At 65.7% G+C, this 57671-nt stretch carries 43 protein-coding genes, 1 tRNA gene, 1 other RNA gene and 1 pseudogene (1 of these 46 only partly in view); 20 read left to right on the top strand and 26 right to left on the bottom strand.

Annotated features, from left to right (window positions below):
- Positions 1 to 342 precede the first annotated feature (342 nt).
- The gene (locus BJD12_RS14805) at positions 343 to 774 is read right to left on the bottom strand and encodes a VirK family protein (RefSeq protein ID WP_039424224.1); all 432 of its coding nucleotides are present in this window, start codon (positions 772 to 774) and stop codon (positions 343 to 345) included.
- 553 nt (positions 775 to 1327) lie between these two features.
- Positions 1328 to 2737: an FAD/NAD(P)-binding protein gene (locus tag BJD12_RS14800; protein WP_042828080.1), complete on the bottom strand. Its 1410-nt coding sequence runs from the start codon at positions 2735 to 2737 to the stop codon at positions 1328 to 1330.
- 392 nt (positions 2738 to 3129) lie between these two features.
- On the opposite strand from BJD12_RS14800, the gene BJD12_RS14795 reads away from it, so the two are divergent.
- Positions 3130 to 3202: non-coding RNA, sX9 sRNA (locus BJD12_RS14795), on the top strand.
- 283 nt (positions 3203 to 3485) lie between these two features.
- A complete protein-coding gene (locus BJD12_RS14790) occupies positions 3486 to 4244 on the top strand; it encodes an SDR family NAD(P)-dependent oxidoreductase (protein WP_042828081.1) in 759 nt (252 codons plus the stop codon).
- Between the two features lie 71 nt (positions 4245 to 4315).
- Here BJD12_RS14790 and BJD12_RS24635 read toward each other — a convergent pair whose 3' ends face one another.
- The 9 genes from BJD12_RS24635 to glgA all read right to left on the bottom strand — a co-directional run bounded on the left by BJD12_RS24635 (position 4316) and on the right by glgA (position 17997).
- Positions 4316 to 4519 (bottom strand): hypothetical protein, encoded by a 204-nt coding sequence (locus BJD12_RS24635; protein WP_005993042.1) that lies wholly within the window; start codon positions 4517 to 4519, stop codon positions 4316 to 4318.
- 252 nt (positions 4520 to 4771) lie between these two features.
- Positions 4772 to 5404 carry an NAD-dependent epimerase/dehydratase family protein gene (locus tag BJD12_RS14785; RefSeq protein ID WP_005993044.1) on the bottom strand — a complete coding sequence of 211 codons (633 nt, stop codon included), beginning with the start codon at positions 5402 to 5404 and terminating at the stop codon, positions 4772 to 4774.
- A gap of 16 nt (positions 5405 to 5420) precedes the next feature.
- Positions 5421 to 7583, bottom strand: coding sequence for a glycogen debranching protein GlgX (gene glgX / locus BJD12_RS14780; RefSeq protein WP_005993046.1), 2163 nt, complete (start codon positions 7581 to 7583; stop codon positions 5421 to 5423).
- 124 nt (positions 7584 to 7707) lie between these two features.
- Positions 7708 to 7881: a DUF2934 domain-containing protein gene (locus tag BJD12_RS14775; protein WP_005993048.1), complete on the bottom strand. Its 174-nt coding sequence runs from the start codon at positions 7879 to 7881 to the stop codon at positions 7708 to 7710.
- Positions 7882 to 7894: 13 nt separating this feature from the next.
- Positions 7895 to 10498 carry a malto-oligosyltrehalose synthase gene (gene treY / locus BJD12_RS14770; RefSeq protein ID WP_039424238.1) on the bottom strand — a complete coding sequence of 868 codons (2604 nt, stop codon included), beginning with the start codon at positions 10496 to 10498 and terminating at the stop codon, positions 7895 to 7897.
- Positions 10495 to 12426: a 4-alpha-glucanotransferase gene (locus BJD12_RS14765; protein WP_005997588.1), complete on the bottom strand. Its 1932-nt coding sequence runs from the start codon at positions 12424 to 12426 to the stop codon at positions 10495 to 10497. Before BJD12_RS14765 ends, treY begins: the two co-directional genes overlap by 4 nt.
- Positions 12423 to 14180, bottom strand: a complete 1758-nt coding sequence (gene treZ, locus BJD12_RS14760) for a malto-oligosyltrehalose trehalohydrolase (RefSeq protein ID WP_039428825.1) — start codon at positions 14178 to 14180, stop codon at positions 12423 to 12425. Before treZ ends, BJD12_RS14765 begins: the two co-directional genes overlap by 4 nt.
- 2 nt (positions 14181 to 14182) lie before the next feature.
- Positions 14183 to 16417, bottom strand: coding sequence for a 1,4-alpha-glucan branching enzyme (locus BJD12_RS14755; RefSeq protein ID WP_005992900.1), 2235 nt, complete (start codon positions 16415 to 16417; stop codon positions 14183 to 14185).
- Positions 16414 to 17997 carry a glycogen synthase GlgA gene (glgA, locus tag BJD12_RS14750; RefSeq protein ID WP_005992902.1) on the bottom strand — a complete coding sequence of 528 codons (1584 nt, stop codon included), beginning with the start codon at positions 17995 to 17997 and terminating at the stop codon, positions 16414 to 16416. The genes BJD12_RS14755 and glgA overlap by 4 nt, the downstream gene beginning before the upstream one ends.
- A 483-nt stretch (positions 17998 to 18480) precedes the next feature.
- Here glgA and BJD12_RS14745 point away from each other — a divergent pair, with 483 nt between their 5' ends.
- Entirely contained in the window at positions 18481 to 20109 is a 1629-nt protein-coding gene (locus BJD12_RS14745) for a GGDEF domain-containing protein (protein WP_005992904.1), read from the top strand.
- Positions 20110 to 20596: 487 nt separating this feature from the next.
- On the opposite strand, the gene BJD12_RS14740 is transcribed toward BJD12_RS14745, so the two are convergent.
- Entirely contained in the window at positions 20597 to 21538 is a 942-nt protein-coding gene (locus BJD12_RS14740) for a DUF808 domain-containing protein (protein WP_005992905.1), read from the bottom strand.
- A gap of 332 nt (positions 21539 to 21870) precedes the next feature.
- Here BJD12_RS14740 and BJD12_RS14735 point away from each other — a divergent pair, with 332 nt between their 5' ends.
- Complete coding sequence (locus BJD12_RS14735; RefSeq protein ID WP_228860970.1) at positions 21871 to 23517, top strand: ABC1 kinase family protein; 1647 nt, start codon at positions 21871 to 21873, stop codon at positions 23515 to 23517.
- A 744-nt stretch (positions 23518 to 24261) separates the two neighbouring features.
- Positions 24262 to 26370: a phosphoglycerol transferase I gene (locus BJD12_RS14725; protein WP_005994869.1), complete on the top strand. Its 2109-nt coding sequence runs from the start codon at positions 24262 to 24264 to the stop codon at positions 26368 to 26370.
- 102 nt (positions 26371 to 26472) lie between these two features.
- Here BJD12_RS14725 and BJD12_RS14720 read toward each other — a convergent pair whose 3' ends face one another.
- On the bottom strand, positions 26473 to 28896 hold the full coding sequence (locus BJD12_RS14720) for a DUF3772 domain-containing protein (RefSeq protein WP_005994870.1): 2424 nt from the start codon (positions 28894 to 28896) through the stop codon (positions 26473 to 26475).
- Between the two features lie 647 nt (positions 28897 to 29543).
- On the opposite strand from BJD12_RS14720, the gene BJD12_RS14715 reads away from it, so the two are divergent.
- Both BJD12_RS14715 and BJD12_RS24630 read left to right on the top strand, forming a co-directional pair.
- Positions 29544 to 29885 (top strand): HPF/RaiA family ribosome-associated protein, encoded by a 342-nt coding sequence (locus BJD12_RS14715; protein ID WP_039426475.1) that lies wholly within the window; start codon positions 29544 to 29546, stop codon positions 29883 to 29885.
- A 482-nt stretch (positions 29886 to 30367) separates the two neighbouring features.
- Complete coding sequence (locus BJD12_RS24630) at positions 30368 to 30793, top strand: hypothetical protein (RefSeq protein ID WP_074052619.1); 426 nt, start codon at positions 30368 to 30370, stop codon at positions 30791 to 30793.
- Positions 30794 to 30920: 127 nt separating this feature from the next.
- On the opposite strand, the gene BJD12_RS14705 is transcribed toward BJD12_RS24630, so the two are convergent.
- Positions 30921 to 32624: a methyl-accepting chemotaxis protein gene (locus tag BJD12_RS14705; RefSeq protein ID WP_164736027.1), complete on the bottom strand. Its 1704-nt coding sequence runs from the start codon at positions 32622 to 32624 to the stop codon at positions 30921 to 30923.
- Between the two features lie 341 nt (positions 32625 to 32965).
- Positions 32966 to 33589: a LysE/ArgO family amino acid transporter gene (locus BJD12_RS14700; protein ID WP_039426664.1), complete on the bottom strand. Its 624-nt coding sequence runs from the start codon at positions 33587 to 33589 to the stop codon at positions 32966 to 32968.
- A 99-nt stretch (positions 33590 to 33688) separates the two neighbouring features.
- Here BJD12_RS14700 and BJD12_RS14695 point away from each other — a divergent pair, with 99 nt between their 5' ends.
- Positions 33689 to 34582, top strand: coding sequence for a LysR family transcriptional regulator ArgP (locus tag BJD12_RS14695; protein ID WP_039426659.1), 894 nt, complete (start codon positions 33689 to 33691; stop codon positions 34580 to 34582).
- A 375-nt stretch (positions 34583 to 34957) separates the two neighbouring features.
- Here BJD12_RS14695 and BJD12_RS14690 read toward each other — a convergent pair.
- Positions 34958 to 35034 (bottom strand) — tRNA-Arg (locus tag BJD12_RS14690).
- 262 nt (positions 35035 to 35296) lie between these two features.
- Here BJD12_RS14690 and ubiA point away from each other — a divergent pair.
- Entirely contained in the window at positions 35297 to 36202 is a 906-nt protein-coding gene (gene ubiA / locus BJD12_RS14685; protein WP_074059404.1) for a 4-hydroxybenzoate octaprenyltransferase, read from the top strand.
- A gap of 151 nt (positions 36203 to 36353) precedes the next feature.
- Here ubiA and BJD12_RS14680 read toward each other — a convergent pair whose 3' ends face one another.
- On the bottom strand, positions 36354 to 37079 hold the full coding sequence (locus BJD12_RS14680) for a ComF family protein (protein ID WP_005994876.1): 726 nt from the start codon (positions 37077 to 37079) through the stop codon (positions 36354 to 36356).
- Positions 37080 to 37128: 49 nt separating this feature from the next.
- Here BJD12_RS14680 and bioB point away from each other — a divergent pair, with 49 nt between their 5' ends.
- The 7 genes from bioB (at position 37129) to lpxO (ending at position 43931) form a co-directional block, all read left to right on the top strand.
- Positions 37129 to 38163, top strand: coding sequence for a biotin synthase BioB (bioB, locus tag BJD12_RS14675; protein ID WP_039426978.1), 1035 nt, complete (start codon positions 37129 to 37131; stop codon positions 38161 to 38163).
- A gap of 205 nt (positions 38164 to 38368) precedes the next feature.
- Positions 38369 to 39574: an 8-amino-7-oxononanoate synthase gene (bioF, locus tag BJD12_RS14670; RefSeq protein ID WP_005994878.1), complete on the top strand. Its 1206-nt coding sequence runs from the start codon at positions 38369 to 38371 to the stop codon at positions 39572 to 39574.
- 308 nt (positions 39575 to 39882) lie between these two features.
- A complete protein-coding gene (locus tag BJD12_RS14665; protein ID WP_005994879.1) occupies positions 39883 to 40266 on the top strand; it encodes a DUF7079 family protein in 384 nt (127 codons plus the stop codon).
- A 28-nt stretch (positions 40267 to 40294) separates the two neighbouring features.
- Positions 40295 to 41056: a pimeloyl-ACP methyl ester esterase BioH gene (bioH, locus tag BJD12_RS14660; RefSeq protein ID WP_039426987.1), complete on the top strand. Its 762-nt coding sequence runs from the start codon at positions 40295 to 40297 to the stop codon at positions 41054 to 41056.
- A gap of 44 nt (positions 41057 to 41100) precedes the next feature.
- Positions 41101 to 41883, top strand: coding sequence for an SDR family oxidoreductase (locus tag BJD12_RS14655; protein WP_005994881.1), 783 nt, complete (start codon positions 41101 to 41103; stop codon positions 41881 to 41883).
- Between the two features lie 63 nt (positions 41884 to 41946).
- Positions 41947 to 42831 (top strand): malonyl-ACP O-methyltransferase BioC, encoded by an 885-nt coding sequence (gene bioC / locus BJD12_RS14650; RefSeq protein WP_005994882.1) that lies wholly within the window; start codon positions 41947 to 41949, stop codon positions 42829 to 42831.
- A gap of 194 nt (positions 42832 to 43025) precedes the next feature.
- A complete protein-coding gene (gene lpxO, locus BJD12_RS14645) occupies positions 43026 to 43931 on the top strand; it encodes a lipid A hydroxylase LpxO (RefSeq protein WP_005994883.1) in 906 nt (301 codons plus the stop codon).
- A 267-nt stretch (positions 43932 to 44198) separates the two neighbouring features.
- Here the strand turns inward: lpxO and BJD12_RS14640 are convergent, their stop codons facing one another.
- The 3 genes from BJD12_RS14640 to BJD12_RS14630 form a co-directional block, all read right to left on the bottom strand.
- Positions 44199 to 44618 carry a nuclear transport factor 2 family protein gene (locus BJD12_RS14640; protein ID WP_005994884.1) on the bottom strand — a complete coding sequence of 140 codons (420 nt, stop codon included), beginning with the start codon at positions 44616 to 44618 and terminating at the stop codon, positions 44199 to 44201.
- A 241-nt stretch (positions 44619 to 44859) separates the two neighbouring features.
- Positions 44860 to 45477 carry a YdcF family protein gene (locus tag BJD12_RS14635; RefSeq protein WP_039425184.1) on the bottom strand — a complete coding sequence of 206 codons (618 nt, stop codon included), beginning with the start codon at positions 45475 to 45477 and terminating at the stop codon, positions 44860 to 44862.
- Positions 45462 to 46421, bottom strand: coding sequence for a pyridoxal-phosphate dependent enzyme (locus BJD12_RS14630; RefSeq protein ID WP_005994887.1), 960 nt, complete (start codon positions 46419 to 46421; stop codon positions 45462 to 45464). Before BJD12_RS14630 ends, BJD12_RS14635 begins: the two co-directional genes overlap by 16 nt.
- Before the next feature lie 158 nt (positions 46422 to 46579).
- On the opposite strand from BJD12_RS14630, the gene BJD12_RS14625 reads away from it, so the two are divergent.
- The 3 genes from BJD12_RS14625 (at position 46580) to BJD12_RS14615 (ending at position 50875) form a co-directional block, all read left to right on the top strand.
- On the top strand, positions 46580 to 47044 hold the full coding sequence (locus tag BJD12_RS14625) for a hypothetical protein (RefSeq protein WP_074052618.1): 465 nt from the start codon (positions 46580 to 46582) through the stop codon (positions 47042 to 47044).
- A 578-nt stretch (positions 47045 to 47622) separates the two neighbouring features.
- Positions 47623 to 49527 (top strand): tRNA uridine-5-carboxymethylaminomethyl(34) synthesis enzyme MnmG, encoded by a 1905-nt coding sequence (gene mnmG, locus BJD12_RS14620; RefSeq protein ID WP_039425178.1) that lies wholly within the window; start codon positions 47623 to 47625, stop codon positions 49525 to 49527.
- A gap of 637 nt (positions 49528 to 50164) precedes the next feature.
- Positions 50165 to 50875, top strand: coding sequence for a DUF2490 domain-containing protein (locus BJD12_RS14615; RefSeq protein WP_042828188.1), 711 nt, complete (start codon positions 50165 to 50167; stop codon positions 50873 to 50875).
- A gap of 153 nt (positions 50876 to 51028) precedes the next feature.
- Here BJD12_RS14615 and BJD12_RS14610 read toward each other — a convergent pair whose 3' ends face one another.
- Complete coding sequence (locus tag BJD12_RS14610; protein ID WP_005994088.1) at positions 51029 to 51976, bottom strand: alpha/beta hydrolase; 948 nt, start codon at positions 51974 to 51976, stop codon at positions 51029 to 51031.
- A gap of 429 nt (positions 51977 to 52405) precedes the next feature.
- Entirely contained in the window at positions 52406 to 53266 is an 861-nt protein-coding gene (locus BJD12_RS14605; RefSeq protein WP_005994086.1) for a PA4780 family RIO1-like protein kinase, read from the bottom strand.
- A gap of 146 nt (positions 53267 to 53412) precedes the next feature.
- On the opposite strand from BJD12_RS14605, the gene BJD12_RS14600 reads away from it, so the two are divergent.
- Positions 53413 to 54273, top strand: a complete 861-nt coding sequence (locus BJD12_RS14600) for an IclR family transcriptional regulator domain-containing protein (protein WP_005994084.1) — start codon at positions 53413 to 53415, stop codon at positions 54271 to 54273.
- Positions 54274 to 54483: 210 nt separating this feature from the next.
- Here BJD12_RS14600 and BJD12_RS14595 read toward each other — a convergent pair.
- From BJD12_RS14595 to BJD12_RS14580, 4 genes and pseudogenes are all read right to left on the bottom strand, one after another.
- Positions 54484 to 55414 (bottom strand): annotated as a pseudogene (locus BJD12_RS14595) (alpha/beta hydrolase).
- 82 nt (positions 55415 to 55496) lie between these two features.
- Positions 55497 to 55883 carry a 4-carboxymuconolactone decarboxylase gene (pcaC, locus tag BJD12_RS14590; RefSeq protein ID WP_005994079.1) on the bottom strand — a complete coding sequence of 129 codons (387 nt, stop codon included), beginning with the start codon at positions 55881 to 55883 and terminating at the stop codon, positions 55497 to 55499.
- 26 nt (positions 55884 to 55909) lie between these two features.
- The gene (gene pcaD / locus BJD12_RS14585; protein ID WP_005994077.1) at positions 55910 to 56692 is read right to left on the bottom strand and encodes a 3-oxoadipate enol-lactonase; all 783 of its coding nucleotides are present in this window, start codon (positions 56690 to 56692) and stop codon (positions 55910 to 55912) included.
- A gap of 10 nt (positions 56693 to 56702) precedes the next feature.
- A protein-coding gene (locus BJD12_RS14580) for a 3-carboxy-cis,cis-muconate cycloisomerase (protein ID WP_042828193.1) crosses the window boundary here: on the bottom strand, positions 56703 to 57671 show its 3' portion. 384 nt of this gene lie beyond the right edge of the window; 969 of the gene's 1353 nt are visible here — the last part of the coding sequence; its start codon lies beyond the right edge, outside the window; its stop codon occupies positions 56703 to 56705.

Genomic DNA, 57671 nt, shown 5'->3' with positions numbered 1-57671 from the left:
CGTGCAGGTGATGCTTGCATGCTTCTGTGCTGCTCACGAGACGCCACGCTTGGCTGCGCCCCGTACCCTCACCCCAACCCCTCTCCCGCAGGAGAGGGGCTACGGCTGCGCGCACTACTCCCGCACAGTGAAGAAACATCCCTTCTCCCGCTGGGAGAAGGTGCCCCGCAGTTGCGGATGAGGGTACGAGCGCAGCCTCGATTGCTTGCGCACCTTATTACCTCACGAGCGTTGCGATGCCACGTCTCGCTACAACATCGCAAGTCCGAACGTACAACGTCGACGCGTGCAAATTCGACGCGCAACTACGAGCTTTCAACGCGCGTAGAGCGTTGACCGCAATCAATCAGCGTGGAAACGGATGCCCTGATTGATCGTGCACTGATATGCCAGTACGGGCCCGCGCTGCTGCAGCGCCGGCAGGTCGTACATGTAGGTGGTGAACCGCACGCTGCCATCCGGGCGCAGCTGATAGCGCATGAACTGCTGGATCGGCTTGCCGTCGTTGGCGACGGTGAAATGCGACCCCGAAAACGCGACCGTGCCGTCTTCGGTGATGCGGTAGGCATCGATATGGCGGCCGCCACGGGTGCGACTGACCGGTGTGCCTTCTTCGGGTGGACAACGACTGAGATCGGTGGACAGGCTGACGTCGTAACCGGCATCCAGCGCGGCAATGACATCGGCACGCGTATTGAGTGATTCGCTGGCGATGGCAGGTAGCGCGGACGCGCACAGCGCCGCGGCGATAACAGTGGGAGCAAGACGAGGCATGGCGAACTCCAGGCAGGCAAGGGAATGTGGCGACCTGGACTGTAGAGAGCCCAGGGCGCACAACATGACCCATTCCTGTCCGCATGCGCGCACTGCGCTACGCATCACGCTGCATGTTTGCGCTGTATGGCGCACCGGCGCGCGTGCGCACCGTTTTGGGCTATGCCTGTGCGCGCAGAGACCGGTAAAAACGCGATAGAACGATCGTGATGTCACGATCGAAGAAGCGCAGCATCGCCCGCACGAAACAACAACCAACCATGCGCCACTAGCATGGTCGCGCAAGGGCAACGCAGCCCACATGACAGCAACGAGTAGAGCCCCTCTCGTCGGGGCGCCAAGGCACCGCTGGCGCGCCATTAGAGCGCGCGCATTGATGCGCCCGCGCCGCAAGCGCGGGCCAAGGCGCGAAGTAGGGGTTGGGGTAAGGGCAAGAAGCAAAGCGACCCATCGCGTTCAACCCGAACGTCGCACGCACATTGCTTCGCATCAACTCGATCACGAGCAAAACAGATCAAACGCCTCATGCACTGAGCGCATCACATAGCTACATCTACGAACGCGCACTGACCTCGCGCGACACCGCCTCACGCTCCGGCTGTAACGCCGGCGTCGCACCCAGCAGCAAGCGCTCGGCCAACGCACGGGTCGCCACGCGCAATTCGGGCACGGCGGTGATTTCCCAGTAGCGCCCGCGTAGCAGCGGCCCCACGCAATACAGCCCCTGCACGATCTGCCCGGCGCCATCGCGTACGCGCAGTTGCGCATCGGTGTCCACACCCAGGCCGAGCGGATCGGCGCGCAACAGACCGGCCTCGCGCATACCGGCAATCAGCGGGTCGCTGGTGCGGTCGATATCGGTATCCAGGCCGGTGGCGCGGATCACTGCATCGAAGTGCTGCGTCTGCGCATCGGCAGCCGCACGCGGGCGGATCACTGCTTCCACACCATCGGGCACCCAACGCGCACGCAGCAGCCGCGCCGCGACGATCTGCAACTGGCCCGACGCCTGCAACTGCTGCAAGTGCTCTGCGGCGCCCGGCGCAACCCGATGCCGCGCTACTTCCCAATACGGGCGCAGATGGCGCAGGAACCGCGCACGCTGCGGCAACGCCAGCCGCTGCCACAGCGGTTGCAGATGCGGGCGCAATGCGTCCACTACACGGCGCCAATCATCCACTACCGCGCTGAGCTGACGCACACCGCGCAGTAGTCCGCGCAGATCCGCATCCTTGAGCGCACGTTGCAGATGCGGCGGCAGCTCCAATGGTGCGCCGGGCTGACGCAGATGCGCCTGCGGGGCCAATCCGCGGCGCGAGATCGCCAGCATGCGGCCCCGGTGCCCACGTGCGTGCAGGGTCAACGCCACATCCACCATGGTCAGCCCGGTGCCCACGATCAGCACGTCATCGTCCGGCCCCAGCCGCGACAATGCATCGCCCTGCCATGGCCAGCCGATGTAGCGCGCATGCACACTCAACCGCGGGCCGATGCCGGCCAGTGCCTGCGGCTGCAGCGCACCGACCGCCAGCACCACGCGGTCACTGTGGAAGGCATCGCCATTGGCAAGAAACACCCGAAAACCGCTACGGGCGCGCTCCACCGCCACCGCTTCCTGCGACAAGCGCATCACCGAGGCCTGCGCGCCGGTCACGGCCGTATCCAGCTCGCTGCGCAGATAATCGCCGTAGGCCAGGCGCGGCAGGAATTCCAGTCGCCCGCTCTCGCCCAGATGCAAGGTATCGGCAAAGGCGCCAGGCGCCTGTGCATCGATGCCCAGATCCTTGGCACGTACGTTGAGCAGATGCTCCGGCCGCGCAGCGCCATAGGCGATGCCGCTGCCGAATGTGTCGGCAACACCGACCAATGTGATACGCACCTGCGCGTCTGCCGCCTGCGCCAGCGCACGAACCAGCGAGGTGCCGCAAAAGCCGGCACCGATGACGGTGATATGGGTTTCCATGTGCAACTCCCACTGAATGACCCGCACGTTGTGCCCGCAGTGCGGCGCGGTTGTGTAAACAAATGGTTAGCGACGGGCGACCGGAAAAGCATGAGCTGATCGCCAGCGGTGATGAGGCTTGTGGCGCAGGCCGCGCGTGTTGCAGATGGCAGTGGGATGACAGCGGCCGCCACTACAATCGACGCTGCCGATGCGAGGTGCAGGCGATGGATTTAGCCGGTGCTGCGCAGTGCGCATTGGGTCGTCAGCGCGATTGGCGATGCCTCTTGAGGTGCAGCTGCCCGAGATGGATGTCGTGGGCCGGGCGTGTTCGGATGGAGAGCAGCTAACAAAACGACTGTGCTCACCGCCAGGCGCGCGGTCGGTGCTCGGTGCTCGGTGCTCGGTGCTCGGTGTACCACTCCACTGCGATTCCTGTGTGCCGTCCACAGCCACCTGACGATCGCTCTCTACGTTTTCTTAGTCGCTGTAAGAACTGGCGTTGGGCTTTTACCGGGATGATTTGAGAAGGTGACGATTCGTGCCGATGCTGATATCGCGCAGGCGCCCGTTGTTGTTGGGTGTGGGGTCAGCAAGACCAGTAGCGCCTTGTGGTGCCTGCTGCGGGACTGTCTAAATCCCCGCGTAGCGCCTCGCAGCACGCTGCGGTGCTGATCCGATGGCACCTATGCACACGGATCTCCCGATGCGAACGACCATGTCGGCGCCAAGCTGTTCGATAATCGGGGTTTCCGAAATGAGTTCCGCCATGTCTCTTTCCGCACACCGTGAGCAACGCGTGCTGATTGCCGGTGGTAGCCGTGGCATCGGCCTGGCGATCGCCGAAGCGTTCGTGCGCAGCGGCGCGCAGGTGTCGATCTGCGCGCGCAACGCAGATGGACTGGCGCAGGCCGCGCAGACCTTGGCAGCCCACGGCGCACCGGTACACACCCTGCCCTGCGACCTCGCCGACGCGACACAGATCGAAACTTATGTGCAGGCCGCAGCGCAGGCGCTGGGCGGCCTGGACGTGGTCATCAATAATGCATCCGGCTACGGCCATGGCAACGACGATGCCAGTTGGCAGGCGGGGCTGGATGTCGACCTGATGGCGGCAGTGCGTTGCAATCGCGCCGCCCTGCCGCATCTGCGCACCAGCGAAGCAGCGGTGATCCTCAACATCAGTTCGATCAACGCGCAGCGCCCCACACCGCGCGCGATCGCCTATTCCACCGCAAAGGCCGCGCTGAATTACTACACGACCACCCTGGCCGCCGAGCTGGCGCGCGAACGCATCCGCGTCAACGCGATCGCACCGGGCTCCATCGAGTTCCCGGATGGACTCTGGGACAGGCGCCGTAGCAACGCGCCTGAGCTATACGCACGCATTCGCGACAGCATCCCATTCGGCGGCTTCGGGCAGGTGCAAGACATCGCCGATGCGGCGCTGTTCCTGGCATCGCCACAGGCGCGGTGGATCACCGGGCAGGTGCTGGCCGTGGATGGTGGGCAGTCGTTGGGCGTGTGAGATGCGGACTCACTCACTGGGAATGCAAGAGCTAACGGCCATCACGACGTACTCAGCAACATTCCGATGTCCTAAGGCGCCTTTGATTCACGCATGAATTTGCTGCAAATCAGCAGGGCAACCAACCAAGCAAGTATTGGATACATTCCGCTCCAAACTTTATCCGCATGATCGAGGCCAAATGCGACGAGAACGACAAGGAAGCACACGATAAGACAGGCGAATGCCATGGCACTTGCCGCAAACAAGATCCTGGCAATCACTTTAATCGTCATTACTTTTCGCCACCGTTGGCAGTGGCGCGCTACAGCTAAGCAATTTGCCCGCCAGCAAAGCCGGCGTTCGTCTGACCAGATCTTGCATCGCCATTCCTTCTGGCAAACCTGCGCCGGGTAATAATGGCTTTCAAGAACCGGACCTCTCCTGCATCTCGGCAAAAAGATCCAAGTTGGGCGCCACATTGAGGCCCTGTCGCATCACTCATCTAGCACGCCAATCTTCGTACCAGCGCTCCCTTGGCTTAGGGGCTACCCAACCAACTCCGCCGCCTCAACACGGTGCTCGCCACGCGCCGGTGCTAACGCAGCGCCCACCATCGCCGCGGCAATCCGCTCTGCCGGGTTGATACGAAAGCGCCGTGGCAGGACGGGGCCGAGTGCACCCAGCACTAGGCGGCCGAGGTGTTCACCGGTGCGGCGTTCTTCGCGCTCGCCGCCGATCAGCCCCGGTCGCACCAAGGTCAGCGACGGAAAGCCGATCGTGCGCAGGTCGCGCTCCAGTTCGCCCTTGACGCAACTGTAGAAGATGCGCGCCTGCGCATCTGCGCCAGCTGCCGAGTTCAACACGAACACCGAAGTGCCCTGCGCGCAGACAGCGCGTGCCAAGGCCAGCGGGTAATCGTGGTCGATGCGGTAGAACGCCTCGCGCGAGCCGGCCTGTTTCATCGTGCTGCCCAGGGCGCAGATGGCCGCTTCCATGCGCGGCGCGGTCCAGTGGTCCAGGCGCTCGAAATCGATCACCTGGTTGCGCAGCTTGGGATGGATCTGCGACAGCGGCCGGCGCGTGATCGCCACCACGCCGGTACAGCGCGCGTCGGCCAGCAGCTGTTGCAAAACATGTCCGCCGACCAGACCGGTGGCCCCTGCCAGCAGCACGTCCATCAGACCGCCCCTGCCATCAGCGTGCGCCCTCGGAGACGATGCGTGCGCTGCTGGCGATGCGATCGCGCTCCACCGCCAGCAAGGTCAGCGAGTGCGCCGGCGCCTTCCATTCGCTGCCGCCGGCCACCACGCGGCCGCCATGGCGTGCGGTGTCGACCAGCACGCGCCAATGTTCGTCGTGCATCGCCGGCAGCGTGAACGACACGCTGGTGGAGGCCGCATTGATCAGCATCAGCAAGGTCACGTTGGCAGCGATCTCGCGCAAGCCGGTGGTCGGCGAGCGGCCATCCAGGCGCAGCATCAGCGCGCGCGCTTCCGGATCGTGCCAGCCGGCTTCGTCCATCTCGTGGCCGTCCGGTGCCAGCCAGGTGAGATCCTTCAAACCCAGCGCTTCGTCGAACTTGCCATCGAAGAAGCGGGCGCGATGCAGCAGCGGGTAACGTTGGCGGATGCGGATCAACCGCCGCACGAACGCAGCCTGATCGGCGGCGGCTGCCTTGGTGGCGGCAGTCCAGTCGATCCAGGTCAGTTCGTTGTCCTGGCAATACGCGTTGTTGTTGCCGTTCTGGCTGTGGCCGAACTCGTCACCGGCCAGCAGCATCGGCGTGCCCTGCGACAGCAACAACGTGGCCAGCAGGTTGCGCATCTGTTGGCGGCGCAGCTGCTTGATGGCCGGGTCGTTGGTGTCGCCTTCGACGCCGTAATTGGCCGAGATATTGTGGTCGCTGCCGTCCCTGCCCTCTTCGCCGTTGGCGAAGTTGTGCTTGCCTTCGTAGCTGACCAGATCACGCAGGGTGAAGCCGTCATGCGCGGTGACGAAGTTGACCGACGCAGTGGGGCGGCGGCCGCTATGGTTGAACAGGTCGGCCGAGCCGGTCAGGCGCGTGGCCAGTTCGGCCAGCTGACCACCGTCGCCACGCCAGAACGCGCGCACGTTGTCGCGGAACTTGTCGTTCCATTCCACCCAGCCCGGCGGAAAGTTGCCGACCTGGTAACCGCCTGGGCCGATATCCCACGGCTCGGCGATCAGCTTGGTCTGGCTCAGTACCGGGTCCTGGCGCACCGCATCGAGAAAGCTGCCCGACGGATCGAAGCCATAGCGCTCGCGGCCGAGGATGCTGGCCAGGTCGAAGCGGAAGCCGTCGACATGCATTTCCTGCACCCAGTAGCGCAGCGAGTCCATCACCATGCGCAACGCGCCGACGTTGGTCAGGTCGAAGGTGTTGCCGGTGCCGGTGTCGTTGATGTAGAAGCGGCGATCGTCGGCCAGGCGGTAATAGCTGGCATTGTCGATGCCCTTGAACGACAACGTCGGCCCCAGCTCGTTGCCTTCGGCGGTGTGGTTGTAGACCACGTCCAGCAGCACTTCCAGCCCCGCATGATGCAGGCGCGCCACCATCTGCTTGAACTCGGCCACGGTGCGCGTGGACATGTAGCGCGCCTGCGGCGCAAAGAAGCCCAGCGTGTTGTAGCCCCAGCAATTGCGCAGACCTTTTTCCAGCAGGTACTGGTCGTCGACGAAGGCGTGAACCGGGAGCAGCTCCACCGCGGTGACGCCGAGCGAGCTGATGTGGTCGATCAGCTCATCGGTCTTCAAGGCCGAGAAGGTGCCGCGATTATCCGGCGGCACTGCCGGATGCAGCATGCTCAGCCCGCGCACGTGCGCTTCGTAGATCACCGTACGGTTCCACGGCGTCTGCGGCGGGCGGTCCTGGCCCCAGGTGAAGGCCGGGTCGATCACCGCGGATTTGGGCATGAACGCGGCACTGTCGCGACGGTCGAAGCTCAGATCCTTGTCGCGGTGGCCGATGGTGTAGCCGAACAGATGCGGCGCCCATTTGAGCTCGCCGACGATCTGCTTGGCATACGGGTCCAGCAGCAGCTTGTTGTGGTTGAAGCGGTGCCCGGCCTCGGGCGCATAAGGTCCATGCACGCGGTAGCCGTACAGCTGGCCGGGGCGTGCGTCGGGCAGATAGCCGTGCCAGACCTCGTCGGTGTATTCGGGCAGCGCCAGGCGCTCCTGCTCGCGGCCACGCTCGTCGAACAGGCACAGTTCCACCCGGGTGGCGTTGCGCGAGTACAGCGCGAAGTTGACCCCCAGGCCATCCCAGGTGGCGCCGAGCGGATTGGGACGGCCTTCGCGAATGCGCGAGCGCTGAGTGAACTTGCGGGTGGCCATCGGTAACTCCTGAGAACGGTGAACTCAAAACGCTGAGCGAATGCGGGTGCCTGTGTGCCTGGGCACGCTCACCCTGGCACGGCACAGCCTGCAGGGTGAACCATGCAAGGTGACAGAGGCACCGTTACTGGCGTGCAGTCACCGGCGGGCCAGCCTGTTCGGCGGCGCGCTCTTCGGCGTCCACCAGCCGCTCGGCCATGGCCCAATGCCGATCTGCGTGGCCGTCCGGGCGGCCTTCGGCCTCCCAAATTTCCTGTGCCAACTGGCGAAGCCGCGCTTGCCGTTCCGTGTCGTTCATTGCTTACGTTCTCTTAGGGGGTCAACAACACTGCCACTGGCGCACGTGCAAACAGCGTGGATATCGCCACGCGGCCGCCTTGCGGCTGCAGCGTGCTGCCATCGAGCACATTACGATACGTGGCAGGCGGCAATGCCAACGACGCCTGACCCCAGTTGGCCGGCGGCACCAGCAGCGGCAGATCGCCATCGCCCTGGTTGCCGGCCCCCAGCCGCGTCACCGCCACCACCAGCGACTGGCCGCGGTACTGGCGGCGGAACGCCAGCACCTGCGCATCGCCGCTGACCGCCACGGTCAAGGGCTGATAGTCGCCCTTCGCAAACAGCGACGGATGGTCGGCACGCAGCTGCAACAGCAATGCGGTGAGACGTGCCTTGACCGCGCCATCGCGCCAGCTGCGCAGCAGCGTGTTCCAGTCGCGCGCCTGCGCCAGCCATTGCTGGCGCTGCGCGTAGTCGACCGGGCGGCGGTTGTCCGGGTCCACCAGCGACAGATCCCAGCCTTCGGTGCCCTGATACAGGTCGGGCACGCCCGGCACGGTCAGGCGCAACGTGGTCTGCACCAGCGCGTTGCGCGCACCGGCGGCGGCGATGTGGTTGCTGGCGCGCAGCAGCGCCCGCCGCAGCGGCAACCCGGCGCGGCTGCACAGCACCTGTTCCACGGTGGCCTGCACGGCCTGTTCGTAGGCCGGCGAGCCATCGGTCCAGCTGGTGTGCAGCTTGGCTTCGCGCACCGCCTTGAGCAGCCACTGCGCAATGCGCTCGGCGTACTCGGCCAGCGGCTCGGTCTGGTCGGCGCCCAGTCCGATCGGCCAGGCGGCCACCAGGGTCTGCCAGAGCATCTGCTGGTCGCCACCGGCCAAGGCCGGCGAGTCCAGCGTCTCGGTCAAGGCATCGAACTGGCTGCTCTGCTCGATCCACCAGCGCGGTTGCTCGGACAACACCGCCAGCCGCATGCGCAGGTCTTCGCCGCGCTTGTGGTCGTGCGTGGCGGTGGCCAGCAACGCGCGCGGGGAGTGCTTGGCGCGTTCGAGATTCTGCGCGTGGAACTCGGCCGCGTCGTTGGCGAAGTGGGTCGGATGGCTGCCGACCTCGTTGCGCGACAGCAGCACGCCATGCCGGTAGAACGCGGTGTCTTCCACCGACTTGGCATTGAGCGGTGCGGACAGCTGCTCCACGCGACGACGCAGGATGCGCCGCAAGGCGACCTGCGCGCGGTCGGCGCCGGCATCGTCGAGCAGCCAGCGCTCGATCGCGTCGACCGCCGCAACGATCGACTCCGGCATGCCCTCGCGCGCGCACGCGGCAGTGGCGCGCAGGCGCTCGGCTTCGCTGCCGGTCACGCCCTTGGCACCGGCGTAGGTGCGGTATACGGGAAACCAGCGCAGCAATACGCACAGGCCGCGCGCCAGCATCTGCGGGCTGAACTCGCGCGTGGGCGGGTCCAGTCGCGCCAGTGCCGACAACGCACCCACGGCGCGATTGAATTCGGTCTGCAGCGGGCCGCGCAGGATCTCGTCGCGTGCGCTGCGCTCTTCCTGTGCGAAATCGCCACTGCGCCCGCTCACCTTTTGCCAGGCACGCGCCAATGGCTTGAAGCCGGCCGGGTCATGCAGCACGCCGCCGACCTGGTCCATGAAGTCGTAGCCGGTGGTGCCATCGCAGGGCCAGTCGGCGGGCAAGGCTTCGCCGGGCGCCAGGATCTTTTCCAGATACAACCCCAACGCGCCGGGCTTGAGCCCGCGCGTGCGCCCGGCTGCATCCAGCCGGCTGCGCAGCTTGCGCACATAGCCGGTGGGGTCGGTGAGCCCGTCCACATGGTCGATGCGCAGGCCATCCAGATGGCCCTCGGCGACCAATCGCAGCGGCAGCGCATGCACCGCGTCGAACACCGCCGGCAGTTCCACCCGCAACGCCACCAGCGAGGTGATGTCGAAGAAGCGGCGGTAATTGAGCATGTCGTTGCCCACGCGCCACCAGTTCAACCGATACGGTTGGCGTTCGATCAACTTGTGCAGGCGGCCATCGCCACGCTTGGCGCCGTCGTTATAGTCGCGTAACCACTGCGCCTGCGCGGATTTTTCTGGGATGTCCAGCGTCTGCGGACGGATCGGATAGCGCTGGTCGTAATGCGCCAGTGCGGCACTGCCGTCGTCTTCGATCACCAGGGTGATCAGGCCTTCGGCCAGTGCGGTGGCATAGGGGCGGTCCAGCACCGCCAGCCACAACTTGCCGTCGCGGCCCGGCGCGCGCCAATCGATGTCGAACCAGTCGGCATGCTTGGCGCTTCGGCCGTTGCGCAACACATCCCACCACCAGGCGTTTTGCGCGTGGGTGGCCATGTGGTTGGGCACGATGTCGGCGATCAACCCCATGCCGTGTTCGCGCGCAGCCTGCGACAACGCGATCAACGCCGCTTCGCCACCCAGTTCGGGGTTGACCACGGTCGGGTCGATATTGTCGTAGCCATGCGTGGAGCCTGGCACCGCAGTGCCGATCGGCGACAGATACAGATGGCTGATGCCAAGGCCGGCGTAGTACGGCACCTGCGCGAGCGCATCGTGCAGGGTGAAGTCCGCATGCAGCTGCAGGCGGGCGGTGGCGCGAAGATCGATCATGGCTGTGGTTCCGAGACGGCCGCGACGCGACGCGCCTCGGCAAAGCCCTGCAGCGCCGTGGTCAGGCGCGCATGCGGCAAGGGATCGGGCAGGCGTCGACGCCAGTTGGGATGGACTTCGACGGTGCCCGGCAGATTGGGTTGTTCGTCCAGCGCCAGTGCGTCTTCCACCGGCAACAGGGCCAGCGGCGACACGCTGGTGGCAGTGAAACGCAGCGCGCCTAATAGCGCGTCGTCGCCGGACAGGCCAGCCTGCTCGACCGCCGCATCCAGCCGCGCGACATCCTTGGTGCGGTCTTTGGCGTCGCCGTCTGCCTGGGCAGGCTCGATCAACGCAAGCTTGCGCCGCCAGGCGATGTCGCGGCCTGCGCGCCAGCCGGTGAGGGTAGGTAGATCGTGCGTGGTGGTGGTGGCGATCGCATCCGGACGCCACAACGTCGGGGCGACAAATGCGCCGGCTTCGTCGCGGGTGAACATCAGCACATCGATGCCCATCACGCCACGACGCGAGAGTTCTTCGCGGATGCCCGGCGGCACCACGCCCAGGTCCTCGCCGATCACGATGGCGCGATGGCGCCAGGATTCCAGCGCCAGCAGATTGAGCAGATCGTGCAACGGGTACGCCAGATACGCGCCTTCGTTGGAGCCGGCGCCCTCGGGCACCACCCACAGCCGCATCAGGCCAAGAATATGATCGATGCGAATCCCGCCGCGATCGCGCAGCACCGCGCGCAGCAGCGCGATGTACGGCGCAAAGCCGCTGCGCCGCAGTGCGGTGGGCGAATACGCACCGATGCCCCAATGCTGACCATCGGCATTGAAGGCATCCGGCGGCGCGCCCAGCACCAGCCCACGCAAGACGGTATCGGCAGCGGCAGCGGCTTCGGCGCCATTGGGGTCGAAGCCCACCGCCAGATCGGCGATCAGCCCGATCTTCATGCCGCGCTCGTGCGCTTCGCGCTGCGCGTCGGACCAGCTGCGCGCCGCCAGCCACTGGGTGAACACATGCAGCTGCGGATCGTGATCGCCAAAATCCTGCGCGGCGAAGCGTGCGAACCCGTCCAGCGCCGCGCCACCTGCATTACGGAAGGCGAGCAGATCGGCATGGTCCGGCGCCACGCGTGTGTGCAATTGGCGCAAGAGCTCCCACTTGGCCTGCGCAGAGGCCGGCCAATCGATCAATGCATTGGTGTGCAGCGTATCGAAGCGATGGCGCAGGCCTGCGACCTCGTCGATCGCCTCCAGCGCCAGTTCACCAAGTACGCGCACCGGTGCGGCATGCAGCGGATCGAAGAATCGTCGGTCGCTGGGCGAATACGGGCTGTAACCACCGGTGACCGGGCGCGAGGCGTGCACCGGGCTCAATGCCAGCGCATCGGCCCCGGCCAGCGCCGCGTGCCGCAGCCATTCGACAGTGCCGGCAGCATCGCCGATACCGCCATCGTCGAGGCTGCAGGCCGAATACACCTGCAGCGCCATGCCCCATGCACGCGGCGCTGGCTGGCCGCAAGCATCGGCCACGCTAAAGCAGCGTTGCGGGGCGACCGCTACCTGCTGGGTCAGCGTACCGATCTCCAGCGTCCAGTAGCCGTAACGCAACGGTGCAAGTATTTGCCCCTGCGCATCCGCGCGTGCTTCTTCGCCGTTGCCGCTGTCATCGGTCCAGCGGCCGCTTGCATTGGCGGCAACCCGCAACGGCAATGCCGCGCCTACCTGCACGGTGAGCAGCGCTGCCGGTTCGTCTGCCTGCGCCTTGCAGCGCCGCAGGCTGTCTTCGCGCTGTGCAGCCGTGGCCGATGGCAGTTCGAGCGCGGTCAGTACCGCCTGCACCGACTGCTCGAACACCTGCCGCGGTTGGTCGCTGGCATCCACCCACTCCACCATCACCCCGGCCGCGGCGGCCAAGGTGTGCAAGGTGTTCGTCCTCATGTGCGGTCCTCGTGCCAGGCGATGAAACCGTCGACCGGCAACTGCTGCGCAGCTGCATCGACGTTTTCGGCAAACGCCACGCGCCCGCGCAGTGGCGGCAACGGCACCGCCGCGCTGCCGACGTTGAACGCGATATGCCACAGGCCGTCCGGCAGCTCCCAGGTGGCGGTGAGCGCGCCATCGGCCAGCACGCTGGCTCGCACAGCCCGCGCCTCGGCAAGGCCGGGCACCAGCCACTGCCGACGCACGCCCAGCAATGCGGTAAACCACGCTGCCCACTGCGCGCCGTCGCCGTGCGCCGCATCGTCGATCGGCGCCCGCGAGGCGGCGAAGGTGGCATGGCTGTTGGGGTCGGGAATGGTGGCGCGCTGTGCCTCGTCGGCAAATGCGGCGAAGTGCGCGAACTCCTTGCGGCGGCCTTCGCGCACCGCCTCATCCAGCGGCGGGCCGAAGTCGGTGAAGAACAGGAACGGCTGCGTCGCGCCCCATGGCTCGCCCATGAAAAACAGCGGAATCATCGGCGTCAATGCGGTCAACGCCAGCGCTGCGCGCAAGCGCGGTTGCGAGACCAGCACGGTCAACCGCTCGCCACGCGCACGGTTGCCGATCTGGTCGTGGTTCTGTGCGAACACCACAAACTTGTGCGGCGGCAGCCCGCCACTGGGCTCGCCACGCACATGGCCACGCGGGTCCGGCTCGCCCTGGTAGGCGAAGCCTTCGCCAAGGACGCGCGCCAGGTGGTCGGTGGGCTTGTCCGCGAAGGCGGCGTAATAGCCCTCTTCTTCGCCGGTCAGCAACACATGCAAGGCGTTGTGGAAATCGTCGTCCCACTGCGCGGTGTAGCCACGTTGCAGTTGCGAGGCCTGATTGGCCTCGTTTTCCAGTACCAGATGCACGTGGCGTCCGGCCGGCAGGCTGGTTTCCACAGTTTCGCGCAGGGTGTCCAGAAAGGCATTGGGCGTGATGGCGTGCACCGCATCCAGGCGCAGCCCGTCGAAGCGGTATTCATGCAGCCACATCAGTGCGTTGTCGAGAAAATAGCGCTGTACCGGCGGCTTGCGGAAGTCGATCGCCGCACCCCACGGGGTGGGCTTGTCTTCGTTGAAGAACGGGCCGGCGTAGCTGTGCAGGTAATTGCCGTCCGGGCCGAAGTGGTTGTAGACCACGTCCAGCAACACCATCAGGCCGTGGCCGTGTGCGGCGTCGATCAACGCCTTCAGTTCGTCCGGCGTGCCGTAGGCTTCCGCCGGTGCATACGGCAGTACGCCGTCGTAGCCCCAGTTATGCGTGCCTGGAAACGCGCTCAACGGCATCAGTTCGATGGCGGTGATCCCCATCGCGGCCAGCTGCGGCAACTGCGCCTGCACGCCGGCGTAGCCGCCGCAGGTGCCAACATGCAACTCATAGATCACCGCCTCGCCCCACGGCCGACCCTGCCATTGGGTGTTGCTCCAGCGGTAGCCGTCGGTGGGCTGCACCGCGCTGGGGCCGTGCACACCATCGGGCTGCCAGCGTGAGGCCGGGTCCGGTACCGGCTCGCCACCATCGACGCTATAGCGATAACGCGCAGTCCTTGCGCAGCTCAGGGCGGCGGTGAAGAACCCGTCCTGCCCAGCCTGCAGCGCGCTGCGCGTGCCGTCATCGAAGACGACCTCCACGCTGGTGGCATTCGGGGCCCAGAGCGCGAAGCGCACCTGTCCCTCACCCGCTGGCCATGCGCCCCAGGCCGGGATGATGTCGTTGCGCTGGTTCATTGTTATTTCTCCGCTTGCAGGTAGATCGTGGCCAGCGGCGGCAGGGTCAGGCGCAAACGTTGCGTATGCCCGTGCATGCCCATCGGCTCGGTCGCAAGAGGACCGCTGTTGCCGAGGTTGCTGCCGCCGTAGTGGGCACTGTCGGTGTTGAGGATTTCGCGCCAGATGCCGGCACGCGGCACCCCCACGCGGTAGTCGTGAAGCGGTTGCGGGGTGAGGTTGCTCACTGCCAGCAAGGGCGGCGCACCGCCTTCGGGATCGTGACGGATAAAGGCCAGCACGCTGTTGCGTGCGTCGTCGGCCACGCTCCAGTCGAAGCCTTCGGCACGATGCGCACCGCGATACAGTGCCGGCACGCGGCGCAAGGTGGCGTTGAGATCGCCCACCAATTGCTGCACGCCGCGATGCGGCGGCCCGTCGAGCAGATGCCAGTCCAGCGACTGATCGTGATTCCAGTCGCGCCATTGGCCGAATTCGGCGCCCATGAACACCAGTTTGTCGCCCGGATGCGCCCACATCAGCGCCAGGTAGGCGCGCAGGTTGGCGAAGCGACGCCAGTCGTCGCCCGGCATCTGGCCCAACAGGCCGCCGGTACCGTGCACCACTTCATCGTGCGAGAGCGGCAGCACGAAGCGCTCGGAGAACGCGTACACCAGGCCGAAGGTGAGCTGGCTGTGGTGCTGCGCACGTTCGGCAGGATCGCGCTGCGTGTAGCTCAGCGTGTCGTGCATCCAGCCCATGTTCCATTTGTGCGTGAAGCCCAGCCCGCCATCGCTGATCGGTGCGGTCACGCCAGGCCAGGCGGTGGACTCTTCGGCGATGGTCAGCACGCCCGGATGGCGCGTGGCGATCTCGCGATTGAGCTGACGCAAGAACGCCACTGCCTCCAGATTCTCGCGGCCGCCATGCGCGTTGGGCACCCACTCGCCCTCGGCACGGCCGTAGTCGCGGTACAGCATCGAGGCCACCGCATCCACGCGCAGGCCGTCGAGGTGGTAATGGTCGATCCACTCCAGTGCGCTGCCCAACAGGTAGGCGGTCACTTCCGGGCGGCCGTAGTTGTAGATCAGCGTATTCCAGTCGCGATGCATGCCTTCGCGCGGGTCGGCATGCTCGTACAGTGCGGCGCCATCGAACTGCGCCAGGCCGTGCGCATCATCGGGGAAGTGCGCGCTGACCCAATCCAGGATCACGCCGATGCCGGCGCGATGGCAGGCATCGACGAACTGCGCAAAACCGTCCGGGCTGCCGTGCCGCGCGGTGGGGGCATACAGGCCTAGCGGCTGGTAACCCCACGAGCCGCCAAACGGATGCTCGGTGATCGGCAGTAGCTCGATATGGGTGAAGCCCAGCTCCTGCACGTAGGGGATCAGCTGCTCTGCCAGACTGATCCAGTCCAGCGGCTGGTTGTGGTCATCGCGGCGCCACGAGGCGGCGTGCACCTCGTAGATGGACATCGGCGCCGGCAGCGTTTGCACCGCACGCCTGGCCATCCACTGCGCATCGGCCCATGCAAACGCGGCGCCGCCGGGCACCACCGAGGCAGTGGCCGGCGGCAGCTCGCTCTGGCGCGCGACCGGGTCGGCCTTGAGCAGCACGCGGCCATCGGCAGCGGTAACGGCATATTTGTAGCGGGCGCCGGCTTCCACGCGCGGCAGGAACAGCTCCCAGAAGCCGCCGTTACGCCGGCGCATCGGATGCCGCCGTGCCTCCCAGCCATTGAAGTCGCCCACCACCGCCACGCGCTGGGCATGCGGCGCCCAGACCGCAAAGCGCACGCCGGGCACATCACCGCAGCGCAGGTGCTGTGGGCCCAACGCACTGCGCAATGCCTGCCCGTCGCCGGCGGCGATCTGCAGCAGCAACGATTCGTCCAGCGTCGGAGCAAACGCGTAGGGGTCTTCGATTTCCTGTACCACGTCCGGCCACACAATGCGCAGCCGATAGGGGCCATTGACCGCCAGCTCGCCTTCGAACACGCCATCGACCGCGCCGGCCTGCATGCGCGCCAGCAATTTGCCGCGGGCATCGATCAGACCCATCGCCTCGGCGCCGGGTGCCAGCACCCGAACGCGGCAACGGCCATCAGCCTGCAGGTGCGGGCCCAGCACCGCGAACGCGTCGGTGGGCGCCCCGTCGGCCAGCGCCTGCAAGGCAAGCGCGATGTCAGAGGTTCCTTCCGTGGTCACACCCTCGCCTTCCGTTTCCTGCCCTGGCACGCCCAACCGTTCGCTCATGACACCGTCGCAAGCGCAGGTGCGGTTGCGGCGGTGCGTTCGTAGAGGGAGAGATACTTCTTGCCGGCTACATCCCAACCGCTGGGCCGCAGCATGGCCGCACGGCGCATCGCCGACAGCAAGCTGGGCAGACGGAAGGTGCGGAAGGCGCGTTCAAGGCAGCGGCGCAAGGCTTCAACGCTGGCCTGCTGGAACAGGAAGCCGGTGACGCCATCGTCCACGGTGTCGATCAGCCCGCCGGTGGCATGCGCGATCGGCAGGCAGCCAAAACGCTGCGCGTACATCTGGCTCAGGCCGCACGGCTCAAAGCGCGACGGCATCAGCAGGAAGTCCGCACCGGCGAACATGCGCCGCGCCAGGCCTTCTTCAAACCCGATGAAGGCTCCGACCTGGCCGGGATACCGGCGGGTCAGCTCGGCCACCTGTTGTTCGATCTCCGGCTCGCCTCCGCCGATCACCGCGATCTGCCCACCGGCCGCCACGATCTGCGGGGCAACCTCGCAGATCAGGTCCAGGCCCTTTTGATGCACCAGCCGCGACACCACCGCAAACAGCGGCCCGGTGCTGTCGCGCAACCCGAAGGCCTTGCGCACCTGGGCAGCATTGGCCTGCCGGCCCTGCCACTGGTTCACGCTGAAGTGCGAATCCAGGTAAGCATCGGTGCGCGGGTCCCAACTGGCGTCGATGCCGTTGACGATGCCGGTCAGCGCGCCCTTGGCGGCGCGGCCGGCCAGCAGCCGGTCCAGCCCGCAGCCCTGCGCCGGGCCAGTGATCTGCTTGGCATAGCTGACGCTGACGGTGTTGACGTGGTCGGCATTGACGATGCCGCCGCGCAGGAACGACATCTGCCCGTAGAACTCCAGTTCGGCCACACGCTCGGCCGGGATGCCCAGTGCGGACGCCATCGAATACGGCACCAGGCCCTGGTAGGCCAGGTTATGGATAGTGAGCAGGCACGGGGTGGTGCCGCCGGACCACCGCACATAAGCGGCAGCCAGCGCACACGGCCAGTCATTGAGGTGCAGCAGGCGCGGCTTCCAGCCCAGTCCGGCATGGCCGGCGGCAATCTGCGCGGCGGCATGCGACAAGGTGGCGAAGCGGATCGCGTTGTCCTCGAACTCCGAGCCGCTGGTGCTCACATACGGCGAGCCATCGCGTTCGAACAGTTCCTTGGACAGCAGGATGTAGATCGGCAGGCCATCGGACTGCACGATACGGCCGATGTCGCAGGCCGGCATCGCGGCATGCGCCAGCACGCGACCGACGATCTCCACTTTGCCGGCGCGCTCGAGGACGGCGCGATAGCCCGGGATCAACACACGCACGTCGTAGCGATGGCGCAGCGCGCGCGGCAGTGCCGCTGCCACATCGCCCAGACCACCGGCCTTGATGAAGTCCGCCATCTCCGACACCACGAACAACGCACCGCGCGTATCTGCCAGCGATACCGGCAGCCGCTCGTGGTGGCGAATGAACCGCCCTCGCGCATCACGCGGCCTCCCACTCTTCTTCAGCGTGGGGAGCATCGTGCTGCGCTCTAGGCGCGCAGTGGTGGCATGAAACGGCATCGTGGCAACCATCTAAACGTCCGTCGTAAAGTGGGTGGAGACGGAAAACGGCGAAGCGAAAACCATCGTCTGCCGATATAGCCAGACGACATGCTACGAATGAGGAGCGGGGCCAACGCGCGTACTCCACGTCGTCCTTGGTGATGAATCTACACCCCGTACAAATAAAATATGCGTGAACATGTGCTGACTTTTCTGCGACAGCCCACATTCCTTTACACATGGTTGCGCATGTCCGCAGGCATAAGCGAGGCGTTGCAGTGCGATGACATCCCCGCGTCGGTGCGTGGGCATTGAGATGCACCGAATGTGGGAGAGTGCAGCTGCGTTCGTCGTCATCCGCCTAACGCGTTCATGCATGCGCGCGTGTCCTCTGCCGTCACGTGGCTGGGGATTGGATGCGTGCCTTGGAACGGTAGCCTACGGTCCGGCCTGCTCAAGCCACTTGTGGGCGCGCCGATAACCAGCAAGCACGTAGACCTTTCGAGACCTGGCATGGCCGACCAGCCTGAACTTCCAAGCCGCCCGCGTGGCGGGCTGCGCCGTCTGCTGCCCTGGGGCGGCACGGACACCGCACGCCCCGCCGCCGCGCTGCCAAGCGTGCGCGACAGCGCGCATGCCGTGCAGGGCCTGGCGGCCCATCAGCTGGTTCCCGCCAAGGCCAAGTCCGGCGCGCACGACCCGGCGGCAGCCACGGCGCTGCTGATGCGCCTGTTCTCGCACGCTGCGCATCCCGAAGCGCTGTTGCTGGCGTTCGCCGAAGGCATCGCCAGCCTGCATGGCGAGCTCGGCGACATGGGCGTGCGCCTGAGCGCGGCCTATGCCGCCGGCGACTGGCCAGGCTACGGCCGCACGCTGCGCCAGCTGATCGACAAATACATCCGCACCATCGATATCGGCGACTCGATCGCCGAAGGCCGCACCGAAGCCGAACAGCTGCGCGACCTGTTGCGGCATGCGCTGGGCAATGCCCTGGCCACCCTGCTGCAACGCAGCCCCGAGCTGGCCGAAGAAGCCCAGACCCTGGCATCGGCACTGCGCCATTGGCGGCCGGGGCATGAGCTGATCACGCTGGAGCAGCGGCTGCGCGAGCTGAGCCACCAGATCGGTCTGCGTGCCGAGGATGCCAGCGAACAGCAAAATCTGCTGCTCGGCTTGTTCGACCTATTATTGGAGAACGTCGGCGAACTCCTCGACGATCGCAGCTGGTTGCAGGGCCAGATCTCGGTCGTGCGGCAGCTGTTGGCCGGGCCGTTGGACGTGGAATCGATCGAGCAGGCACGCGGCACCCTACGCGAGGTGATCTACAAGCAGGGCCTGCTCAAGCAGGGCATCGCCGATTCCAAGACCGCCATGCGCGAGATGATGGTGTCCTTCGTCGACCGGCTCGACGGCATGGCCACCAGTACCGGCGAGTACCACGACCGCGTTGCCGGCTATTCGCAGGCGATCGGCGACGCTCGCAGCATTCCCGATCTCAATCGCCTGCTGCAGGAGGTGCTGCAGGACACCGCTGGGGTCCAGGCGCAGGCGCTGGCAGCACGCGACGAGCTGCTGTCGGCACGCCGCCAGGTCGAAGACGCCGAACAACGCATCGCCTCGCTCGAACAGGAGCTCAACGCGGTGGCCGGGCTGGTCCGCGAAGACCAGCTTACTGGCGCGCTCAACCGGCGCGGCTTCGAAGAACTGTTCCAGCGCGAAGCGGTACGCACCCAGCGCGGCGGCCAGCCGCTGTGCGTGGCGATGCTGGACCTGGACGACTTCCGCCGCCTTAACGAGGCCCACGGCCACGCCGGTGGCGACGCCGCGCTGCGCCATACCGTCGAGGTCGCCAAGGCGGTCCTGCGCACGACCGACGCCATTGCCCGCTTCGGCGGCGAAGAATTCGTATTGCTGCTGCCAGACTCGACCATCTTCGAAGCCAGCGCGGCGGTCATCCGCCTGCAGCGCGCCCTGGCGCAGCGCTCCTTGCTGCACGAGGACGTGCGGATCTTCATCAGCTTCAGCGCCGGCGTGGCGCTACGCCACACCGACGAGACCCAGGACGAGCTGGTCCGCCGCGCCGACCGCGCCATGTACGACGCCAAGGCCGCGGGCAAGAATCGGGTGATCAGCGCCGATTAGTCACAAGCGCTGGCGATCCCTCGACAGCGCGGGCAGTTGGGAGGACGCGCAGGTTGCAGGCCCGGTCGAGCCATCGCTCACGGGATCGGGCCAAGCCCTGAGTGACGTGAGCGACAGCCGGTGACCTGTGTGCGCTGGACGTATCAGCTGGGCCAGACCACACAGCGCTACCGCCGCCAAGGGTCAGCCTTGATCGAATGCGACAGACCACCGCAACCAGGTTGGTTGATCCCGGCTGCATGTCGCTACCGCCTGCAGATGCCAGCCCGCAGCACGTCTTGCCCCAGGGAGGAATGCATAGCGCACTGCTTACGCGCCTACGCACCACGGACGAAGCCAAACTGTCACCGTCGGGAATGAAACGTGGCGATCAGGATCACCACCGCGCCGCGAACTGAGCCAACTCACCTCTTCGGCCCCATCGTCACCGCAGGGTCGGACACCAGCATCGCAGGTGCCACCGCCTTATCGGCAATGCAGCCAGCCCTCAGTGCGCGGCCTTGTTGCCGCGCAGCTTCTGAAACCCGGTGACCACTGCCAGCACCACCGCGCCGGCGACCACCCCGACCAGCATGTTGCCCAGGGCTTCGACCAGCCAGCCCATGCCGGCAGCCGACTTGGCCAGATCCATGACAAGGTGATGCAGCACAGGAATGTTGTGGACCAGGATGCCGCCGCCGACCAGGAACATCGCCAGCGTGCCGGCCACCGACAGAAACTTCATTAGCCACGGCGCAGCGACCAGAATGCCGCGGCCGAGCGCTGCCAGCGAGGCGCCCTTGCGGGTCAGGTACAGGCCCAGATCGTCGAGTTTCACAATCGCTGCAACCACGCCGTAGACCCCCACGGTCATCGCCAGGGCGATTGCCACCAGCACTGCCACCTGCTGCCCGAACGATGCGCCCGCCACCACGCCCAGCGACAGCACGATGATCTCCGCGGACAGGATGAAGTCGGTGCGGATCGCGCCCTTGACCTTGTCTTTCTCCAGCGCCACCACATCGACCTGTTCGTCAGCCAGCGCACGGGTGCGCTCGGCATGCCGCTGTGCGTCTTCCTCTTCGTCGTGCAGGAACTTGTGCGCCAGCTTCTCCACGCCTTCGAAGCACAGGTAGGCGCCGCCGATCATCATCAGCGGCATCACCAAAGGCACGTTGTAGCCGCGTCCGCGCAACCAGGCTTCCAGCGCGCTGATCGCCAACGCCGCCGGCACCAGGATCACCTTGTTGACCAACGACCCCTTCGCCACCGCCCACACCACCGGCAATTCGCGGTCGGCACTGACGCCGGTCACCTGCTGTGCGTTGAGCGCCAGATCGTCGCCCAGCACGCCAGCGGTCTTCTTGGCCGCAACCTTGGTCAGGATGGAAACGTCGTCCAGCAGGGTGGCGATGTCGTCGAGCAGGGTGAACAGGCTGGCACCGGCCATGCGGAGGTCCTTCGTGGTGGTCGTGCGGGGGTGAATGTGAATTCTCGCCGATCCCGCGCCCGGATGGGGTGATGGCCCCGCCAATGCGCGGTCGTTGGGCGCTGTTGCCGGGCGATTGCCGCCATTGCCGCCCCTGGCCGGACATGCGCCAGCATTGGCACCGGCAGCGCTCGCAACACTGGAACCGCGCGCCCGGGTTCACCGGCTGACGACCCGGCGCTGGCCACACTCATCGCTCGCATGACGCCCCGGAGAAGGCCTTGAGTCCGAATGACCCGCACCGCACCCCGGCCACTGCCGCGCACGCGGCCGACCACGCCGTGGTGGGTGGCATGAGCCGGCGCACGCAGATCCTGCGCCTGCTGCTGCGGTATCGCGGGTCGGGTGTATTTGCCGGCATGAATCTGGATCCGGCCGCCATCAACGAGTACGAGGTACCTGCCGAAGGCACACCGGACCAGTTTGTCTCCGACCTGGAATCGCTTGGCCCCACCTTCGTCAAATTGGGTCAGATGTTGTCCACGCGCCCGGACATCGTGCCGCCGGAGTTCGCCACCGCGCTGGAGCGCATGCAGGAGAACACCAGCTCGGTGCCGGTGGAGCGCATCCGCCAGATCATCGAGGAAGAACTCGGCGTATCGGTCAACAAGGCCTTCTCGTTCTTCGACCCGGTGCCGCTGGGGTGCGCCTCGCTGGCGCAGGTGCACCGCGCCGCATTGCGCGACGGCACGCCGGTAGCGATCAAGGTGCAAAAGCCCGAAGTCGCCGCGCAGGTACGGTCGGATCTGGACGTGCTCAGGAGCTTTGCCACCGCCGCCGACCGGCTCACCGGCATCGGTCGTCGCGTGCGTTTTGCGGACTGGTTGGGCGAGTTCGGCAAGACCCTGCGCGCCGAACTCAATTACGAAGACGAAGCCGAAACGCTGGTGCGCTTTGGCAAGCACCTCAAGCCGTTTCCGTTGCTGTGGGTGCCGCAACCGATCTGGGATCTGAGCAGCCGCAAGGTGCTAACCATGCAGCTGGCCGAAGGCGTGCGCGTGGATAAGATCTCCGGCCTGCGTCGCACCGAGCAGCCGATGGATAACCTGGCTGCGGAGCTGGTCAAGGGCTATCTGGATCAAATGTTCGTGCATGGCGAAATCCATGCCGACCCGCATCCGGGCAACTTGCGTGTGCTGCAGGACGGGCGGCTGGCGATCTTCGACCTGGGCATGGTGGCGCATGTGCCACCGCGGCTGCGCGAGCGGTTGCTGAAGTTATTGTTTGCCGCCGTCGACGGGCGTGGCGAAGAAGTGGCCGAAGAGACCATCGCGCTCAGTACGCGGCTGGAGGATTACGACGAAGACCGATACCAGCGCGAAACCGGGCAGATGATCGCGCGCTACGCGGCGCACGACACCACCTCTGAAGGCCGCGTGGTGCTGGATCTGGTGCGCATCGCCACCGCCAATGGGTTGCGCACGCCGCCGGAACTGAGCCTGCTCGGCAAGACCCTGCTGAATCTGGAAGGCGTCTCCCGCGCGTTGTCGCCCAGCCTGGATACGCGGCGCATCGTTGAACGTCACCTGCAGCATGTCATGCGCGCGCGACTGAAAAAGTCGCTGTCTGCTGCCAATCTGGCCAGCGAAGCGATGGAACTGCAGCATCTAGTGCGCGAAGGCCCGCGCCGCATGTCCGAGATCCTGTCGTTGGCCGCAGAGAACCGCCTGCAGATGCGCGTCACCGGGCTGGAAGAATCGCATCTGATGGAAAGCCTGCAGAAGATCGCCAACCGGGTTGCGGCCGGTATCGTCACCGCTGCGCTGATCATGGCCTCGGCACAGATGATGCGCATCGAAACCGGCCTGAAACTGTGGGGCTACCCGGCAATCGCGATGGTGTTGTTCCTGCTCGGCGTCTTTTTGGGTCTGGGCATCGTGCTTAGTGCGCTGCTGTTCGACCGCCGCGTGCGTGCACGCGAAGAGCGCGGGCACCGCTAGCTTGCGGCGGCGATGCTAGCTACTGGCAGACGTTAGCCGCACTGATTGAGTGCAGACGAGCCAGGACGGACGCACATGGACGAACGCTGCTAGGCGATCTCGGTGGCTGGAGATGGATGTTGGTGACTGAATGTTGGCGATTACGTCGGCTGAGTAGGTCCAGTCCGCATGATCGACACCAACGGACGCATGCCCTCATGGGTGTCGTGAACGCAGCAACGAAGACCTCGAACACGGAAGCCCCTCTCCCCACGGGAGAGGGGTTGGGGTGAGGGTACGGGGCGAAGCCGCTCAGCAATGCATCGACCGCATGACACAACTGCCACACACCCTCAGAGGCGCGTACAGCCGCACGCACTTCGCTAGCGATGCAACCCATCGCGCCGACTGGTAAAAACCGAACCCGACACAGCACGCGATCTCGATCATCGGCCGCCGGCCATGCCCACGCACGGCAGAAATATTATGCACAGCGCATTGCACCTCGCCCTGCCAGCGCTCACTGCCAATGGCCTGGATCACCACGCACGCCCCCCCCCCGCAGCGATCCCAAGCAACACCGCATGCGCGCGGACACACCCGCATCGAACACGCATCAAGCCCATACCCCAACGCAACAAACATTTCAGTCAGCTTCAGCGCGGCATAGTTCGTCATCCGGGTGTCACATTGCAGGTGACGCACAGGACATGGCGAGCAAGGCGTCCGGTACGCGCTCGCACCATTCCCCCACGGACGCTGCGCATGCATTGGATGTTGTTGGTTTCGTTGTTGCTGTTGCTGTGGCTGTTGGTCGCTTCGCCCCGTCTGGCGTGGCTCAAGGCCGGCCTGCTCTGTCTGTTTTTGCTGCTGCTCAGCGCCTGGGGCTTGATCGACCGGCTCAGCGGCGACGGCATCAATGCGGCCACGCTCTACCACTTGCGTGCAGACATGGATGGTGCCGGCGTTAGCGATTTCTCAGGCTATATCGCTGTGTTCATCGGCATGCTGTTGCTGTCCTTGAGCCCGCTCATCCTGGTCCGAGTGCGGCGTTTCCGGCGCCTGCGCGGCGGCGGTGTGGTGTTCGCCTCGTTCCTGACGATGCTATTGATCAGCATTGTGGTGAGCCCGCTGTATCGCGATGGCAAACGGCTGTACTACCAGTTGCGCCCGGTCGATTACGCCACCGTGGTGCCGGAATACCTAGTGCCGCAGCAACCGCTGCAGAAACGCAAGAACATCGTCTGGATCTACGGCGAAAGCCTGGAGCGCACCTACTTCGACGAATCGGTCTTCCCCGGCCTGACCCCCAACCTGCGCGCGCTGGCCACCGAAGCGGTGGACGTACGCAACCTCACCTCCACCGAAGGCAGCGGCTGGACCATCGCCGGCATGGTGGCCTCGATGTGCGGCGTACCGCTGACCACCGCGCCGGGAGATGAAAACAGCATGGATCGCATGGGCATGTTCCTGCCCGAAGCGCGCTGTCTGGGCGATTATCTCAAGGATCAGGGCTACCGCAATCATTACGTGGGCGGTGCCGACGCCAGCTTTGCCGGAAAGGGCCGCTTCCTGTCCAGCCATGGCTTCGATGTGGTCCACGACGTACAGCACTTCCGCGACAAAGGCGTAGCGCCCAAGCACTTTTCCGCCTGGGGCGTGCACGACGACGTGTTGCTGGACGATGCCTGGGACAGCTTCCAGACGCTGTCGCGCGCCGGCCAGCCCTTCATGCTGACCACGCTGACCATGGACACCCATCACCCGGCTGGCCACCTGCCGCTGGCGTGCAAGGGACAGCACTACGACAGCGCGCTGGGCGATATCGGTCTGCTGCACGCAATCAAATGCAGCGACCGCCTGATCGGCGAGCTGGTCGCGCGTATCCGCAACAGCCGTTACGGCAACAACACCATCATCGTGATCGCCTCCGATCATCTGGCGATGCCCAATGATCTCAGCGATGTACTCGCCAAGCAGAAGCGTGAAAACCTGCTGTTGTTCCTCGGCAGGGGCATTGCACCGCAACAGGTGGTCACGCGCGCGGGCAGCACGCTCGATTCCGGTGCTACGTTGCTGCAATTGCTCGAGCCGGGCATGCGCACGTTGGGCTTCGGTCGCTCGCTGCTTGCCGGCGATGCACCGCCCAGCGCCAGCGTCGCCGCCAGCCGCGACAGCGGCAAGGATTACCCGCGTTACCTCGCCTTCGCACGCACGCTGTGGACCGGGCAGAGCACACGCATGCTACGCGTCAACGGCAATGGCGATGTGGTGGTGGGCGTGCAACAGGTGCGCCCGCCGGTGCTGCTCGAATACGACGAAGACACTAATCTGAAAACGGTGTATCTGGAGAACACCTCGCGTCAGTTCGACCGTACCCACAGCAACGGCACGCTGGCCTATGTGGACCGCTGCACCGCGTTCGAGGATGGCTCGGCCGATGGCGACTGGTGCGCGCTGGTCGTCGATCGCCGGCAAAGCATGAAGCTCTACCGCGACCCGGACCTGACCCGCGGCATTGCCGTCGATGCGCCGCTGGAGGCCACACCGCAAGGCCCGCGCCCACGCGTGCGCCAGCCGATCATGCTCACCCAGTCCGCGCGCAAGACCGCTGCCGGCCGCTACATGCTCGAGCTCTACGCCAAACGTCGCCCCACCCGCGCGTTCTGGGTGGAAGCGGTGTCGTCCGAACGCAAAGTGGTGCTGGCCCAGCAGTGGGTGGTGCCCGATGCCGCAGGACGCATCCGCATGCCGGTGGGGCTGGAGCATGCGGTGGAAGATCTGGAAATCCGCGCCTGGCTCGACTACACCGAAGATGTCAGCGTCGACGATCTGGCACTGGTCAAGGACACACCGGTGGCCGACCGCTCGTAACGCATTTGCCTGACAGGAGCGCGCCGACGCGCGATGCAGCCTTGCCGGCGATGTCCAGTGCGCGCCGGCGCATCCTACGTAACGCAGGATGCACACGCCGCATCACTGCTGCTCTGACGGCGCATCCTCGCCACTATCGCGCGCCACCGCCACCCCGGCGCGACTGAAACGGATTTCCTGCGGCGACTGCAGCGCGACGCCTGCGCGCTCCATGCGCTGCAGCAACGCAAAGAACAACTCGCTGCGCACGCCATACGAGTCGCGTGGACTGCTGACATAGGCGAACGAATTGAAGTTGACGTGCCCACCGGCCAGCGAGTCGATGAACACCGAGGGCGCCGGCTCGGCCAGCACCTTGGCATGTTCGGCAAACAAGCCCAGCAACATGTCGCGCACCTTCGCCACATCGGTTTCCAACGGCACCGAGAACTGCAGCTGCACCCGCCCCATCGGATTGGACAGCGTCATGTTGCGCACGCTCTTGGTGATCAACTCCGAGTTGGGCACGATCAGGGTGGAACGATCGCCCACCTGAATTTCGGTCGCGCGTACGCTGATCTTGCGCACGTCACCCTCCTGGTCGCCAATCCGCACCCAATCGCCGATCTTGACCGGCCGCTCGGCCAGCAAGATCAGCCCGGACACGAAGTTCTGCGTGATTGCCTGCAGACCGAAGCCGATACCCACCGACAACGCGCTCAACACCAATGCCAAGCGCTTCAGGTCCAGCCCCAGCGCGGTCAGCCCCCATACCGCCACCACCAACCAGCCCAGATAGCGCGCCACCGTGCTGATCGAATTGCGCGCGCCGGCATCGAGCTCGGTCTTGGGCAGATAGGTATTGAGCAGCCACTGCTGCACCATGTGCACCACACCCAGGCCCAGCACGAACACCAGCAGCGCGCGCACGACCGCGGCGGGTGTGATGGTGAGCTCCTTGCCGATTTCGATGCCGTGGGAGACGTTCTCGGCCCAGCCGGTGACCGCAGAAAGATTGGCGCCATAAGGAGTGATCAGCGCGGCGATGCCCAGCAGGATCAACACGACACGTACGACGGCAGACAGCAGCAGCCCCAGCTGCAGCAGTCGTGCGCTGCCCATGCCCGAGGCGTGCGAAAGCGCGCGACTGAAGCGTCCGTCCGGACTGAAGACCCAGGTCAGCAGGTCGTCGGCAAACACCACCAGCAAACCGAGCACGCTGCAGATCAGCGTGATCCAAATGATCTGGCGCGCAATGAACAGCGACAGATTGAGATAGCCGAACAACGCTGCCAGCAGCGACACGATCACTGCGACATGTCCGAGCAAGCGGATCAGCACGATGACCCCGCCGCCGCGCGAGACCACCGGTGGCGGCTCGCTGCTATCGGCGATGGCGGCTCCGGCGCTGGCGGCGCGCGCGCGCAACGACAGGCTCAGGCCGGCAAGTGCCGAGAGGATCAAGCCGGCGTACAACAATGCCGCCACCGCGTCGGTTGCGGTGGTGGCGGCGCTACTGGTGCGCGCCACCTCGTTGAGCTTCATCGCCATGCCACTGAACCAGCTCACCGCAGCGGTGGCCAGGCAGTGCACGCGCAGGCGATCAACGGTGGCATCATCCAGCGGGAACAGTCGCCAGGTGGGTTGGTGCTTCATCAGCAGGCTGGCACTGAGCGAGCCGACAAACGCCGCAAGGAAACTGATGAAGACGAACGCACCCAGCAACTCGTCCAGATCGGCCGACACCTGGGCATTCGTACGAACGCCTTCGGACAGCGCCCATGCCGCCATGCCCAGGCTGAGCGTGCCGACCAGCAGGAACCACAGCGCCAGGCCGGACCGTCGCAACCGCCCGCCCGGCGCACGCGACGCTGCATAGCGCCGCCCCAGATGCCGCAGAAAAATGCGTAGCGGGAAGGCCAGCAGCAGCGCGATTGCCAGGCCAGTCACCAGGCTGCCAACACCGTTGGCAGCCGTAGCGGTGCGCACCGCCTGGACTGCATCGTCGTACACGCCGCGCAGACGGGTGCGGTCATCCGGCCATTGCTGCACGATCTGCGCCCACAGTACCGGCGACAGTGGTGAGGCCACGCGTGTGGACAGCTGCACACTGAACAGTTGCGCGCGTTTTTGTTCCAGGCGATCGGCAAGCTCGCGGGCTTGGGAATCCAGGAGATTGGCGCGCTTGAATTCTGCATCCAACGCGTTTTTTTCTTTCTTTAACGCTTCGCGCTGCTTCTTAAGATCGGCCGCTTCGCCTGGCTGCATTTCGCCCAAGCCTGCCAGCTGCGAACTGATTTGCTTGAGCGGTGGATCCAGCTGACGTGCAATCTCCTGCGCCTGCCGTTGTACCCCGGCCACTGAGTCGGTCAGCTTGCGTAGGCTGTCGGTATCGACTTTCTTCAACCCGGCCTCGCCCTGATCGAGCACCTTCTGCGCGTTGTCCAGTTGCGTCTGGGCGCTCTTCAGCAGTGAGTCCTGGTCCTGAGCGAGCACGCCGCCGGCCAAGGCCAGCCACAGGCCCCAGCACAGCAGCACATGCAACAACGCACTCGAACGGACATATGACACAGAACGAAATCGGGACACAGGACTGGCATCGGACAAGCGCAGGGCCGCGCGGTGGCGGCATCTTAAGCCAACGCCTCCAGCAATCCGATTGCCGACGTGGCCGCGATTCATGCAAACGCGAGCGCAGCAGCGCGCGACAGCAGCTCGCGCCAGCACACATGTACGTCCGGGAGGCCTGCCCCGACGCAAACCGGGGCGTCAGCAACGCAGCAGCATCGCCCGTCCCGGACCGCCTGCCGCTTGCCGATTACTCGCTGCCACCTGTCGCCAGCGCTGGCGTTGACGCATCACCTGACCGACGACCATTGCCGCCTGCTCCCTGCCTGCGGCAGGGCGTCGACAGCGGGCCAGCACTCCACGTCCGCAATGAAATGAATTGCTGCCACGCACCACGCCGTTCCGCCTTGCTCCACCACATTGCATCCCGCAAGACGCAATCCCACTGCCGCTGACATGTGGCGTGCGAGCCATCCAACGCTCCGCCCTGCGCACCGGCATTGCCTCCATCCAGCCAACCAGCGCATGAACATGCGGCGGTTTGTCACCTTGCGGCAACACCGGACTGACGCAGAATCGGATCACCGCTGCGGCAGACGCAGCGGATGACCGCGAAGGAGAACTCCATGCAGATTCAGATCCAGACCGACAAGCACGTGCCGCATGACCCATCCGTCGTGCAGCATGTCGAGAAGACCTGCACCGCCCAGCTGGCGCATTTTGCCAACGACATCACCCGCGTCGACGTGCATTTGCGCGACGAGAATGGCCAGCGCGGCGGCGCAGCGGATCGAACCTGCAGTATCGAAGCACATGTCGCGGGCCTTCCGCCGATCGCCGCTACCAACAGCGCCGAAACAACCGCCTCCGCCGTCACCGGCGCGGCCCGCAAGCTGCGGACCGCCATCGAACACGCGCGCGGCAAGCAGCATGCCAGAGCCACTGCACCGGTTCCCGATAGCCTCTGATGCGCTTCGCAGGCGGGGCGTGCGCGCCCTGCCTCAAGCGAGCTCCAGCGTGATGTAGTGACGGCGGCAATGTGGCCTCAGCTGGCGGCCAGCCATTGCAATTGCCAGCAATCAAACCGCTTAGGTACACATAGACCGCATGGCATTGCTGCATGGCTTCAACGTGTCGCCAATGACGCATTCAAAGCGATGCGGCAGAAGGCAGCAAGCAAGAATCGTAACGGCGCGACATCAAGGTCGAATTGCCTGACCCGCGATTCGAGAGCGGGCCAATGTTGTGCTGCCACACAAACGTAGTAACAAGACTCATCAGAGCACGATGGCGCTATCGATTGCGCCGCCTCATCAAACGGGGATGGGCGACAGTCCTGCATCCGAGTGCTTGTGCGCACTGCGCTTCATACACTGTTGCCCGATCGTTAGTTTGAGCGCCTCAGCCAACCTGTGGGACACTCGGCGCGTCTCCGGCGTTGCCTCTGAGCATGGAAACCGATCGATCAACAACTGGCCTGGCGCATCGACTGCCCGCCCAGATAGGTGCAGCGCTGTTGGTAGCCTCACTTGCTGGATGCATGGGTTCCAGGCCTAGCATTAGCCAGCCTGTCGAAGGGCCTGTCCGGCTGGGAGAGGTAGCAGCGGTCGACGGGCCCAAGGTGCGCCCTGATCGCGTCATTGAAGACAGCCGATGCCCGGCTAACGTTCAATGCATCCATGCCGGTCGGCTGATCGTCAGGACAACCGTAAGCGGTGGCGCCTGGTCCAAGCAGGTCGATCTCACCTTAGGTGTTCCGGTCCCGGTCGCCGATGGCCTGTTGACGTTAGTGGAAGCCACGCCCGTGCCCGTCACCGAGCAGGCGGCCCCATCGTCCGCTGCTCGTTTCACTTTCACTTTTCAAGGCGGCCGCTAGCGCAGCGTTTGTGTGCATGCCAAACACTGCCCCGCGACCGGCTGATGGAGAGAGGCGCCGGCCCTCCACCAAGGTGCCCCGCTGACAAAGACAGACGGAACACATGGCGGCGAGGCCGGTATCTGAGCTAGCTCGCGAGCGCCAGCGCAGGCGTCGCTTCCGCACCGCGCCCGCGTTCGGCCACGCTTCGCACCAGCAATGTGGCCTGATTTTCCAACGAGCGAGCCGATGCGGCCATGGTGTCTACCAGCGAGGCATTCTGCTGCGTCGCGCTGTCCATCTGGATGATGCTTTGGTTGATCTGCTCGATGCCCGCACTCTGTTCGCTGCTGGCTGCGGCGATATTGCCCATGATCTGGTTGACCTCCTTCACCGAAACCAGCAGCTCCTGCATGGTCTGGCCGGCTACCTCCACCTGCTCCGCACCCTGGCCCACCTTTGCGACCGACTCGGCAATCAGGTCGCGGATCTCTTTCGCCGCAGTGGTGCAACGCTGCGCCAGGCTACGCACCTCCGATGCCACAACTGCAAAGCCACGTCCCTGTTCACCGGCGCGCGCCGCTTCGACAGCCGCATTCAAGGCGAGGATGTTGGTCTGAAACGCGATGCCATCGATGACCGTGATGATCTCGCCGATCTTGCGGGAGGAGGTCTGGATCTGCGTCATCGTATTGACTACACCATCGACCAGCTCACCACCACGCCGGGCGGTGTCGGCGGCACCACTGGCCAAGGTATTGGCCTGTCGTGCCCCTTCGGCGTTCTGACGCACGATGCTGGTCATCTCCTCCATCGAGCTGGCTGTTTCTTCCAGCGCCGCGGCCTGCTGTTCGGTACGGCGTGACAGATCGTCGTTACTGCGCACAATCTCGCCGGCCGCTGTGCTCAAGGTCTGGGCCACATCGCCCAGTTGCCGCCCGGCCTGGATGTCCATCAATGCACCGACCGCGCGCAACGGCGTGCCATCGGCAGCACGCTTGGTCAGGCCGCGCGCCCGGAACCAGCGGTATTGGCCGTTCTTCAACTGCAGCCGGTATTCGATGTCGAACTTGGTGCGGCCGCTACGATCGTTCAGATGCGCTGCAAATGCGTTGAGCGAGCGAGCCTTGTCCTCCGGATGCAGGCGAGACGCCCAGCTGTCGAGCACATTCGGAAACTCCTGTTCGTTCTCGAACCCGAGCAGATGGCGAAACTGCTGCGACCACCAGAACTCGTTGCTGGGATTGATCGGGTCGCCCGCAATCACGCTCATGTCCCACAGGCCATCGTTGAGCATCTGCGAACCGAGCTCGAACCGGGTCAGGGTGATATCCAGGAAGTGCTCACGCTCGCGTCGCTCAGCGATGTCGGTCAGCGATCCGGCAACCCGCAAAGGTGTCCCATTGACATCGCGGGTGGTGGTGCCGAATGCGCGGAACCACCGATACTCGCCCGACGTCACGCGCAATCTGTTTTCGACATCGTAAGGCGTGCCGCCGCTGCGGTCGGTCAGATGCGCAGCGAAGGCGTCGAACGTGCGCTGCCGATCCTCGGGGTGCAGTCGCTCTACCCAGCTATCCAGCACGTTGGGGAAATCGTGCTCAGAGGCGAAACCTAGCAGCCGCCGCATCTGTGGGGACCACCAGACCGGGTTATCGGGATGGGCAGGATCGCCCGCCACAATCCCGATGTCCCACAGGCCATCGGTGGTGCTGTCGGCGACCAGTTCGAAGCGTCCCTCCAGATGCCGCAATGCACGCGCCACCTGCTCTGCCTGAGCCTTCGCGGCATCGCGCTCCCGCCTCAGCACCTCCATTTCGTCTCCAAGACGCTTGGCAACGGTCCCCGGCATGGTGGCCGGCCAGCGTGGCTCACCGGAGTGAAGCAGCGCGTCCAGCGCGCGGTTCCACTGTTCGGCGTGACGCGTCTTGGCAAAAAACATGGTTGTCCCTTCTTCTGAACTGAGACAACCGCTAGCGGCCATGCATGCAAATTTCTGAAAGGCGCACTGCGCATGACTTGCTCTACAGTCAGCCGCCGTTTGCCAACCGACGTACAGCGGGATATCGGTGCTCAAACTGGCAACCGGTCTGTCCGCCCGCACAGCATGAGATCGCCAGGTCTACGGCTTCCATGGCCAGCATCGATGAGAGCTCTGGATCCGGTGCAGATAGATGTTCTTCCCACGCAACATCAAGCGAGTGTCAAGGGCTTCAACAGCAGCAACAGAGTCAGAGCAAACATGAAAAGCGCCATGAGCGTGTCAAGGACGCGCCATGCACCGGGGTTTCGAAATACAGGAAGCAGTAATCGGGCACCAAACCCGAGAGCGCTGAACCACATCACGCTGGCGCAACACGCACCCAGAGCAAATGCCCAACGTGTTTCAGCGGGATAACGAGTGGAAAGGCTTCCGAGCAGCACCATGGTGTCCAGGTATACGTGCGGGTTGAGGAAAGTAAAGGCCGCTGCAGTGAGTAACACAGGGCGCCAGTGCTGCTTGGGGGCATTGGCTGGCGCCAGTTCACTGCCTCCTGTCACTGCCCGTCGAACGGCCATGAATCCGTACACGGCAAGGAAGGCTGCGCCTCCAAACCGCAAAAGCTGCAGCAGCCAGGGCCACTGGTGGACCAACGCACCGATCCCGGCCACGCCAGCAATGATCAGAACGATATCTCCCAGCATGCAAACCAGGACCACCAGACCCACATGGCTGCGTTGCAACCCTTGACGCAGGACAAAAGCGTTTTGGGCTCCAATCGCCACAATGAGGCCCGCAGCAGCGATAAAACCGGAGACGAGGGCGGACAGAAGCATGGCGGTCTCCACAAAGGGGAAGCGCATCGTGCACCGCACACCGAAATCAGAAAAGCTAATATTTCAGCGCCCACAGCAGAATTTCTAATGGAGCGAGCGATGGATCTGATCCACCCACAGCTGGCCGCGTTTTCTGCGGCGCTGGATGAAGGCAGCTTCGATGCAGCTGCCAAGAAGCTTTCGGTCACGCCGTCAGCTGTATCGCAGCGCGTCAAAGCTCTGGAAGATCGACTGGGTCAAGTACTCTTGGTGCGACAAGCCCCCTGCCAGCCGACGCCAGCCGGCAAGCGGCTACTGGAACGTCTCCAACCGATGAAGATCTTGGAGGCAGAGGCGCTGGCTGACCTGCACCCGGAGAAGAGCGGCCCCTTCTTCAGCATTGCCGTGGCCCTGGCGGTCAACGACGACTCGCTGCAAACGTGGGTCCTAGACGCCCTGTCGCTTCTTCATCGGACACACGGCTACCTGTTTGATGTCCGGGTCGACGATCAAGATCACACGCTGGCAATGCTGCGCGACGGCGCCGTGCTTGGTGCGGTCACCTCTCAGGCAAATCCTTTGAAGGGGTGCAATGTCGTCGCGCTGGGAGCAATGCGCTACCGCGCGATTGCTTCGCCGCAGTTTGTAAAGACGCATTTTCCTCAAGGCATGAACGCTGCAGGCCTGGGCAAGGCCCCCATGCTGATCTTCAATCGAAAGGACGCACTGCAATGGCGCTTTGTCAGGCGCGTGACAAAAGCCAAGATCAGCCCCCCGGTGCACTATCTCCCCTCCTCCACCGGGTTCGTCGACGCAGCCCGATTGGGGCTTGGCTGGTGCTTGGCGCCGGAAGCGCTTATCAAAAAGGCCGTCGCTGCAAAGCAGGTGGTGATCTTGGATCAAGATCGACCGATCGATGTGCCGCTTTACTGGCAACACTCCGCGGTGCGCTCGTCAACGCTTCAGGCCATCAGCGGTGCGTTCGTTGAAGCGGCGAAGGCGCACATGAACTAGGTTCCAGATATCGCGCCTTGCACCGAAGCCTGCAGGGTGGATTCCTGGCGCCCAGCCCGCCTTGGGTTAATCGCGCTCTAGCGCTACTGGCATCTGCTGCCGAACCGATCCTTCAGGGCGGGAGTCTTCCGCGTCCGGCAAGATCTCGACTCATGGCCCTTCATGCAAGGCCTCACCGGAGTGGTGCGTGGTTTCGCACTGCGGACGGCGTCACCCCGGGGACATCAAGCATCCGGGCTGCCGCAAGTGCCTCATGCCCCCCGAATAGCCGAAATCTCAGCGAATCGAGATGGGCCCGGAGGCGACGCAGGCAACGAAAAACCCCCGATTTCTCGGGGGTTTTGGACTTGCTTGGACGTCCCCGGAGGGGTCATCTGGTGCGCCCGGAGGGATTCGAACCCCCGACCAATGGCTTCGGAAGCCACTACTCTATCCGGCTGAGCTACGAGCGCCTGGCCGCGCATTATGCCAGAACCTGCGTCACCCGCGTGATGCTTGCGTCCCCCGGCGGCGGCCGCCCGGGGCATGAGTACCAACGTGCTCCGCACCGCAACCGGGAGGGTGCGCCTGCCCGGGCAGGCGGACCAAGCCGGCGTCAGGGGCGACCTTGCAGCCGTACAAGACCTGCGCGCGAACGCACGCTCACCTGTCTTGAGGGGCCTGCTGCCAGCATCTGCATGGCCGCATCCAGGGCGCGCTGCTACCCTTTGCAGCATGAGCGAGCATGGTTTGGAACAGGCACCCGCAGCGCCGGCGCTGACGTGGTCCGAGCGGCTGGGGCAGTATTGGAAGCTGGTGCGTGGCGATCGCCCGATCGGCAGCCTGTTGCTGCTCTGGCCCACCTGGTGGGCGCTGTGGCTGGCCGCGGACGGCATGCCCCCGCTATGGACGTTGTTCGTGTTCACCGCCGGCGTCTGGTTGACGCGCTCGGCCGGCTGCGTGATCAACGACTACGCCGACCGCTGGCTGGACCCCCATGTAGAACGCACCAAGTCGCGCCCGCTGGCCACCGGCGCGGTGTCCGGACGCGAAGCGCTGTGGGTGTTCGTGGTGCTGATGCTGGTGGCGTTCGGGCTGGTACTCAGCCTCAACTGGCTGACCGTGGCGCTGAGTGTGCCCGGCGTCTTCCTGGCCGCGAGCTACCCTTATTTGAAACGTCACACCCACCTGCCGCAGGTCTACCTGGGCATGGCCTTCGGCTGGGGCATCCCGATGGGCTTTGCTGCGGTACAAGGCAGCGTGCCGTTGCTGGGCTGGCTGTTGTACGCGGCCAATATCCTGTGGGCAACCGCCTACGACACCTGGTACGCCATGGTCGACCGCGACGACGACATCCGCATGGGAAGCAAATCCACCGCCATCCTGTTCGGCAAGTTTGATCTGGTCGCACAAGGCGTGCTGTATGCCGTGATGTTCGCGGCCCTGGTGCTGGTGGGCTTGCGCGCCGGTCTCAGCATCGCCTACTGGACTGGGCTGGGCATCGCAGCGCTGCTGGTGGCCTACGAATTCCGCATCGCCCGCCACCGCGAACGCGGCCCCTGCTTTCGGGCCTTCCTGCATAACAACTGGGTAGGCCTGGCGATCTTCGTCGGCATCGCCGCGGCGTTGGCGCTGCGCTAACGGGCAGATGGGGCAATCGTGTCGCGGGTTGAGCCCGGGTTTCAATAGCATCGCAACGTGATGACCGGCCGCGCTCAAACGTCCACCCAGACGGGAATGGGGGCGGGCGGAGCCTGACGGTGCAAAGCTACAACGCGCAAGCGACCAACCCTCACGGCACCCGCGCGCACACCCACGCATCGACCCGCTGCACGCCCGCGCGTCGCAAGGCCTGCGCTGCCGCGTGCAGCGTGGCACCGGTAGTCATCACGTCATCCACCAGCGCCACATGTGCGGGCAGGGCGCCGCGTGCGATGAAGGCGTCGCGCAGATTGCGTTGGCGCTCCACGGCATCCAGCTCCGATTGCGGCGCCGTCGCACGCGTGCGACGCAACAATGGCAGGCACGGCAACCGCAGCGCGCGGCCCAGCGGCTTGGCTAGCTCAAGCGCCTGGTCGTAACCGCGCTGGCGCAGGCGCTGCCGATGCAGGCTCACCGGCACCAACGCCTGCGGCCGCGGCAACCGAGCGCAGCGCCTGGCCATCAACTCGCTGAGCAGGCGCCCTGCTGCCAGGTCCTGATGGAACTTGAAGCGCCGCAGCAACCCGTCCACCGGCCAGCGATAGGTAAAGCACGCATGCACGCGCTGCAGTGGCGGGGTCTGCTGCAGGCATTGCCCGCATAGCGCCACCCCATCGGAGGCGAACAGCTGGGTGGCGCAGCACAGGCAGGCGTGGCCGTGCTCGGGCAATGCGGCACGGCACGAGGGGCATAGATCGCAATCGGACATGCCCGCTTCCGCGCAGACCAGGCACAGACTCGGCAACAGCAGCCGCAACACCCGTTGCGGCCACCTGTAAACCGAACCCACTTCTTCAAAGTTGACAGCCTCTTCCATGCTCACCAGACTGCCTGCCTTCCAAGCCGCTGACTGTCAGGAAACTCCGATGTCTGTTGTCGTACGCCATGACTGGGATCGCAAAGAGCTACAGGCATTGTTCGATCTGCCGTTCCCCGAGTTGCTGCATCACGCAGCCAGCGTGCACCGCGCACATTTCGATCCGGCCGAGGTGCAGGTGTCGACGCTGTTGTCGGTCAAGACCGGCGGCTGTCCGGAGGATTGTGCGTACTGCCCGCAGGCGCAGCGCTACGACACCGGCGTGACCGCGCAAAAGCTGATGGAAACCGAAGAAGTCGTCGCCAAGGCACGCCAAGCCAAGGCCGCCGGCGCCTCGCGCTTCTGCATGGGCGCGGCGTGGCGCTCGCCGAAGGAGCGCGACATTCCCAAGGTCGCGGCGATGATCCGCGAGGTCAAGGCGATGGGTCTTGAGACCTGCGCCACGCTGGGCATGCTCGACGCGGGCCAGGCGCGCGCGCTCAAGGACGCCGGGCTGGACTACTACAACCACAATCTGGACACCGCGCCGGACTACTACGATTCCATCATCCACACCCGCCAGTACCAGGACCGCCTGAATACCCTGGAGCACGTGCGCGATGTGGGCCTGAAGACCTGCTGCGGCGGCATCGTCGGCATGGGCGAAACCCGCGAGCACCGCATCGGCCTGCTGTTGGCGCTGGCCACCCTGCCTGCGCACCCGGACTCGGTGCCGATCAACCAGCTGGTGCAGGTCGCCGGTACGCCGCTGCACGGTACCCAGCAGTTGGACCCGTTCGAGTTCGTGCGCATGATCGCGGTGGCCCGCATCACCATGCCCAAGTCGATGGTGCGCCTGTCCGCGGGGCGCGAAACGATGAGCGACGAGCTGCAGGCGCTGTGTTTCCTGGCCGGCGCCAACTCCATTTTCTACGGCGAGAAACTGCTCACCACCGGCAACCCGGACACCGAGCGCGACCAGGCCTTGTTCCAGCGACTGGGCCTGCGCCCAATGCAGATCACCGTCGACGCCGCCGACCACGACCACCCTGGTACGGTGCATGCGGACATCACCTGCGGCGCGGCGTGCGAACACGCAGCATGATGACGGCGGACGTCGTTCCGGGATGAGCCGCACTGCGGTCCAACCCTTCTACGTCGAGAAGGGCGCGCTGCAGCGGTAAACCGGCCTCGCCAGCAGTCCGAGCGCACCGCAAAGCCACCTCGCTCCCACCGGCCGTCGGTGCCGGCTGGGCGAGGTGACCGCGGCAGGCTACGCTAGCGACCCTCTTCCGTTGTCGAACTCCCTCATGGCTCGCCCCGATCTGCACGAACGGATTTCGTCGCTGCGCAAGTTGCGCGTCGCCCAGGAACGGGTCCGGGTGCGGCGCCAAGTCGGCCGCCGTGATGGCGTACGGCTGGAGATCGATGGCCGCTGGCTGACCGGCTTCTGTTCCAACGACTACCTGGGCCTGTCGCAACAGTTCGAAGTGGTCGCTGCATTGCAGGATGCCGCCGCGCGCGATGGCGCCGGCGCAACTGCCTCGCATCTGATCTGCGGCCACCACACCGCCCACGAAACGCTCGAGCGCGACATCGCCGAGTGGCTGGGCTACCCGTCGGCGCTGCTGTTCAGTAGCGGCTTCATCGCCAACCTGGCCGTGCAGCAGGCCTTGCTCAGCGAAGAAGACGATGTGTGCGTGCAGGACCGGCTCAACCACGCCAGCCTGCTCGACGCCACGCGACTGGCCGGCTGCCGGCTGCGACGCTATCCGCATCTGGATGTGGAAGGCGCGATGCGCCAGCTCAAGGGCGCCCCCGAGGGCGCGGCGATGCTGGCCAGCGACGGCGTTTTCAGCATGGATGGCGATGTGGCGCCGTTGCGCGCCTTGAGCCTGGTGGCGCGCATGCAGGACGCGTTGTTCTATGTCGACGATGCGCACGGCGTGGGCGTGCTGGGCCCGCAAGGGCGCGGCTGCGTGGCCGACGCCGGCCTGGGCGTTGCCGAAGTGCCGCTGCAGTTGGTGACCCTGGGCAAGGCGCTCGGCGGCTACGGCGCGGTCGTGGTCGGCGACGAAGCGCTGATCCGCCATCTGGCCGAAACCGCGCGCCCGTACATCTACACCACCGCCCTGCCGCCGGCGCAGGTGGCCGCCACCCTGGCCGCGGTGCGGTTGGCGCGGCGCGACGATTGGCGACGTGCGCGCCTGGTCGAATTGATCGGCAACTTTCGCGATGGCGCGCGCCGGCATGGGTTCGAACTGATGGCCTCCGACACGCCGATCCAGCCGCTGCTGTGCGGCGAGGAAGCCACGGTGATGGCGATGTCGGCCGCACTCGAACAGGCCGGTTTCATGGTCGGCGCGATCCGCCCGCCCACCGTGCCCGAAGGCAAGGCGCGCCTGCGGGTGACCTTGTCGGCGCTGCATACGCCGCAGCAGGTACAGGCATTGATCGAGGCGATCGTGCAGGCGCGCGATGTGGTCAGCCGGCAACCGCTGCGCGCCTCCGCTTAAAGCGCTTCTGGCAGCAAGATCGTGCGCAACGCTGGGCAGGGCGACAGGCACCCGGAGGGAGGATGTCTCACGCGAATGCTCGATGGGCGCGCCCTGTCGGCGCGCACGTTTCGACTGCATCCAAAGCGTGCATTGGACGCACTGCACATCACCGTACCACCCGTCATTTGCATGACAACTAAAGCCTGCACTCCTGATCAACCCGCTGTGGCGTCGCTTCAACCCGAACGCCGCTACCCGGGTAGCGGCAGCTCCGCGCCGATATCGCAGCATCCACGCCGGCAGTCACCCCCCACCCGTCCGCTGACATGGCAATGACCGCGCCCGACACGCCAACTGCCACGCCGGCGCAACGCCGCGTCTGGGAGGCATTGTCGCTGCTGTATCTGGACAGCGCGTGCGATGGAGAGCACGCGCGCATTGCCCAGATCCTGGCTGCCTCGCCGTTTACGTTGCCGCAATTGCGCACGATGCTGCTGCACGAGGTGCACCCGGTGTTGATCGGCAATCTGCGCAGCGTTGCCGGCGTGTGGGACGGCTTCGATTCTCACTGGTTGGCCGCTGCGATCACCGCGCAGCGCGCGCGTCGCTGGCGCTGGCCGGATCGTTGGTGCTGGCGCGGATATGCGCGCCAGCAATGGGCGGCGCTGGCGCCTGCAATCGATGCAGAACGCGCACGTTCTGCACGCTGAGCGCGCGCCGATCGGCGACAATCCACGCATGCATATCGATGTCATCGGCCACGGGCCTGCGCTGGTTCTTCTGCACGGTTGGGCGTTGCACGGCGGCGTGTTCGCACCGCTGGTGGAGCGGCTGTCGTCGCATTACCAACTCCACCTGGTCGATCTGCCCGGGCACGGCTTCAGTCGCGACGACACCACGCCGTTGGCCTTGCCGGATGTGGTTGCCGCCATTGCCGCGGCCACGCCGCCGGCGGTGTGGGTCGGCTGGTCGCTGGGTGGGCTGTTTGCGCTGCATGCTGCCGCCACCCAACCGCAGGTGCGCGGGCTGGCGATGATCGCGGCAACGCCGCGCTTCGTGCGGAGCGCCGATTGGGACCACGCGGTCGAGCGCGAGGTGTTCGTGCAATTCGGCCAAGACTTGGCGCGCGATTACCGTGGCACGTTGGAGCGGTTTCTGGCGTTGGATACGTTGGGCTCGGCGCATGCGCGCGCCGAATTGCGCAGCCTGCGCGAAACGCTCGGCGCACGCGGCGAGCCGGCGGCCGATGCCCTGCAACAAGGCTTGGCCCTGCTCGAACGCACCGACCTGCGCCGCGCATTGCCGCAGCTGGCGCGCCCCAGCCTGTGGATTGCCGGGCAACGCGACCGGCTGGTGCCAGCCGCCGGCATGCACGCCGCCGCTGCGCTCGCGCCACACGCGCAGGCGCTCACCATCGCCGGCGGCGGTCACGCGCCGTTTCTCGGTCACGCCGATCAGGTGGCCGAGGCGCTGCAACGCTTCGTTGCGTCCGTACCGTGAGCAGATCGCCGATCATGCGACCTCGCTGATCGAGGACGCATCGCATGGATCTGGGAATCACCGGGCGCTGGGCATTGGTCTGCGCCGCCAGCAAGGGCTTGGGCCTGGGCTGCGCCCGCGCCCTGGCGCAGGAAGGCGTCAACGTAGTGATCGCCGCGCGCGGCCGCGCAGCGCTGGATCAGGCCGCCGACACCGTGCGCGCACTGCCCGGCGCCGCGGAAGTGCGCAGCGTCGTGGCCGATATCGCCACCCCGGAAGGCCGCGCCGCCGCGCTCGCGGCCTGCCCGCAGGTCGATATCCTGATCAATAACGCAGGCGGCCCACCGCCAGGCGATTTCCGGCAATGGGAGCGCGAGGACTGGCTGCGCGCGCTGGACGCCAACATGCTGGCGCCGATCGAACTGATCCGTGCCACCGTCGATGCCATGCGTGCGCGCCGCTTCGGCCGCATCGTCAACATCACCTCCAGCGCGGTGAAGGCGCCGATCGACATCCTGGGCCTGTCCAACGGCGCGCGTGCCGGCCTCACCGGCTTCGTTGCCGGGCTGGCGCGCAGCACGGTGGCCGACAACGTCACCCTCAATAACCTGTTGCCCGGGCAGTTCGCCACCGACCGCCTGCGCGGCAACTTCGCCGCGATCGCGCAGCAGCAAGGCAGCACTGCCGGGGAGGTCGCAAAGCGCAAGCAGGCGTCCATTCCCGCCGGGCGCTTTGGCGAGCCCGACGAGTTCGGCGCGGCTTGCGCACTCCTTTGCAGCGCGCAGGCCGGCTATATCACCGGGCAAAACCTGTTGATCGATGGCGGCAGTTATCCGGGCACGTTCTAGTGCGTCAGCCCGCAGCCGGCATCGATTCCCTCCGCCGCGCCCACGGGCGACAATAGCGCCGCAATGAACAGCACTTTCGATCCCCGCCACGTCCGCCGCGCCTTCGCGCGGGCCGCCAACACTTATGCCGCCGCCGCCGCGTTGCAACGCGAGGTGGAAACGCGCCTGCTCGAGTCGCTCGATTACCTGGGCGAGCAGGTACCCAAGGTGGTTCTGGATGTGGGTGCCGGCCCCGGCCATGCCAGCGGCGCGATCAAGAAGCGCTGGCCCAAGGCGCAGGTAATCGCCCTCGACCAGGCCATGCCGATGCTGCGTCAGGCGCGCAAGGCCGCGGGCTGGTGGAAGCCGTTTACACAGGTCTGCGCCGATGCGCGCGCGCTGCCGGTGGCCGATGGCAGCGTGGATGTGATCTTCAGCAACCTGTGCCTGCAGTGGGTGGAAGACCTGCCGGCGGTGTTCGCCGGGTTCCGGCGCGCGCTGCGGCCGGGCGGGCTGCTGCTGTGCTCCACCTTCGGGCCGGAGACCCTGATCGAGTTGCGCGACGCTTTCGCCGAGGCCGACACCGCACCGCACGTCAGCCGCTTCCCGCCGATCGCGCAATTCGGCGATGCCTTGTTGATGTCCGGCTTCCGCGACCCGGTGCTGGACCGCGACCTGTTTACGCTCACCTACAACGACCTGCCCGCGTTGATGCGCGAGTTGCGTGCGATGGGCGCCACCAATGCGCTCAGCAACCGCCGCGCCACGCTGACCGGACGCGGCCGCTTTGCCGCTGCCAGTGCCGCCTACGAACCGCTGCGGCGGCCGGACGGCACCCTGCCCAGCTCCTGGGAAGTGATCTACGCGCACGCCTGGGCGCCGGCGCCGGGCGCGCCCATTCGCGAGCGCGGCCAGGACGTCGCCAGCGTCCCGGTGTCCTCCATCCCGATCCGCCGCCGCATCGACTGACGCACGGCGGTGCATAGCGGCGGCGGCAACACGCCGGTGCCGGTGACACACAGTATTGCGCCGGCACCGATGCCGCGCCATCAGGTGTGCCAGTGACTACCGGTAGAATTCACTCACAAAGCGCCGCGATCCTGTCCCGGCGCACCCGCTTCTGGTTTCGCCCCCAGCGACCCTGCCCCCAAACGGTTTCCCCCATGTTGAAGTGGCTTCTCATCGCGCTGTTCATCGCATCAGCGCTGTACATCCATTACCGCGGTCGCGTGCGCCACCGGCTCAGCCGGCAGTTGCTCGACCATTCCACCTTCATGGCGCCGATCAACACGCTGATGTACCTGTGCTCGCGCGTGCCGACCACGCCGTTCATCGACCCGGGCAAGGAATTCCCGGAGCTTGCGCCGCTGCGTGCCAACTGGCCGGTGATCCGCGACGAAGCGGTGGCGTTGCAGCAGATGCAGAAGATCCGCGCTGCCGATGGCTACACCGATATCGGCTTCAACTCGTTTTTCCGCCGCGGCTGGAAGCGTTTCTATCTGAAGTGGTACGGCACCGCGCACCCGTCGGCGGCCGAACTGTGCCCGCAGACCACTGCGTTGCTCAAGTCCATCCCCACGGTGAAGGCGGCGATGTTTGCCGAGTTGCCGCCGGGCAGCGAACTACGCCCGCACCGCGACCCGTTTGCCGGGTCCATGCGCCTGCACCTGGGCCTGGCCACGCCCAACGACGACCGCTGCTTCATCGACGTCGACGGCCAGCGCCATAGCTGGCGCGACGGCGAGTGGACCATGTTCGACGAGACCTATATCCACCACGCGCGCAACGACACCGACCAGGACCGCATCATCCTCTTCTGCGATATCGAACGCCCGATGCGCTGGCGCTGGGCGGCGGCACTGAATCGCTTTGTCGGCCGCAGCCTGCTTTCGGCCGGCGCCTCGCCCAACCAGGAAGGCGACAAGACCGGCGGCATCAACCGCGTGTTCCGTTATTTCTACGCGGCGCGTCTGAAGGCCAAGGCGCTGAAAGAGCGCAACAACCCGCTGTACCAGGTGCTGAAGTGGAGCATCTTCGTGCTGGTGGTGGTCGGGATCGTGCTGCTGTAACGCCCGACCACCCATGTAGCAGCGCGCCAGGCGCGACAGGCGTTCCGGAGGACGCGTCATTGCGCGCAGACAAACTCGGACACCCGCCTGACCGCCCCTGCCGATGGTCGCCGACCAGGCCATGCACGGGCTTGCTGTGACTACAGGGCACTGGAGCGCACCCGGCGAGCGATACAGGCCCGTCACGGTCGAGCGTCCATCGCCTGCAGCCACGCTCCTGCATGCGATGGACGCCCATGCCGATAGGCGGCCCGACCAGCCATGCACTCAGCGCGATACCTGCGCGATCCATTCCTGCAGGTTGTAGTAGTTGGTGACGCGGGTGATGGTGCCGTTATGCACATCGAAGAACGCACCACCCGGTAGCACATAGGCCTGCCCGTTGGCGTCCGGCAGGCCTTCGTCGGTGGTGTGGTAGACCCCGTGCACCACGTATTCGGCACCCACGCGCGTGCCCTCGTCGTTGGCGGTGATCACGATGTCGCGCAGCTGCTCGCTGTAGCTGTCGTTCATCCGCTGCAGAAAGGCCGCGAACTCTGCGCGGCCGATCTCGCGCGCCCCCTGATTGAGGTCATGCGCCACATCCTCGTCCAGGAACGCCAGCATGGCATCCCAATCGCCGCGGTTGAAGGCGTCGTAATAGGCCTGGACCAGGCCGATGGCGCGTTGCCGATTGCTCTCGCTCATGCTCGTACCTGCCGCTGGGAAAGCCGCATCATAGAGCGGGTTTGGCGCGCGCGCCGGCACGCGGTTAGCGTCCACTCCATCGCATGCGTTTCCCATCCTCGAAACGACCACGCCGTTGTGCAGCGCACGACCAAACCGCTGCGGCCCGAAACCAACCTGTCCGCGCAAGGTGCCCGAGCACCTCACACGTCTCCGTCGCCTCGCAGCGCCAGGCGATGCCATCGGATGACACGCAGCGGCTTCAGGTGCCCTGCACCACCAGATCGCGGTGGAAAAAATAGACCTCCTGCAGCAGGAAGCGCCAGCTGGTGTGGAAGCTGCGAAAACGCGTGCTTGGCGTGGACGACGCCAGCGCATCCACTCCCAGCTCCTGGCAGAGCCGGAGCGCGCGCGCCATGTGCAACGGGTCGCTGACGATGATCGCCCGGTGCATGCCGTGCCGCTCCATCAGCGCCCGCGCCTGCAGCAGATTCTGGCGGGTGGTGCGCGAACTGGTCTCGATCACGATCGCTTCCGGCGGCACACCATGGCGCAGCGCGTAACGCCGTGCCACCTGCGACTCGGCAAAGCGCGCGCCATTGCCGAAGCCGCCAGTGAACAACAAGCGCGGCGCATAGCCTTGCCCATACAGATCCAGCGCATGCCGGATCCGCTCTTCGAAGACGGGCGACGGGCGCGCGTCGTAGGCGGCGGCCCCCAACACGATGATCACGTCCGCGGGCGCGGCCTGATCGCGGTCGCCCACCCAGACGATCCAGGCGGCCACCGCCACCAGCCAGATCAGCGCCAGCATGCATAACCGCCAGCCCCAGCCCCACAGGCCGAGCCCACGCGCACGCCTGCTCACGCGGCGGCCCACGGCAGGGCGTCCAGATCGACATTGCCGCCGGACAGGATCAGCCCGACCCTGCGCCCGGCAAAGCGCGCCGGCTCGGCCAGCAGCGCCGCCAGCGTGATGGCCGAAGACGGCTCCAGCACCTGCTTGAGCACCTGCCAGATCAGCCGCATCGCCTGCACCACGGCCGCGTCGTCCACCGTGATCACCTGTGCGCCGCCGGCTTGCAGCAGCGCAAAGTTCGGCGCACCCAGGGTGCCGCGCAGACCATCGCAGACGGTGTCGGGTACGAAGTCGACCAGGCGTTGCCCGGCCGCCAGCGAGCGCGCGGTGTCGGCCGCCCCGCTCGGCTCGGCCAGCACCAGTGCACAGCCCGGCGCAGACCGCAGCGCCAACGCCGCACCGGCCGCCAGCCCGCCGCCGCCAACCGGCGCCAGCAGCACGTCCAGCCCGCCGCTTTGATGCAGCAACTCCAGCGTGGCCGTCCCCTGGCCGGCGATCACGGCCGGATCGGTGTACGGATGCACCAAGGTCGCGCCACTGGTGGCCTGGACCTGGGCACACATCTGCTCGCGGGCGGCGATGGTCGGGGCGCAGCGCCACAGCGTGGCGCCATGCCGGGAGATATTGGCCAGCTTGGCGGCAACGGCGCCTTCGGGCACCACCACATGACAGCCGATCCCGCGGGTACGGGCGGCCAGCGCCAACGCCGCACCATGGTTACCGGACGAATGGGTGACCACACCGAGAGGCGCCAGGTCGTCCGGCAACGACCACACCGCATTGCAGGCGCCACGAAACTTGAACGCGCCGCTGCGCTGCAGGTGCTCGGCCTTGAAGAACAACTGCGCGCCGCAGAGCGCATCCAGATGGTGCGAGGTCAGCAACGGTGTCGTCGCGCAGTGCGGCGCAATGCGCGCGGCGGCCTGCAGGACATCTGAATGGGCAAGAGGGACCGTCTCGATCATGCCTGCAAGATTAACGTATCGCTCCGCTCTTCACGGCTCGCACGCACACTGCCTGCGCATGCTGGATCGATGAAAAAGCGCCACATTGCTGCACAGTTAAGGACCGATTCAATGCATCGGTTCGAAAGTAGCACCATGGTTGCAGGAGGGCACCATCCATGAAATTCCGTCTGATCTTCGCTGCCGGGCTACTGGCCCTGAGCGGCTGCGCAACCTACGACTACACCGGAGGTCGATCGGGCGGCTATTACCGTGGCGCCCCTGCCGTGCAATACCGTTACCCTCCCGGATACTCGCCTTATTCCTACGGTGGCCCTTACGGAGCCCCCTATGGTGCCGGCGCGATTGGGCTGTACGACTACCCTGTGTATCCGGTCTATCGTGGCGGTGGCTACTACTACCGGCCGTACGATCGCCGCCCCCAGTACCGCCCACCGCGTCCGAACGGCTCGTACAACAATGGCCCGCGACCTAACGGCCCGCGTCCACAGCGACCGAATTCGCCACCGGCGACTGGCGCACCACCCGCGCGGCCACCGGCACGGATCGGTGCCCCGCCCCGCGTGATTCGCGAAATCCAGCGTCAGACCGCGCCACGCAACAGTCGTCAGCAGATCCCCTGACAAGCTGACTGCGACACGTCCCACAAATGCCAACATTGGGGGCTTGCGTTCAGCTAGCACTTGGTCGCAAGCTAGGTGCTCTGTGTGACTCGCCGCGTCATGTTGTGACCCGGTCCGCCTCACTGACCGACTTATGTCGATGTCCGACAGGGAAATCTGGATCCCCCCTGTTCCGGCCCTGTCGGATATCGGCGCCTTCAATGCATAAAGCCCCGGCATGCCGGGGCTTTATGCATTTACCGTGCTGGCGCAGCGCCTGTCGGTATTGAACGTTGGTGTCTCGAATAGGTGAGCCGCCTGGCGCCCCGCAAAAAATAAGGGTCGGCAGTCCCCCGACTACCGACCCTTACGCTACCCCGTCGCACGCGCGGCTGGCCCCTGTTCCAATTCCAGCCTTTGCGCCCATGTCGCAATGCCACGACGGGTGCAGTAGGGATATCCGCACGAAACATGCCGACTTGAGGGTCAGTGTTTAAAAATGTGATTTACGTCACATTTTTAGTGAATTGATGACCTCAACCGCTCTTCAGCCGATACTTCCGCGGCCGTTTTCCCCTTTCCGCTCTTAGTCCACGCCCATGTCCGACTCTTTCTACCGCTTCGACGTCATCGTGATCGGCGGCGGCCATGCCGGCACCGAGGCTGCGCTGGCGTCCGCGCGCGCCGGTGCGCGCACCCTGCTGCTGACCCACAACATCGAGACCGTGGGCGCGATGAGCTGCAATCCGGCCATCGGCGGAATCGGCAAGGGCCATCTGGTCAAGGAGATCGATGCGCTGGGCGGCGCGATGGCGCACGCGGCGGATCTGGCCGGGATCCAGTGGCGCACGCTCAATGCATCCAAGGGGCCGGCAGTACGCGCCACGCGTTGCCAGGCCGACCGCAATCTTTATCGCAATGCGATCCGTCGCATCGTCGAGGCGCAGCCCAATCTGACCGTCTTCCAGGCGGCGGTGGACGACCTGATCATCCACAACGGCGCAAGCGAGGCCGACAGCGTGCGCGGGGTCATCACCCAGACCGGGCTGCGCTTCGAGGCACCGGCGGTGGTGCTGACCGCCGGCACCTTCCTGGCCGGCAAGATCCATGTGGGCGAAACCCAATATGCGGCCGGGCGCATGGGCGACCCGCCGGCCACCACCCTGGCCGCGCGCCTGCGCGAACGCCCGTTCGCCATCGACCGGCTCAAGACCGGCACCCCACCGCGCATCGATGGGCGCTCGCTGGACTACGGCGTGATGGTCGAGCAGCCGGGCGATGACCCGCTGCCGGTGATGTCGTTCATGGGCCAGGTCGGCGACCACCCGCGACAGGTCAGCTGCTGGATCACCCAGACCACCGAGCAGACCCACGACATCATCCGCAATGCGCTGCATCGCTCGCCGCTGTATTCCGGGCAGATCGAAGGCATCGGCCCACGTTACTGCCCGTCGATCGAAGACAAGGTGGTGCGCTTCGCCGAGAAGACCAGCCACCAGATCTTCGTCGAACCCGAAGGCCTGGAGGTGACCGAGATCTACCCCAACGGCATTTCCACCTCGCTGCCATTCGACGTGCAGCTGGCGCTGGTGCGCTCGATCCATGGCTTTGCGCAGGCGCACATCACCCGCCCCGGCTACGCGATCGAATACGACTTCTTCGACCCGCGCGGGCTCAAGGCCTCGCTGGAAACCAAGGCGGTCGGCGGGCTGTTCTTCGCCGGGCAGATCAACGGCACCACCGGTTACGAAGAAGCCGCCGCGCAAGGCCTGCTGGCCGGTCTCAACGCCGCCCGTCATGTGCAAGGGTTGCCGGCGTGGTCGCCGCGCCGCGACGAAGCCTACCTGGGCGTGCTGGTGGACGATCTGATCACCCATGGCACCACCGAGCCGTATCGCATGTTCACCAGCCGCGCCGAGTACCGGCTGCAACTGCGCGAGGACAATGCCGATGCGCGCCTGACCGGCGTTGGCCGCGCGATGGGGCTGGTCGACGACCTGCGCTGGGCGCGGTTTTCGGCAAAGCAGGAACAAGTGCAGCGCGAAACCACACGTCTGTCGGCACTGTGGGCGACACCGGGCAATGCGCTGGGCCGCGAAGTGACACAGACACTGGGCGTGTCGCTCAGTCGCGAAACGAATGTGCTGGACCTGATCAAGCGCCCTGAACTCAACTACGCTGCGCTGATGCGTGTGCCAACCCTGGGGCCGGGCGTAGACGATACGCAGGTGGCCGAACAGGTGGAAATCAGCGTCAAGTACGCCGGTTATCTGGATCGCCAGCGCGACGATATCGCGCGCCAGCAACGCCAGGAAACCACGCCGATTCCGGAAGGGTTCGACTACGCCAACGTGCGGGGGCTGTCGATTGAAGTGCAGCAAAAACTCGAACGTGTGCGTCCGCAACACATCGGCCAGGCGCAACGCATCCCGGGCATGACCCCTGCGGCGATTTCGCTGCTGCTGGTGCATCTGGAACGCGCGCGCCGCAGCCAGGTGGCTTGATCGAGATGGCGACTGTTGACGGGCGTCCGCGAGCATCGGGTAGGTATGCGACCGCTGCGCGACGCGCTCTAACGCGCAAGATTGGCCGATGCGAGCGATCGCCGGCCGTCATGGATAGTCGGCTCCAGGCAAATCCAACGCACGGCCGCTGAGGAAACCATAGCCCTGCCCCATTCGCGGCAGGGCGACGCCTGGAGTCGCTTGCGGATCTGTTGGAGCGGCACTTCAACATCCCCACGCCGCTACGCCCCGGCCAGACCGATTACGCACTGCCTGGGCGCGCCTGGCCACTACAGGTTGCGCGATCGGGACGGGCATTTTGCATTACAGACGCCGGGAATGCTGGTGCAGCGGCGACCGGACGCATCGATTGCAATACCGGCGAGTGGCTGCGCGCCTGCGCGGTTCGGCACCGATGATGGCAGCACTGACGAACGATGGACGACGCTGCAAGGGTGTACCAGCAAACCCGGCGACGCCTCGCCTCCTCGACAGAACGTCATCCGATGCGCCGAAACGATGGCGCATCCCGATTAACGAAGCTGCCGGCGAACAAAGGCGCTACGGGTCGACCAGACGGTCGATAGAAACACAAGAGATGTTGCTATGATTTGCCAACGACGACACATTTGACTAAATGAACACATTTAGCACGCTACGGGCCGCAACGTTTCGCACCGCGGGCCCTGTTCTGTTTTTACTGCTAGCAAGTATTTCAACGGCACATGCCAATACCGAAGAAGATGGACGGTATTGGCTGAGTATTTACGCCCAGGGCAAACTGCCGGTCGAAAACCTTTACTGGAGCATGGATATTCATCCGCGCTGGCGCGAAGAGGGCGAGCAGTTCGATCAGTTGATCCTGCGCCCTGCGGTGTTTTACCGGCTCAACGCCAAGGCCAGTGCCTGGATGGGGTATGACACCATCATCAGCCATCCGGCCGGCCAGCCGTCCAACCGCGAAAATCGCTGGTGGGGACAATTTCAATATCAGTTCGACCCCATCGCCGATATCACCATTACCAGCCGGACGCGCCTGGAACAGCGTCATCGCGAAGGCTTCAGCGATGAAGGCTACCGGGTGCGCCAGATGCTTCGTGCCACCCGACCGAGTGGATTCAGCCCGCAACTGTCCTGGGTGCTCTTCAACGAGCTGTTCGTCAATCTCGATCAGACCCAATGGGGCGCGCGCCGCGGCATCGATCAGAACCGCGTCTTTGTCGGCATCAACTGGAAATTCAACCCCATCGCCAATATGGACATTGGTTATCTCAACCAGTTCGTCAATACGCGTGCGGTGGACCGCGAAAACCACGTATTGATGACGACGTTTCGCTTCAATTTCTAAACATCTCCGAGCTACACTGGCAGTCAGTGCCGGATTGCATGGGCGTGTGTTCGAGTGGAGTGCATTGGCTGTGCGATTGCATCCGCGTCGCGTACCAACCCACCCAGCGCACCATGCCGCCGAGCGGGTTGCCGATGCCGGCAGCACGCTCGATCACACCGGCAACAGCCGCTGTCGCAGCGTTTCGGCACACATGTCCAAAGTCTTGTCAGCCGCCTGGATGATGCTGCCCATCTGGATGAAGCCGTGCACCATGCCGGGAAAGGTGTGCACGCTGACCTCCACGCCTGCTGCGCGCAGGCGCTGGGCATAACGCAGGCCTTCGTCGTGCAGGATGTCGCGCTCGGCCAGCACGATCAACGCCGGCGCAACGCCGCTCAGTTCAGGCGCCAGCAGCGGCGAAACACGCCAATCCAGGGTGACGGCCGGGTCCTTGATGAAATGCTGGTTGAAGAACTGCGTGGCCTGCCGCGTGAGTGGCGGGATGTCTGCATTGGTCGTGCGGGACGGGTGCTCGCCGCTGTCTTCGCGCGTGTCTGTCAGCGGGTATAGCAACAGCTGGCAGCGCAGCGCGATGCCGGCATCGCGTGCGGCAATTGCAGCCGCAGCAGCCATCGCACCGCCGATGCTGTCGCCGGCCAGCGCCAAGCGCTGCGGATCGGCGCCCACCTGCTCCGGATGCGCAGCCAGCCACTGCACCGTGGCAATGACGTCCTCCACTCCGGCCGGCGCGGGGTGCTCCGGCGCGAGGCGGTAATCAACGGCCAGCACCTGACAACCGGCGCGTGCGGCAAGCTGCCGGCAGACATCGTCATGCGAATCCAGATCGCCGACTACGCCCCCGCCGCCATGCACGAACAGGCAGGTAGGTGCGGGACCCTCGCTCATGCCCGCCGGACGATAAAGCCGCAGCGGCACGCTGCCGGCAGCGGTGTCTGCATGCACCGCGCGCACCTGCGCCATCTCCAGCACCGGAAAGCCGAGCTGCGTACTCAACCCTCGCATCATCGCGCGTGCCTCTGCCAGGGGCAGCGTTTCCATCGGTGGCTGGGCGGCCTGCTGTAGAACGGTGAACAAGCGAACGACATCGGGATCGAACATGGCGGTCTCGCTGGCAGTGAGGATTGCCGAGTTTGCCTGATACTTATTTCAGATAATCATTAGTTTTTATAACGATCTACTCAGATGCATCAAGACGATTGAGCGACCCCATGATTGGCTTGCCACACAAGGGTTTCGACATGCACTGCGTTCGATCTTGCAGGCCCGCAAGCGGCAGCGGCGGCCACAATTGCTGCGTTGCATCGCGCCCACGCGCAGTAAAGAACCCATGGGCAGCCTGCGGGCGCAGGCGGTGCCGGATATGGCTGCAACGCGTTTCATCCAGGGTAGCGCCTTCAATGCGCACGTACCGCGTCACGTCCCTTGTGTCAGTCCCCAGGCAACGGCCTGTGGCTGGATCAATGCAGTCCTGGCCGAGGGCCGACTCGCCCGTCGCAGTGGCAACGCGCGTGGATACGCATGCAGCGATCAATCGTCGTCTTCGGCTGCGGCTTCACGGCCTTGCTGGCGGATCAGGTTTTCCTGCCGCGCGTCTTCGATCGAGGCGCGGATGGCGCGCACGTCGGCGCGCTTGGTGTCGAACTTGAAGCGGCCGGTGAGCGCGCTGTCCGGGCGCAACTCGCCCTTTTCGTAGAGCGCCCACATCTCTTCGCCGTAGTGGGTGTCCAGCAGGTCCGGAGCGAAGCGGCCCAGGCAGTCGCGCAGGTTGTGCACATCGCGCAGCAGCATGTCGCGCGCGGCATTGTTGCCGGCGGCGCTGACCACCTGCGGGAAATCGATCACCACCGGGCCCTCGGGCGAGACCAGCACGTTGTATTCGGACAGATCGCCGTGCACCAGACCCAACGACAGCATCTTGACCACATCGCCGATCAGGCTGATATGGAATGCGCGTGCCTGCTCGGGTTCCAGTTCCACTTCGCCCAGGCGCGGTGCGCTGTGGCCGGCTTCGTCGGTGACCAGATCCATCAGCAGCACGCCATGAAAATAGCCGCGTGGCTTGGGTACGTGCACGCCGGCATCCACCAGCTGGTAGAGCGCATCGGCTTCGGTGTTCTTCCAGGCGGTCTCGGCTTCGCGGCGACCGAACTTGGTGGCCTTGCCCATCGCGCGCGCCTGGCGGCTGCCGCGCACCTTGCGGCCTTCCTGGTATTGCACGCGCGCCTGGAAGCTGCGTTGCGCCATGTCCTTGTAGACCTTGGCGCACAGGATGTCCTCGCCGGCGCTGACCACGTAGACGGAGGCTTCCTTGCCGCTCTTCAGTGGCCGCAACACTTCGTCGATGACACCGTCGTCGATCAGCGGCTGCAGGCCCTTGGGGGTTTTCATGGACGAGGGGGACCGATCCGAAACAAGTCAGCAGCGATTATGCGGCAACCAGGGTGAAGCGCTTACATGCGACGCACACAGTGCGACCGGAAGCATGCATTGGCGCGAGCGCTTACCATGCGTGGACCTGCCTGACACGCGATCCGATGCCCGAGCCCACCGCCAGCCGCCGCAAACGCCCCGCCGCCATCGCCGCGACCGGAAGCGAGAGCGGCCTGCCCTACGAGTTGATGCAGCAGATTGCCGCCGCTCAAGGCGACCCGGACTTCATGACCTCGCTGGGGCGCGGTCTGGTGGTGCTGAGCGTGTTCGCCCAGCACTCGCGCGAAGTGACGATGTCGCAGATCAGCCTGGAAACCGGCATCTCGCGCGCGGCGGTGCGGCGGGTGCTGCATACGCTGGCCAAGCTGGGCTATGTCGGTGAGCAGGGCCGTGGCTATGTGCTGTTGCCGCGCGTGCTGGGCATTGGCGGTGCGTATGCGGCGTCTTCGGCGATGACCGCGGCCGCGCAGCCGGTGCTGGACGGACTACGCGACCAACTGCACGAATCCTGCTCGCTGGGCGTGCTGGACGGCGATGACCTGCTGTACGTAGCGCGCGCGGAGACCGTGCGGATCATGTCGATCGGGCTGCGCCCCGGCACGCGGCTGCCGGCGTATTGCACCTCCATGGGACGGGTGTTGCTGGCCGCCCTGCCCAGCGATACCTTGCAGGCCTATCTGGAGCGCACCACGCTGCGCCCGCGCACCGACCGCACGGTGACCCAGGCCTCGGCGCTGCTGGAGATCCTGGCGCGCGCGCGCCGCGAAGGCATGTGCTTGACCGACCAGGAGTTGGAAATCGGCCTGCGCTCGATCGCGGTGCCGGTACGCAACCTGCGTGGCGAGGTGATTGCCGCGCTCAATATCGGCGCGCAAGCCGGGCGCGTCAGCCTGCAGGCCATGCAGACGCAGTTGCTGGAGCCGTTGAAGCTGGCGGCGCAGCGCCTGGGAGCGTTGCTGAGCTAACGCGTGCGGCGTCCTGCGGTGGAACAGCACCCGATCCTGAGCAAAGCGGCGGAGATCCGCGTGCCGCGCGTGGCGGGGCTCTGCCCGCACATAAGCGGTACCTGCGCGCCACATACATCTGTCTGTCTTTGCCTCGTATGCAGCCAACAGAGCTTTCGTCGCGTGTTCCCCTGCAATACCTCAACACCTGCGCATCATGCGCGCGGAGACTCAGCGCGGCCGACGCAGGAAACCCACCACCGTCTCCACCCAGGCGACGTGGGAGTCTTCCACATGCGCCACATGATCGGCGTGCGGCAACGTGACCCAGCTGTGGTCTTCGCTATGCAGGCGCGCGAACAGATGCGCGTTGTCCGCCTGCGTGGCGATCGGGTCATCGACACCCCGCAGCAGCAGCACCGGCAACCTCGTGACCAGCTCGGGCCGGAACGCGAACTGCTCCATCGCGCGCCAGTCCGTGCGCACCGGGTCGGCGGCCACCGCCTGCGCCTGGTAGGCCGCGCGTACACCGGGCGCCGCCGCCTGGGCGGTGATGAAATCCTCGCCGGCCGCGGCGGTAGTGGTACGCGCGCGTAAGGGCTTAGCGGAGGTTGGCGTATCGGTGGGCGGCGCGTCGACATCGTCGGGGAAGCCATACAGTACCAGCGCAGACGCCGCCTGCGGCTGTTGCTGGCCTATCAGCAGCGCCACCCGCGCGCCGTTGGAATAGCCAATCAAGGCGGGCGACGGCAAGCCGGGATGTTGCCGGCCGACCCAGGCCAGCACTTGCTCGACATCGCGCACCGCACGCGCTGGCGTATTCCACCCGCTGCGGTCGCGCGCACTGCTGCCGTAGCCGCGCAGGTCCACCGCATAGGCGGCGAGCCCGGCGCGTGCAAAGGCGGCCAGCACCGAGCGGGAGTCGGCCGCTTCGCCAGGCACCTGCAGGTCGAAGTTGGGCAGCGAACTCCAGGTGCGGCCATGCACCAGCAGCACCGTTCCACGCGGCTGGGCCGGAACGCGCGACCACACCGCCAGTGTCTTGGCCATCGTCGGCGCGCACCTGCGCCAACCGAGTGCCCGGCCCGGGCTGCGGCTGTGCGCCGGCGGCCAGCGAGACCAACAACAGCAGCAGGAGCAGGCAGGCGGGTCGGAACGTCATGCGGTCTCTCATGATGGGCGCGGTGGACTCGGCAGGCTGCCTGGCAGGGCAGGCAGACGCGAAAGCGACGCTGCAGACCGGATCACATCTCGGCCGCCTGTTCTTCCAGGATCGGTTTGGCCAGCGCAAAGGCGTGATTGGCCGCCGGTACGCCGCAGTAAATCGCCGCCTGCAGCAGCACTTCCTTGATCTGCTCGGCGGTGACGCCATTGTTGCGCGCGGCGCGCACATGCAGCTTGAATTCTTCGTCGTGGCCCAGCGCGACCATCATCGACAAGGTGATCAACGAGCGGGTGTGCGCAGGCAGGCCGTCGCGGGTCCAGATGGTGCCCCAGGCATACCGGGTGATCAGGTCCTGGAATTCGGTGGTGAGCTCGGTGCGCGCGGCCAGCGAGCGCTCCACATGCGCATCGCCCAGCACGCGCCGGCGTTCACGCAGGCCGGCTTGATAGCGTTCGTCTTCGTGCATGGGGCATCCTCGTCATACGGAAAAGATCAGTCGGCTTGCAGGAACCCCAGCACCGCGTCGTTGAACGCAGCCGGAGATTCCAGATTGCAGATGTGGCGGCCGGGCACCTGGGCGTACTGTCCGTCGGGCGCGGCGTAGGCGATCTCGCGCAGGTCCGGCGGCGGGCACACCGGGTCGTCGTCGCCGGCCAGGGCGAGCAGCGGCAGGCCCAGCCCATCCAGCGCACCGCGGAAATCCGCTTCGGCCACCGCCTGGCAGCAGGCGATGTAACCGTCCGGCGAGGTGGAGACGAAGGCGGCGGCGATCATGTCCAGGCGCTGCGCGTGGCTGATGGCAAACTCCGGCGTAAACCAACGCTGCAGCGTGGTATCGATCAGCATCGGCAGGCCCTCGCTGCGCACCTGCTCGATACGGGTTTCCCAGGTGGCGCTACTGCCAATCTTTTGCGCGGTGGCGCACACCACCAGCCGACGTAGCCGGTGCGCGGCATGCAGCCCCAGCCACTGCCCGGTGAGCCCGCCGATCGACAGCCCGCAGAAATCGCTGCGCGCGATCTGCAAGGCATCCCACAGTGCCAGCACGTCCTGCCCCAGATCGGCCACGCTATACGGGCCTGGCGGCGAGTCCGAGTCGCCATGGCCGCGGCGGTCGTAGCGCAGGATGCGGTAATGCGGGGCGAAGGCTTCGATCTGCACGTCCCACATGTGCAGGTCGGTGCCGAGCGAATTGCAGAAGGTCAGCCAGGGCCGTCCGTCGGTGCCATCCACACGGTAATGCAGGCGATGGGTGGGCAATTGCAGATAAGCCATCGAAGCACCGTCAACGGAAGTGAGGGGCGGCCAGTACGCGATCGATCCACACCGAGGACATGCCGCGCCAGCTGTCGCTATCGAACACCGCCTGCAGTTGCGCGTGCGTGAGTACCGCGCTCACCTGGGCGTCCTCCGCCAGCACTTCACGCAGATGCCGCTGCTGCACCTGCGCACGCGCCACCGCCTGTTCGACCAGCGCGTGCGCCTGCGGCTTGCCGAGCTGCGGGGCCAGCGCGAACACCACCGCCTCGGCGTAGAGCACGCCGCCATGGCTGTCCAGGTGCTGGCACATGCGCGTGCGGTCCAGTTCCAGCTCGGCCAGGCAGGCCTGCATCTGCGCCAGGCTGCCGGCGGTCAGGCACACGATCTGCGGCAAGGTGTCCCATTCGGCATGCCATTGCCCGGCGGCACGCTCATGCGGCTGTGCCATCGCGCTGAACAAGGTGGCGATCAGCCCGGGCACACGGGTCGCCGCAGCCACGGCCGCCACGCTGGCCACGGGATTGCGCTTGTGCGGCATCGCCGACGAGCCGCCCTTGCCGGCCGCCGCAGGCTCGAATGCCTCACCGACTTCCGATTGCATCAACAGCACCACGTCGCCGCCGATCTTGCCCAGCGTGCCGGCAAGCAGGCCGAACGCACAGCCGACCTCGACGATGCGGTCGCGCGCGGTGTGCCAGGGCAACGCCGGCAGGGGCAGTGCCAAGGTTGTCGCCAGCGCCTGGGCCACGTCCAGACCGCGCTCCTGCAAGGACGCCAAGGTACCGGCCGCACTACCGAACTGCAGCACCAGCGCGTCGTGCCGCAATGCATGCAGGCGCCGATGCGCGCGCTGCAAGGCGTCCAGCCAGCCGGCCGCCTTGAGCCCGAAGGTCACCGGCACGGCCTGCTGCAGCAGGGTGCGCCCGGGCAGGCCGGTGTCGCGCTCGCGTTCGGCCAACGCAGCCAAGATGTCGCACAACTGATGCAGACGCGG

It is taken from the genome of Xanthomonas vesicatoria ATCC 35937, assembly GCF_001908725.1.
GTDB classification, from domain to species: Bacteria; Pseudomonadota; Gammaproteobacteria; order Xanthomonadales; family Xanthomonadaceae; genus Xanthomonas; species Xanthomonas vesicatoria.
The sequence above is the reverse complement of the archived record's forward strand: the minus strand, read 5'-3'. Positions and strand labels throughout refer to the sequence as shown.

Bases quoted from the DNA above. Each gene is read 5' to 3' on its own strand.
- BJD12_RS14715 (WP_039426475.1), top strand. From the start codon at position 29,544: ATGCAGATTCAGATCCAGACCGACAAGCACGTGCCGCATGACCCATCC.
- BJD12_RS14610 (WP_005994088.1), bottom strand. From the start codon at position 51,976: ATGTTCGATCCCGATGTCGTTCGCTTGTTCACCGTTCTACAGCAGGCC.
- BJD12_RS14755 (WP_005992900.1), bottom strand. From the start codon at position 16,417: ATGAGCGAACGGTTGGGCGTGCCAGGGCAGGAAACGGAAGGCGAGGGT.
- BJD12_RS14790 (WP_042828081.1), top strand. From the start codon at position 3,486: ATGTCTCTTTCCGCACACCGTGAGCAACGCGTGCTGATTGCCGGTGGT.
- BJD12_RS14700 (WP_039426664.1), bottom strand. From the start codon at position 33,589: ATGCTTCTGTCCGCCCTCGTCTCCGGTTTTATCGCTGCTGCGGGCCTC.
- lpxO (WP_005994883.1), top strand. From the start codon at position 43,026: ATGTTGAAGTGGCTTCTCATCGCGCTGTTCATCGCATCAGCGCTGTAC.
- mnmG (WP_039425178.1), top strand. From the start codon at position 47,623: ATGTCCGACTCTTTCTACCGCTTCGACGTCATCGTGATCGGCGGCGGC.
- BJD12_RS14695 (WP_039426659.1), top strand. From the start codon at position 33,689: ATGGATCTGATCCACCCACAGCTGGCCGCGTTTTCTGCGGCGCTGGAT.
- BJD12_RS14655 (WP_005994881.1), top strand. From the start codon at position 41,101: ATGGATCTGGGAATCACCGGGCGCTGGGCATTGGTCTGCGCCGCCAGC.
- BJD12_RS14745 (WP_005992904.1), top strand. From the start codon at position 18,481: ATGGCCGACCAGCCTGAACTTCCAAGCCGCCCGCGTGGCGGGCTGCGC.
- BJD12_RS24635 (WP_005993042.1), bottom strand. From the start codon at position 4,519: ATGACGATTAAAGTGATTGCCAGGATCTTGTTTGCGGCAAGTGCCATG.
- BJD12_RS14765 (WP_005997588.1), bottom strand. From the start codon at position 12,426: ATGAGGACGAACACCTTGCACACCTTGGCCGCCGCGGCCGGGGTGATG.
- BJD12_RS14605 (WP_005994086.1), bottom strand. From the start codon at position 53,266: ATGAAAACCCCCAAGGGCCTGCAGCCGCTGATCGACGACGGTGTCATC.
- glgA (WP_005992902.1), bottom strand. From the start codon at position 17,997: ATGGTTGCCACGATGCCGTTTCATGCCACCACTGCGCGCCTAGAGCGC.
- BJD12_RS14600 (WP_005994084.1), top strand. From the start codon at position 53,413: ATGCCCGAGCCCACCGCCAGCCGCCGCAAACGCCCCGCCGCCATCGCC.
- BJD12_RS14640 (WP_005994884.1), bottom strand. From the start codon at position 44,618: ATGAGCGAGAGCAATCGGCAACGCGCCATCGGCCTGGTCCAGGCCTAT.
- treZ (WP_039428825.1), bottom strand. From the start codon at position 14,180: ATGAACCAGCGCAACGACATCATCCCGGCCTGGGGCGCATGGCCAGCG.
- glgX (WP_005993046.1), bottom strand. From the start codon at position 7,583: ATGGCCACCCGCAAGTTCACTCAGCGCTCGCGCATTCGCGAAGGCCGT.
- BJD12_RS14665 (WP_005994879.1), top strand. From the start codon at position 39,883: ATGGCAATGACCGCGCCCGACACGCCAACTGCCACGCCGGCGCAACGC.
- BJD12_RS14805 (WP_039424224.1), bottom strand. From the start codon at position 774: ATGCCTCGTCTTGCTCCCACTGTTATCGCCGCGGCGCTGTGCGCGTCC.
- BJD12_RS14735 (WP_228860970.1), top strand. From the start codon at position 21,871: ATGAGCCGGCGCACGCAGATCCTGCGCCTGCTGCTGCGGTATCGCGGG.
- pcaD (WP_005994077.1), bottom strand. From the start codon at position 56,692: ATGGCTTATCTGCAATTGCCCACCCATCGCCTGCATTACCGTGTGGAT.
- treY (WP_039424238.1), bottom strand. From the start codon at position 10,498: ATGATCGATCTTCGCGCCACCGCCCGCCTGCAGCTGCATGCGGACTTC.
- BJD12_RS14785 (WP_005993044.1), bottom strand. From the start codon at position 5,404: ATGGACGTGCTGCTGGCAGGGGCCACCGGTCTGGTCGGCGGACATGTT.
- BJD12_RS14740 (WP_005992905.1), bottom strand. From the start codon at position 21,538: ATGGCCGGTGCCAGCCTGTTCACCCTGCTCGACGACATCGCCACCCTG.
- BJD12_RS14800 (WP_042828080.1), bottom strand. From the start codon at position 2,737: ATGGAAACCCATATCACCGTCATCGGTGCCGGCTTTTGCGGCACCTCG.
- BJD12_RS14680 (WP_005994876.1), bottom strand. From the start codon at position 37,079: ATGGAAGAGGCTGTCAACTTTGAAGAAGTGGGTTCGGTTTACAGGTGG.
- bioC (WP_005994882.1), top strand. From the start codon at position 41,947: ATGAACAGCACTTTCGATCCCCGCCACGTCCGCCGCGCCTTCGCGCGG.
- bioB (WP_039426978.1), top strand. From the start codon at position 37,129: ATGTCTGTTGTCGTACGCCATGACTGGGATCGCAAAGAGCTACAGGCA.
- BJD12_RS14630 (WP_005994887.1), bottom strand. From the start codon at position 46,421: ATGATCGAGACGGTCCCTCTTGCCCATTCAGATGTCCTGCAGGCCGCC.
- pcaC (WP_005994079.1), bottom strand. From the start codon at position 55,883: ATGCACGAAGACGAACGCTATCAAGCCGGCCTGCGTGAACGCCGGCGC.
- BJD12_RS24630 (WP_074052619.1), top strand. From the start codon at position 30,368: ATGGAAACCGATCGATCAACAACTGGCCTGGCGCATCGACTGCCCGCC.
- BJD12_RS14725 (WP_005994869.1), top strand. From the start codon at position 24,262: ATGCATTGGATGTTGTTGGTTTCGTTGTTGCTGTTGCTGTGGCTGTTG.
- bioH (WP_039426987.1), top strand. From the start codon at position 40,295: ATGCATATCGATGTCATCGGCCACGGGCCTGCGCTGGTTCTTCTGCAC.
- bioF (WP_005994878.1), top strand. From the start codon at position 38,369: ATGGCTCGCCCCGATCTGCACGAACGGATTTCGTCGCTGCGCAAGTTG.
- BJD12_RS14625 (WP_074052618.1), top strand. From the start codon at position 46,580: ATGAAATTCCGTCTGATCTTCGCTGCCGGGCTACTGGCCCTGAGCGGC.
- BJD12_RS14775 (WP_005993048.1), bottom strand. From the start codon at position 7,881: ATGAACGACACGGAACGGCAAGCGCGGCTTCGCCAGTTGGCACAGGAA.
- ubiA (WP_074059404.1), top strand. From the start codon at position 35,297: ATGAGCGAGCATGGTTTGGAACAGGCACCCGCAGCGCCGGCGCTGACG.
- BJD12_RS14705 (WP_164736027.1), bottom strand. From the start codon at position 32,624: ATGCCGGGGACCGTTGCCAAGCGTCTTGGAGACGAAATGGAGGTGCTG.
- BJD12_RS14615 (WP_042828188.1), top strand. From the start codon at position 50,165: ATGAACACATTTAGCACGCTACGGGCCGCAACGTTTCGCACCGCGGGC.